The organism is Geobacillus sp. C56-T3, assembly GCF_000092445.1.
Lineage (GTDB): Bacteria > Bacillota > Bacilli > Bacillales > Anoxybacillaceae > Geobacillus > Geobacillus thermoleovorans.
Genome location: NC_014206.1, coordinates 1,021,035 through 1,076,355 on the forward strand (window position 1 = coordinate 1,021,035; position 55,321 = coordinate 1,076,355).

The following is a 55,321-nucleotide window of genomic DNA, read 5'->3' on the forward strand; positions in this document are numbered from 1 at the left end:
GCGTCAATACCGTCGAGCAAATGCTTTTGTCGTTTGCGACCAACTTGACGCAGTCGCTCGTCCATTATATTGCCGCCATTCCGGCGTTTTTGATTCATTTTTTAGTGTATTTGATCGCACTGTTTCTCATTTGCCTCGATTTGCCGCAGCTGAAGCAAGGCATGCGCCGCTATTTGTCCGAACGGACCGAACAGCGGCTTGGGATGGTCGTCGCCCAGCTGAGCAAAGCGGGGATCGGCTTTTTAAAAGCGCAGTTTTTGCTTAGTTTAATTACGTTTTTCCTCGCGCTGTCTGGCCTTTTCGTGTTGGGGGTCGACTATGCGGCGTTGATGGCGCTGGTCATCGTCGTCGTTGATATTTTGCCGATTTTAGGAACGGGTTCCGTGCTTGTTCCGTGGGGGCTCATCAGCATGGCGAACGGCAACAATACGCTTGGCATCGGGCTCATCGTGCTGTTTGTCGTCATCACCGTCGTGCGCCGGATCATCGAGCCGAAAGTGTTTTCCACCAATTTGGGCATTTCACCGCTCGCCGCGCTCGTCAGTGTCTATCTGGGGTTTCAGCTGCTTGGCTTTATCGGGTTGTTCGTCGGGCCGGTCGTTGTCATTTTGGTTGAGGCTCTTGCCAAAGCTGGAGTCATTAAATGGACGATCAAGCTTTGATTTTTTCGAATAAAGGTCTTTGCGGACGAAGGAGGAAAAACCGGCGAACCGCCGGTTTTTCTGTCTGGACATGGGGAAGAGAGTTTTGGCAAAGCGACGGCTAAAGAAAACCGCCCGCTGAAGGCGCGACGGTCACTGAGTGGATGTGGACGAATCATTGACGTCGGTGCGCGGCAAAATTAAAATTTCGACGCGCCGGTTTTTCATCCGCCCGGCAGCGGTGGCGTTGGAGGCGATCGGCTTGTATTCGCCATACCCTTTAGCGCTGAAATAGCGCGGGTCGAGTTGCTTGTTTTCAAGCAGCACTTTCATGAAATTGACGGCGCGCATGACGCTCAGCTCCCAGTTGGAAGCGAATTTCTCGTTATGGATCGGCACGTTGTCCGTATGGCCGCTGATCATGATGTTGCGCGGCGGGTTCATGACGAGCAAAGCGGAGATTTCCGCCGCAAGACGCCGGTCTTTCATGCGCACTTCGGCGCTGCCGGAGTCGAATAAAATATCATCCAAAATGGTAATCGCGAGCCCTTCGTCCGTCAATGATGTCTGCAATTTCCCTGTCAAGTGTTTTTGATGAATATAGCTGTCAATTTTCGCTTGGATTTGTTTCAGCTCTTCTTTTTCTCCTTCGTTTATAGACGAAGGAGGATTCTGAGACTGTTGCTGTTGATATTGCTGCCGTCCTTTTTCGTCTTCTGCAGGCGGCGTGATTGGTTCAATGGGGCTTTGAAAATCAAAAACACCCGTTCCGCCGGCAAAGGCGGTGCTGAAGGCGCGCGCAATTTCTTGAAACTTCTTTTGGTCGATTTGGCTGCTTGCAAACAAAACGATGAATAGTGCGAGCAGCAATGTCAACAAATCTGCGTACGGAATCAGCCATGATTCGCTCATATGCTCTTCGTGGCTGCTCTTTTTTTTCTTAGCCATTGGCCGTTTCACCTTGTGTCAGCGCCTGCTGCCGCTCGCTTTCCGGCAAGTATGAGGCGAGTTTTTGTTCGATCATGCGCGGGGCTTGTCCTTCCAAAATGGAGAGCACTCCTTCAACCATGATGTAGCGCACGCGCGCCTCTTCCTTCGATTTCCGCCGCAGTTTGTTGGCAAACGGATGCCAAAGCACATAGCCGGTGAAAATGCCGAGCATTGTGGCGACAAAAGCTGCACTAATGGCATGACCTAATTCACTGATGTTGTCCATGTTGCCGAGCGCCGCAATCAACCCAACGACCGCCCCAAGCACCCCGAGCGTCGGCGCGTACGTGCCAGCTTGAGTAAAAATGGCAGCGTTCGCTTCGTGGCGTTCTTCCATGGCCACAATTTCTTCGGTCATGACATCGCGGATAAACTCTTGCGTTTGTCCATCGATGGCCATGCTGAGCCCGTTGCGCAAAAACGGGTCGTCAATGTCGTTCAATTTCGCCTCAAGCGCCAGAAGCCCTTCGCGGCGGGCGATGTTGGCCCAGTCAACGAACAGTGGAATGAGCTCGTCGATCGACGGTGTGGGCGGTTCAGTAAAAATGATTTTGAACAATTTTGGCACTTTTTTTATTTCCTTCATTGGAAACGCGATAATGACCGCTGCCGCCGTGCCGACGAGAATGATGAGGATGGCGGCCGGATTGATCAATACAGCAGGCGAAACGCCCTTAAAGTACATGCCCAACCCGACGGCAATGACGCCAAGGATGATGCCGATGATCGATGTTTTGTCCAAATGAATCCCCCCGCTTTTTCCATACGAACGATCTACGCCATGAGGCGTTTTGATAAAGAAACCATATTTATCATATACTGAATAAAGGAGGTTGAAAAGGGAAAAAGGTGTGACATGAAAGGGAAAAAGCCGCCCGCTCCATTAGGCTGACGGAAAGGGCAGCTCCGGTGATCATCATATTTTTTTCAGTTTAAACGTGCCGACCATTAAAAACGATAAAATGAGCGCTAAAAACATAAACGATTGTGGCGGAAAGTACGGGATGGCTAAATAACCGAGCGTCATCAGCACCCCGGCGGCGGTGATCGGCAGCCCCGCGAAGTAGCCGTTGTTTTCTGTGATGTTGAAGCGTGCGAGGCGGAAGGCGCCGCAGGCGATATACAAGATGGTGAACACTGCCCCCGGCGCGCCGAATTCATAGAACAACCCCTGATACATCAGCAAGGCGGGAGCGACGCCGAAGGAGACGATGTCGCTCATCGAATCGAGCTGCTTGCCAAGTTCGGATTCAATGTTCATCTTGCGCGCCACAGCGCCGTCAAAGCGATCGACAAACGCTGCTAAAAAAACGAGCAGCACGCTCATATGAAGCTGCCCTTTCAGCGTAGCCAGGACGGAAAAGCCGCCAAGCGACAAGTTGGTCATCGTCAAAATGTTTGCTGCATTGGCTTTCAGCTTTTTTAAGGTATAGTCTAAATAATCCGATAAGAACAAGTTTCTCCACTCCTTTTCCAACAGAAAACGCCAAAAGAAAATTCTACTACCATTATACTCATTTTGGCGGTAATATGGAAGGTAGTAACGAATGGCGATGTTGCGCTACTGGAGGGAACGTGCTTGCGAAAATGGCTTTATCGTTTGTTCATCGAGCTGACCAATCACTCGCTTTCTTCAAAGCTGCTCGCTTCGTTTGCCAAATCGCGCCTCAGCGGTCTATTGATATCATCGTATGCAAAAATTTATCATATTAACCAAGACGAAATGGAAAAAAGCCTAAAAAATTATAAGACGTTGCAGCAACTGTTCATCCGCCGGCTGAAGGCCGGGGTGAGGCCGGTCGACGCTGATGAGCATACGGTCGTCAGCCCGGTGGACGCTGTCATTGAAGACATGGGCACGATTCGAGAAAACTGTGAAATGATCGTCAAGGGAAAGCCGTATTCCATTGCGGAAATGCTCGGCAGCGTTGAAGCGGCACAACCGTATGTGAACGGGTTCTTTTTTATTCTGTATTTAAGCCCGAGCCATTATCACCGCATCCATAGCCCAATATCTGGAGTGATCGAAAAACAGTGGGCGCTCGGCCGCAAGTCGTATCCGGTCAATCGTCTTGGCTTAAAATATGGGCGTCGGCCGCTCGAGAAAAATTACCGCCTCATCACCGAGGTCACAGCCGGCGGCAAGCGCTTGGCGATCGTGAAAATCGGCGCCATGTTCGTCAACAGCATTGAATTGACCCATGAGAGTGAGCAGCTTGTCAAAGGAGAGGAAATGGCGTATTTTTCGTTCGGTTCAACGGTCGTCTTGCTGTTTGAACGCGGAAGTTTCGCCCCTGACCCGCGCATTGCTGCGCCCATGCCGATCAAAGTCGGCGAGCGGCTCGGCTATTGGTGCGAGGCGCACGAGCACTAAGGCTGTCGGAAACAAAAAAAAGCCCGAAGGCCTTCTCTTATGAGGACAGCTTAATTTTGTGAGTCAATGAACGGCGCTGGATTTCTTTTTCAATCAACTCAATGAATTCCGGGCTGAGATTGAGCTCTTTCGCCTTGAAGTACGACTCGATCAACAACTCGTCGGACAAATGTTTCATCGGGGGTGTCCTCCTTTTTTGGATGGAATATGCCAAACATGTCATACATATAATGGTAGGTTACTTACAATGTACCATGACTTGGGAGAGAGAACAACCGTTCTGTTATCCACAGAAGGTGGTGGATAACATGTGGAAAACATGTTTATAAAACGCAGGAAGTGTGATGACTAGCTTGTGTATAATGTGGGCAACAGTTATCCACAAGATGGACAGTCGCGAAATTTGTCGAAAGTTTTTTCTATTTATCATCGGTAAACTTTGTTTTGAAACAAACGTTAAAATTCGCTATGATGGGAAAAGCAAATGGAAAGGCGGGTGTCCGGCATGCTTCACTACTTTTTGCCAAGCCAGTTTGCCAAGCGTGTGATCGACATTACTCCGGATGAGCTGAAACAAAAAGGGGTCAAAGGGATCATCACTGATTTGGACAATACGCTTGTTGAATGGGATCGGCCGAGCGCCACCCCGGAGCTGGCCGCATGGTTTGATGCGATGAAGCAGGCGGGCATTAAGGTCGTCATCGTATCGAATAATAATCAACAACGCGTGCAGTCGTTTGCGGAGCCGCTTGGCATCCCGTTCATCTTTGAAGCGCGCAAACCGCTGACACGCGCGTTTTTGCAGGCATTAAAGATGATGGAGCTTAAGAAAGAGGAAGTCGTCGTCATCGGCGATCAGTTGCTGACGGATGTGCTTGGGGGCAACCGGCTCGGACTGAACACGATTTTAGTCGTCCCGGTCGCCCAGACGGACGGATTATGGACGCGTTTCAATCGAAAAATGGAGCGGAGAATTTTAAAGGTGATGCGCAAAAAAGGGATGATTTACTGGGAGGAATGATCGTGGAGCCACAACTGCGTTGCATCGGCTGCGGAGCGGCCATTCAGTTTGACGATCCGAAAAAGGCGGGCTATGCGCCGAAAAGCGTGCTCGAAAAAGACGAGGAAGAAATCATTTGCCAGCGCTGCTTCCGCTTGAAACATTACAACGAAGTGCAAGACGTGCCGCTTGATGACAGCGATTTTTTAAACATGCTGCACCGCATCGGGGAATCGAAGGCGCTTGTCGTCAACATCGTCGACATTTTCGATTTCAACGGCAGCTGGATTCCTGGCTTGCCGCGGTTTGCGGCCGAGAATCCGATTTTGCTTGTCGGCAACAAGGCGGATTTATTGCCGCGGTCGGTCAAATACCCGAAGCTGCTGCGCTGGATGCGCCGCATGGCGGAAGAGCTCGGGCTCTGTCCGGTTGACGTCTGCCTTGTCAGCGCAGCGAAAGGAATTGGCATGGCGAAGGTGATGGAAGCGATCAACCGCTACCGTGAGGGCGGCGATGTCTACGTCGTCGGCTGCACGAATGTCGGCAAGTCGACGTTCATCAATCGGATCATTGAAGAGGCGACCGGCAAAGGGAATGTGATTACCACGTCATATTTCCCGGGGACGACACTCGATATGATCGAAATTCCGCTTGAGGGTGGAGCGACGCTGTATGATACGCCGGGGATCATCAACCATCACCAAATGGCGCACTTTGTTGATGCGCGCGATTTGAAGATCATTACGCCGAAGCGGGAAATCCATCCGCGCGTTTATCAGCTCAACGAAGGGCAGACGCTCTTTTTCGGAGGCTTGGCCCGCCTCGATTACATCAAAGGCGGGCGCCGCTCGTTCGTCTGCTACATGGCCAATGAGTTGACGGTTCATCGGACAAAGTTGGAAAAAGCCGACTCCCTTTATGCCAATCAGCTTGGCGATTTGCTGTCGCCGCCAAACAAACGCTATGCCGCTGAATTTCCGCCGCTTGTGCCGCGCTCGCTGTCTGTCAAAGAGCGGAAGACAGACATCGTCTTTTCCGGACTCGGCTGGGTGACGTGCAACGACCTGGGTGCTCAGCTTGTCGTCCATGCTCCAAAAGGGGTCGACGTATTTATCCGTCAATCGTTGATTTAATGGAAAGCGGGAGGAGGAGAAACGTGGAAAAGGTATACGGGTTGATTGGGTTTCCCGTCGAGCACTCGCTGTCGCCGCTCATGCATAATGATGCATTCGCCCGTTTGGGCATTCCGGCGCGCTATCATTTGTTTTCCGTCGAACCGGGGCAAGTCGGTGCGGCGATCGCTGGCGTGCGGGCGCTCGGCATCGCCGGGGTGAACGTGACGATTCCGCACAAACTGGCGGTCATTCCGTTTTTGGACGAAGTGGACGAGCAGGCGCGCCGCATCGGGGCGGTCAATACGATCGTCAACGACAACGGCCGGCTCGTCGGCTATAATACGGACGGACCTGGCTACGTCAAGGCGCTCGAGGAGGAAATGGACGTCAGTCTCGACGGCAAGCGGATTTTGGTGATCGGCGCTGGCGGCGGGGCGCGCGGCATTTACTTTTCGTTGCTGTCGACGGCAGCCGAGCGCATCGATATGGCCAACCGGACGGTGGAAAAAGCGGAGCGGCTCGTCCGCGAAGGGGGGGATGGCCGCTCGGCGTATTTTTCGCTCGCCGAGGCGGAAACGCGGCTTGACGAATACGATATTATTATCAATACCACTTCTGTCGGCATGCATCCGCGTGTCGAGGTGCAGCCGCTTTCTCTTGAACGGCTGCGGCCAGGGGTGATCGTTTCCGATATTATTTACAATCCACTGGAAACAAAATGGCTGAAAGAAGCGAAAGCCCGCGGCGCCCGTGTGCAAAACGGCGTCGGCATGCTCGTGTACCAGGGAGCGCTAGCGTTTGAAAAATGGACCGGCCAATGGCCGGATGTCAACCGGATGAAACAGCTTGTCATCGAAGCGTTAAGGAGGTAACATATGCTAACGGGAAAACAAAAACGGTTTTTGCGCGCTCAAGCCCATCATTTGAAACCGATTTTTCAAGTCGGCAAAGGCGGCGTGACGGAAGCGATGACCGAACAAATTGCGGCGGCGCTCGAAGCGCGCGAGCTGTTGAAAGTGAGCGTTTTGCAAAACTGCGAAGAAGACCGCTACACCGTCGCTGAGCAGCTGGCAGCCGGGACGGGGGCCGAACTTGTGCAAGTGATCGGCAATACGATCGTCTTATACAAAGAGTCGAAAGAACACAAACAAATCGTTTTGCCTGACTGACAAGCGGCGCGGCCAAGATGAAACGGCGGGGGGGAAGGAAGATGGGAAAAATCGGGATTCTCGGCGGAACGTTCGATCCGCCCCATTACGGCCATTTGATTATGGCGAATGAAGTGCTTGACGCCCTTCAGTTGTCAGAAATTTGGTTTCTGCCCAACCGCATTCCTCCCCATAAGCAGCACGAACAAGTGACGAAAAGCGAGGATCGGCTGCGCATGCTCGAGTTGGCGGTGGCCGGTCATCCATGCTTTCATGTTGAGACGATCGAGCTTGAACGGGAGGGGCCTTCCTATACGTACGATACGGTCCGGCAGCTTGTCGCGATGCATCCTGATGACGAATTTTATTTCATCATCGGCGCCGATATGGTCGAATATTTGCCGAATTGGCACCGCATCGATGAGCTCATCGAGTTGGTGACGTTTGTTGGCGTCAAGCGGCCGGGGTTTTCCATGGAAACGCCGTATCCGGTCATCGAAGTTGAGGCGCCGCAGTTTGCTGTTTCTTCCTCGCTCATCCGCGAGCGGGTGCGGAACGGACAGACGATTCGCTATCTTGTACCGGAAGGCGTCAGACTTTATATTGAGGAGAAGGGGCTATATGGAGCGAGAACAGGCGTTACTGATCGTGAAACAACAGCTGACCGAGCAGCGCTACGAGCATACGCTTGGCGTTGTCGAGACCGCCGTTAAGCTCGCCAAGCAATACGGCGCCGACGCGAAAAAGGCGGAACTGGCAGCGATTTTCCACGACTATGCCAAATTCCGTCCGGTCGAGGAAATGAAACAAATCATTTTGGCGCAAAATATGCCCAACGATTTGCTTGCTTACAACAGTGAGCTATGGCATGCGCCCGTTGGCGCCTATTTGGTGCAGACAGAAGTCGGCATCAACGATCCAGAGGTGCTGGATGCCATTCGCTACCATACGTCGGGAAGGGCGGGAATGACGGTGCTTGAAAAAATTATTTATTTGGCCGACTATATGGAACCAGGGCGCCGCTTCCCGGGCGTTGACGACGTACGGCGCTTGGCGGAAGAAGACCTCAACCGGGCGCTGTTGCAGGCGGTGAAAAATACGATCGCGTTTTTGCTTGAGAAGCGCCAGCTCATTTATCCAGATACGATTCATGCGTACAATTCACTCATGCGTGAAGTGAAGGGGGAAGCAAAACGGTGACGGAACAAGAGGCGTTGCAGCTTGTCGTCCGCGCGGCGGATGATAAAAAGGCGGAAAACATTGTCGTCTTGAACATGAAAGGCATTTCGCTTGTCGCCGATTATTTTGTCATTTGCCATGGCAATTCGGACAAACAAGTGCAGGCCATCGCCCGCGAAATTCAAGACCAAGCGGAAGAACACGGCTTAGCGGTGAAGAGGGTTGAAGGATTCCAGGAGGCGAAATGGGTGCTTGTCGATTTGGGCGACATCGTTGTGCATGTTTTTGCCAAAGAGGAGCGCGAGTATTACAACCTCGAACGGCTCTGGGGGGACGCCCCGACGGAAGACGTCGCGGCTGTGTTGCAGCCATGACCTATGCTCGTTTCGCGGATTGGTACGATGCGCTCATGGCCGAGGCGCCGTATGATGCATGGCAATCGTTTGTGGAACGGGCATTCGCCCAATACACCAAACGTCCAGGAAGACGGGTCATTGACATCGGCTGCGGGACGGGAGAGCTTGCCATCCGCCTTGCCAAGGCCGGATGGCAAGTATCCGGCGTTGATCTCTCTGAACATATGCTCGCCGTCGCCCAGGCGAAAGCCGAAGCGGCGGGAGTGGAGGTGCCGTTTTTCGAACAAAACATGGCGGAGCTCGACGGGTTTTCTGATCTCGATGGCGCCTTCCTGTTTTGCGATGCTCTCAACTATTTAACGGATGAAGAGGATGTGAAGCGGACGTTCGCCGCCGTCTCCCGCGCCCTTGGCGGCGGCGGGCTGCTTTTGTTTGATGTCCATTCGGTCTACAAAATGGATGTCCTGTTCCGCGACGCCGTGTTTGCGGACCAGGATGACGACCTCAGCTACATATGGACGTGCCATCCGCTTGACTGGCCGCACAGCGTCGGGCATGAATTAACCTTTTTCGTCCGCCGCGGCGATCTTTATGAGCGCTATGACGAATGGCATGAACAGCGCACGTTCGAGCGCGCTGTCTATGAGCGATGGCTCGATTCCGCTGGCTTTGAGGTGCTCGAAGTGACCGCCGATTTCACCAATGCGCCCCCGACCGAGACGGCGGAACGGTTGTTTTTCATCGCGCGAAAGCGGTGAGGGGCGAGATCGACAAAAACGAAGGCGCTGTTGCCAGAGTGATGTATGGGAGACATGCTTGAACACTGCTCGAAATAGGGTGAAAAGAAGGAAAGAGCCGGATGGCTCTTTTTTTATGCGCATGATAGCCAGCGCTGTGATCGACGCGATTCGACGGCTGTGCAATTGAAAAAGATGTGTGAGTTAGAAGGATTATGCACCCGGCTATTAAGCCGGGTGGGGATGGAAATTTTGTCGGGTCAAGCAGGAATTTGCTCCTTGCTGTCGAATTCATGTTCACGAAAACTGCTGCTTCACCTTCTCCACATCTTCTTTAAACTTCTCATGTGTTTTCGCCAGCACTTCTTCAAAGACGCCGTTCATTCGTTGTTCCAACACAGCGATTCCTTCCCCGGTAATGCCGCCTTTGACGCAAACTTTTTCCTGCAGCGTCGGGAGTGTGTACAAGTTTCGCTTCAACAATTCCCCTAAGCCGATGATCATATCGGTCGCCAGCATCGTCGCCTGTTCCTTCGTGATGGCGGTTTTGGCCGCTGCGGCGTCGATGAAGCGCTGAAGCAAATAGCTGAAAAACGCCGGACCGCAGCTTGAGATGTCGGAGGCGACGCGGGTGATGGCCTCGTCGATGTACACCGGCGAGGCGATGCGCCGGAGAAGATCATCGATCGTTTGCCGGCAGGCGGTCGAACAGCGTGATCCGAAGGTGACAAGGATGCTGCCGGAGAGCGCCCGGTTTGCAATGCTCGGAATGGCGCGCACGACTTGGCAAGGGACGGCTGCTTCAAGCTGTTTTACGATGATCGGGCTTGTGATCGACACAAGGCAATGCTCCCTTGTCCAGTGCGGGGCCAGTTGCTGCAATAATGGGTGGATGTCGAGCGGTTTGACGCATAAAAAGACGAGGCTGGATTGTTTGATGACTTCAGCCGCATCGGCAACCACTGCAATGCCGGGATGCGCGCGTTGTATCGCGAACGCTTTCGCAAGCGTACGGTTCGTGATGACGAGCTGATCCGCTTTCACGGCGCCGGAGTCGAGGAACGCTTCGATTAAGATGGTGCCCATATTCCCCGTGCCGATGACGCCGATGTTCATGTGTTGTCCCCCCTCCCGGTTTTGGTTTACCGGACTCTCTTTTTCGATATGTATGAGAAAAAGGCTCGGTTTATGACTTGAGATGGAAAGGATGGGATCGTATGTGGGAGCATGTGCAGGAGCTTGGCAAACGTTATGGGAAAGTAGGGATGTTCTTGTTGTTTGCTGCGGCGGCGGGGTTATGGGTGTTTCGTCATCCGACGGATGAAAAGGGGCAAGTCGTCTTGCCGGCGGCGGCTGAAACGGATGCCGCCCGGACGGAAGAAAAAAAGGACGAGGCGTCAAAAACCGCTGTGGTGGATGTGAAAGGGGCGGTCGCGAAACCAGGAGTGTACGAGGTGGCGGCGGACGCCCGCGTTCGCGATGTCATCGCCCTAGCCGGTGGATTGACGGACGAGGCGGATGAAACGAAAGTCAATCTGGCGGCAAAAGTGCGCGATGAAATGATGATTTACGTCCCGGCAAAAGGCGAGGCCGCAGCGACGTCAAATGCCACCTTCACGTCTCCGAGCGATGGGGCTCGGGACGGGCCGCAAGTGGCGGTCAATACAGCGACGGAAGAGGAGTTGATGCAGCTTCCCGGGATCGGACCGGCGAAGGCAAAAGCGATCATCGCCTATCGCGAAGAACACGGGCCGTTTCGGCGGGTGGAGGATTTGTTGAATGTAACCGGAATTGGTGAAAAAACGCTGGAGAAATTGAAACCGTATTTGCTTGTGCCGTAAGCGAGGCGGGGGAGCGCAATGATTCTCGTTTATGGGCGGATCAAGGCTGCTGCGGACGTTTTTCGGCGTTGACGGGGGCAGGCGGCGGCGGGTAGACTAAAAGTATGGAAACGAGCGGAGGGACGTAAAATGGAACGCATCACATGGGATCAATACTTTATGGCGCAAAGCCATCTGTTGGCGCTGCGCAGCACGTGCACAAGGCTGGCGGTCGGAGCGACGATTGTGCGCGATAAGCGCATCATCGCCGGCGGGTACAACGGCTCGATCGCCGGCGGCGCCCATTGCACCGATGAAGGGTGCTACGTTATTGACGGCCATTGTGTACGGACGATCCATGCGGAAATGAATGCCATTTTGCAATGCGCCAAGTTCGGCGTCCCGACCGAGGGGGCGGAGATGTATGTCACCCATTTTCCGTGCTTGCATTGTTGCAAGGCGATCATTCAAAGCGGCATTCGCGCTGTCTATTACGCCCAAGACTACAAAAACCACCCGTACGCCTTGGAGCTGTTTGCCCAAGCTGGCGTCCGGCTCGTGCAAGTGCCGCTGAAAACGGATGTGTTCGCCTTGCTTTCCGGCGGCGGAGGTGAAGCATGAAAGGACAAGCCGTCTATCCCGCCGCGGCGGCGCTTTTGGCCGTGGCGGCGGCCTCTCCGTCCAAAACCACATGTCTTCTCCTTATCGTTTATCTCCTTCTTCTTTTCATCCGCCGGCCGCACTGTTTCCTTCCTGCTCTCGTTGCAGCTCTCTTCTTTTTTGCCTATTTTCTCATCGTTGATCATCATAACAAAACTTCCCTTTCCGGCGGCCGTCATTCGCTTTCCGTTCGTTTTTCCGCCGCGCCGGCGATCGACGGCGATCGATTGCAGGCGGCGGTGCAAGCTGGCAAGGAGCGGGTGCAGCTCCGTTACATCATTCGGACAGCTGCGGAAAAAGAAGCGCTGCGTGCGCGTCTTATGCCCGGGGTCGTGTGCCGGCTGAGCGGAATGCTCGAGCGCCCCATGCCAGCTGGCAATCCGTATGCGTTTGATTACCGCCTTTATTTGCGCCGCCACCGCATTCATTGGCTCTTTCTCCCTGAGGCGATCGATCTTTCTGCTTGCGTGCGCGTCCGTCCCACCATCATCGAACGGCTTGAAGCCATTCGCGAGGCTGGCGTCCGCCGCATTGAAGCCCGGTTTCCGCCGGAAGCGGCCGGCATCGCCGCTGCGCTCATTTATGGCGAACGCCGCTCGTTGGACGAGGAAGTGATTAGCGGTTACCAGCAGCTCGGGATCATCCATTTGTTGGCCATTTCCGGCGGCCATGTCACCCTGCTTGTCAGTGCTGCGTTGGCCGCTGCCATTCGGTTTGTGACGCGCGAAGCGGCCGTGCTTGCTTTGCTCGTTTTCTTGCCTATGTATGCGGTGCTCGCCGGCGCTTCGCCGTCGGTGCTGCGCGCTTGTGCGACCGGGATGATTGTGTTGGCCGTCCAGTGGAAAAAAGCAATGATCCATCCGCTGGATGCGTTGAGTTGGACAGCGCTTGCCCTGCTCGTCTTTGACCCCTATATGGTTTGGGATGTCGGTTTTCAACTATCGTTTCTTGTCACGTTTGCCCTTCTCGCCCATGTATCGGTGCTCGCCTCTGCTCGTTCGATGCTCCAAAACTTGTTTCAGACCGCGCTCGCCGCTCAGCTTGCCGCGCTGCCGGTTTTGCTTTACCATTTTTATGAAGTTTCTGTTTGGAGCGTAGGACTCAATGTCTTCTTTGTCCCTTGGTATTCATTTGTCATCTTGCCACTCGCTTTCCTATCCGCAGTTTTTCCCTTTTCTCCGCTCATTTGGCTGTTTAGCCGTCTCATTGAGCTGACGGACGCGGTTGTCCATTTTTTCTCGGTCGATTACTCGTTTATGCTTGTGCTCGGCCGTCCGGGGCCGTGGTGCTTAGCTGGTTATCTGACAGCCATCGCGGCGGCGTTTTTGGATTGGGAACGCGGCCGCCTGATCCGCGGATTGACAGCGGTGGCGGCGGCGACGGCGCTGCATATGGCTTCTCTGTATATGAATCCAAAGGGAGAAGTAACGATATTGGATGTTGGACAAGGGGACTGCGTTTATATCGAGCTTCCGCATCGCAAAGCGGTCTATCTCATTGACACGGGCGGGACGCCGGAATGGGCGCGCGAACCGTGGCGCAAGCGGTCGCGTCCGTTTTCTGTCGGCCGCGACGTTGTCGTGCCGTTTTTAAAAGCCCAAGGGGTGAGGACGCTTGATCAACTGATTTTGACGCACGATGACGCCGACCATATCGGGTCTGCTCCCGAGGTGATGGCAGCCGTGCGCGTCAAGAAGATTGTCACAAGCCCAGGAGCGCTGCCGGCCGTCAAGGCGATGGCGCGCCCGTTTTCCGTGCCGGTGGCCGCCGGCGTGCGGGGGGATCGGTGGAAGGTGGGGGATGCCGCGTTTTCCGTATTGCACCCGGAGGCGGGAAACAATGAGGATAATAACGGCTCGCTTGTATTGCTCGCCCGCCTCGGCCGCTTGACATGGCTGTTTGCTGCGGATATCGAGGAAGAGGCGGAACAGGCGCTTATCCGCGCTTATCCGACGCTGCGTGTCGATGTATTGAAAGTCGCCCACCACGGCAGCAAAACGTCGACAACAGAGCCGTTTTTGCGGACGGTCAAGCCGCGAGCGGCCATCATTTCCGTCGGCCGCTACAATCGCTACGGGCATCCGTCCCCCGAGGTGCTTATGCGGCTTGGGCAACAACGGGCGATCATTTGGCGGACGGATGAAAACGGGGCCATTCGCTATGTGTATGACGAAAACGGTGGAACCTTTCAGGTGATGAAACCATAAGATGTAGTGCACAAAAAAACGGAACGTTTCAGCAGAAACAAAAAATAAGGATTGCTTATGTAAGCAATCCTTATCGACCGAAAAATTCGATCAACGTTGCGATGATGAACATGGTAGCGAAAAAGCCGAACGACACGATGAATCCGACGGCGGAATCGACGGCGTCATTTCGTTGGCTTTGCACTTCCTTTTCAAATACGTTCATCGTTTTCCCCCTCCTCGTTCAATCATTTTTAGTATAGACGAAAACGCGTGAAAAATCTACCGCCGCTTGCTTCTTTTCCTTCCTTGACAACAGTTGACACAAATACTTTCAAACAGCCGGGAAAACATAAAAATAACCCGCTGGCCAATAAGGTCCTAGGACTTATAGGCTGGCGTTTATATAAAGGGGAACCGGTTTTTTCGGCAGCCGGTTCCCTTGTAAAATGACGAAAAACGGTGTATCTTTTCTAGCAGAGACGTTTGCTAGGGAATGGAGACGGGAACATGCTGGAACGCGTATGGGGAAACATTGAAAAACGGCGTTTTTCTCCCCTTTATTTATTATACGGCAATGAGCCGTTTTTATTAACGGAAACGTATGAGCGATTGGTGAACGCAGCGCTTGGCCCCGAGGAGCGGGAGTGGAACTTGGCTGTGTACGACTGCGAGGAAACGCCGATCGAGGCGGCGCTTGAGGAGGCCGAGACGGTGCCGTTTTTCGGCGAGCGGCGTGTCATTCTCATCAAGCATCCATATTTTTTTACGTCTGAAAAAGAGAAGGAGATCGAACATGATTTGGCGAAGCTGGAGGCGTACTTGAAGGCGCCGTCGCCGTTTTCGATCGTCGTCTTTTTCGCGCCGTACGAGAAGCTTGATGAGCGAAAAAAAATTACGAAGCTCGCCAAAGAGCAAAGCGAAGTCGTCATCGCCGCCCCGCTCGCCGAAGCGGAGCTGCGTGCCTGGGTGCGGCGCCGCATCGAGAGCCAAGGGGCGCAAGCAAGCGACGAGGCGATTGATGTCTTGTTGCGGCGGGCCGGGACGCAGCTTTCCGCCTTGGCGAATGAAATCGATAAATTGGCCCTGTTTGCCGGATCGGGCGGAACCATCGAGGCGGCGGCGGTTGAGCGGCTTGTCGCCCGCACGCCGGAAGAAAACGTATTTGTGCTTGTCGAGCAAGTGGCGAAGCGCGACATTCCAGCAGCGTTGCAGACGTTTTATGATCTGCTTGAAAACAATGAAGAGCCGATCAAAATTTTGGCGCTGCTCGCCGCCCATTTCCGCTTGCTTTCGCAAGTGAAATGGCTTGCCTCCTTAGGCTACGGACAGGCGCAAATTGCTGCGGCGCTCAAGGTGCACCCGTTCCGCGTCAAGCTCGCTCTTGCTCAAGCGGCCCGCTTCGCTGACGGAGAGCTTGCTGAGGCGATCAACGAGCTCGCTGACGCCGATTACGAAGTGAAAAGCGGGGCGGTCGATCGCCGGTTGGCCGTTGAGCTGCTTCTGATGCGCTGGAGCGCCCGCCCGGCGCAAGCGGGGCGCCACGGCCGGCGGTGAAGCGATCGCCCGGCCGTTTGCCGTGAACAAAAGAAAAACAAAAAAACGACCTGGCGCCAGGTCGTTTTTGATTAGGAAGCTTGGATGCTGTTCAATTTTTTCGCTAAGCGCGATTTTTGCCGGCTGGCGGCGTTTTTATGGATAAGGCCTTTGCTTGCAGCTTTGTCTAATTTTTTCGACGCGATAATGAACGCCTCGCGCGCTTTTTCTACGTCTTTCAATTCAACAAGCGCTTCAAATTTTTTGATCGCCGTACGCATGGCCGATTTCATCGAGGCGTTGTGAGCCCGGCGCTTTTCGCTCGTTTTCGCGCGTTTGATCGCTGATTTGATGTTAGCCACGTTCGTTCACCTCCGTTACCGTTCCTATTTCTGTTGTGAACAACAGGAAGAACAAGTGTTATTCTATCAAACGTGTTTTGAATATGCAAGAGTGTTCAAGCGAAAATCCTTTACGAAACATGAATGACCGGGCCTGATTGCGGCGACAATAAAAGAAAACGGCAGAAATGGGGAGGAACGACATGGAACAGCCGCTCGATTTACGCCAGTACTCGGTGCGCACGGATTTAGCGATCGAAGCGCATGAGATCGCACTCGAGGAGCGCTTGCAGCAAAAACAAGAAAGCGCCGCGCCGATTGAGGGGGTCATCATTCATGACGAGGAGATCAACGGCGTCAAGCTGTCGCATGTGCATGTCACGGAACAAGGAGCGGCCTCGATCGGCAAAAAGCCGGGCCACTACGTGACGATTGAAGCGCAAGGCATCCGCGAACAAAACACCGAGCTGCAGCAAAACGTGCAGCGCATTTTTTCCGAGCAGCTCAGCGCCTTTTTCAAGCGGCTCCGCATCCCTGATCAAGCGAGCTGCTTGATCGTTGGGCTCGGCAACCAAAACGTCACCCCGGACGCGCTCGGGCCGCTCACGGTGGAAAACGTGCTTGTCACCCGTCATTTGTTCCAGCTGCAGCCGGAAAGCGTCGAGGAAGGCTTCCGGCCGGTGAGCGCCCTTGCTCCGGGGGTGATGGGGACGACCGGGATTGAAACGAGCGACATTATCGACGGCGTCGTCCGGAAAACAAAGCCGGATTTTGTCATTGTGATTGACGCCTTGGCTGCCCGCTCGATCGAACGGGTCAACGCGACGATTCAAATTTCTGACACCGGCATCCATCCTGGCTCCGGGGTCGGCAACAAGCGGAAAGAGTTAAGCTATGAAACGCTTGGCATTCCGGTCATTTCGATCGGCGTTCCGACGGTTGTCGATGCGGTCTCCATCACGAGCGACACGATCGATTTCATTTTGAAGCACTTTGGCCGCGAAATGCGCGAAGGGAAACGGCCGTCAAGCGCGCTCGCTCCGGCGGGCTGGACGTTTGGGCGCAAACGAAAATTGACGGAACAAGACATGCCGTCGCCGCAAGAACGGTCGACGTTTCTTGGCATGGTCGGCACGCTTGGCGATGAAGAAAAGCGGCGTCTCATCTATGAAGTGCTCGCCCCGCTCGGGCATAATTTGATGGTGACTCCAAAAGAGATCGATTCGTTTATCGGCGATATGGCCAACTTATTAGCCGGCGGCTTGAATGCGGCGCTGCATCGGCAAGTCGACCAAGGCAATGTCGGCTCCTACACCCATTAGACAAAAAACAGTTCTATCTTTTCCCGCTTGGCCATACGTTAAACTGAGGAGACAAGCCGGGAAAGGGTGGGAATATGAAACGATGGCGCTCCCCAAACGTCATGATCGCGATTCCAGGAGCCAGCATAAAGAAACTGTTGATGCTCATCATCCTTGGCTGCATGATGATGTTTATGCTTGTCGGAGCGCTCACATCGCTACGGCCGGAATACCGTCCGTCGTCATCATCGCTGAACGATATGGCGGCCCATTTTCCGGAAGAGACGTTCATTCGTCTGTTCGCCTTGGAAAATCGATATTTTGCGCAGCTGCTGCCGAAAGATCGGCGGCAGACGAATTACTCATCGCTATTGTTCCGCCTGGCGACGAGCATCAATCCCGATGACCCGCGCAGCCTGCTTGGCAGCGAGCTGCCGGGCTTTGCCCTTTATGACAGCAAAATTCTCATCGCTGGTGAAGGAACGGATTATACGAACATGCCATACGAATCAGCGCCGCCGCTGGAGGCGATGCTTGCGGAACGGCAAGCCTCGGTCGATGAACTCGAACAAGCAAACAAGAACGAAGATGAAAAACCGGTTCCCCCGCCATCACAGACGACCGGAGGGAAAAAAGTAGTCTACATTTACAATACCCATACGCATGAGTCGTTTTTGCCGGCGCTCAAAGGGGTCACTGACCCGGATTTGGCGTTTCACCCGACGGTCAACATCACAAAAGTGGGGGAAAAGTTAGCGGAAGAACTGGAAAAGCGCGGCATCGGGGCTGAAGTGAGCAAAATCGACATTGTCAGCGAATTGTTAAAGAAAGGAATGAAATACTCCCAATCGTATGATATGTCTCGCCAAATAGTGGTCGCAGCGATGAAGCAAAGTCGTGACTTGCACTACTTCATCGATATCCATCGCGATTCGCGGCGGCGGAAATATACGACGGCTACGATCCACGGCGTTGATTATGCGCGTGTCGCATTCATTATTGGCGGAGAAAACGCGACATACGAGAAAAACTTGCAGCTGGCTACCGCGTTGCATCAGTTGCTGCAAAAGAAATATCCAGGGTTGAGCCGCGGGGTGATCGAGAAAAAAGGAGCCGGGACGAACGGCAAGTTTAATCAAGATTTATCGGAAAACGCGATTTTAATTGAAGTCGGCGGTGTTGACAATACGTTTACTGAGTTGTTTCGTTCCGTGTCGGCGCTCGCTGACGTATTCAGCGACTATTATTGGCAGGCGGAAAAAGTCGAAGCGCCGGCTCCGGCGGAGAAAAAGTAAAGGAGCGTCACTATGGCACGATGGTTCATCCGCTTTACTCTAGCGATCTTTCTTCTTTTTTTCGGCGTGTTGTTTGGCATGCAAGAGGCGCATCGCGGCATTGAACGGATGCGCGGTTATGCCGATCCGTCGTTTCCATCCGTCATCGATATGAAAAAAAGGGAAAATGGTGAGGTGGAAGCGGCGGTGTTTGGCCGGCCGGTCGTTGCTGGAGATTTAGGAGAAAAGCAAGAAACGATTCGCGAGCTGAAAACGTTCAACTTGTTCTCTAGGCTCGGCCAACTTTTTGCCGATGCCGTCACCGCGCTCATGGAAATGCTGTTTTCGCTCGTCGGCCGGGTGTTGGACTAGCCCGTTCATGTGCGGACGAAACAGGAACGTGCCGTCACAATGGCGGCTTTTTCTTTTGGACGCCGTCCGCCGGCTGGAGCACAAAGTGCTGCGCTTTCCATATTGTCGATTGTTTTCTTGGCGCGGATCTGGCCGTTTCGCGTCTTTCCGGAAAGCTCGAACGGCGGCTTGGCTTTTCGGTGTGAGTAAAATATTTGTGGGTGACATTCCGAAATGATCCCCGACGAGGGTTGCGAACTTTTGTTCGCGACGCTCGTCGGGGCCACCAAGCGAAGCGCGGTAGAAAAAAGCAAATGTCATGCAAAAAGGACTCTCTCCCTGCTATGATGGTGATTGTCAACATCAACCGAAAACAGGAGGGAGAGAGTCCATGAAACATCTTACCACAGAATGGCCTTTATTAAAAGAGCTGGAGGAACAATTAGTCAGAACTCTTCAAAAGGTGTTCGCTGTCTTGTTGGCGGCCCTTTTGGAGGAGATTGATCAACAACTGGCGGAAGCGCGGGACAAGCGCCGGTATCAGCTGAAAGACAAACGGCCGACTACGATCCAAACGCTGTTTGGAGAAGTGACGTTTCGACGGAACTACTACTATGACCGGCAAACGGGGAACTATACCTTCTTGCTGGATGCCGAATTAGGCTTTGATGGGGCCCGATCGATCAGTCCTTGCCTCGAGGAAACGGCGGTCGAGTTGGCCGTAGAGTGCTCTTCCTACCGCAAAGCGGCTCGCACACTCGAGTCGATCGTAGGGTATGCGGTCATGAGCCACGAGGCGATTCGCCAACTGGTGCTGGAGGCCCCTGTCTCGCTGCACCACCCTGTTTCCAAACGGCACGGCCGAGTGCTGTTTGTGGAGGCGGATGGGCTGTTCATTTCCCGCCAGGGGAAAGGGAAACGGGCGAAAGAAGAGAAAATCCTGGCGATTCACGAGGGATGGAAACGAAACGGTTCGCAGCTTGAGCTGGTAAACCGGCGCCACTACCTCCATGAAGGGGCGGGAGACGTGTGGGAACGGTTTGAAGAGTGGCTGATGAACGAATATGCCTATGATCCGTGCCGGGACCTTTTGATCATCAACGGCGACGCGGCGTCGTGGATCACGGCCTGCCGGGAGTATTTTGGGAAGCGGGCGTGCTTTCAGCTGGATCGATTTCATGTGGCGCGGGAGCTGCGTCAGTGTCTGTCCGGCCATCCGCGTTGGCGGGAGGTGCGGAAGAAGCTGGCGAAACAAGACGAAGAGGGGCTTCTGGTGGAGCTGAACAGCGCGGTCGGCACGTTGGAGGACGAAGCGAAAGAGAAGCAGATGGCTGCCATGATCCGCCGGATCGAGTCGATGCCGGGATGCATCCGGGACTATCGGGAGTGGCTGTCGGAGCAAGGGGTGGAGACGACCGGCATGCGTCCGATGGGCCACGCCGAGAGCGTGATGAGCCGGTTTGCGCATCGGGTGAAATCCCGCCGCAGCTGGAAAGACCAAGGGCTTCGGGCGTTTCTGAGGGCGATGGCGGCCCGAATCGACGGGATCGGGTGGAGAAAGGGACGGTGGGAGGAGCAAGAGCCCCAGTCGGCCGTCTCGGCCTCAACAAAGTCCAAGCGGATCGAACAGGCCAAACGGAAGGCCGGACGGTTATGGGCAGATGTGGTGCGTCAGAATCTACCGTGTCTGCAGCGGTCATCCGGGACGCCGATCCATCAAGCGTTGTCGGCGCTCCGGGATGGTGGTTGGGTGTAAAAAAATGGAATATCGTATCATCGCCTCAAGATGAGGGATGAGAGTCCGAAAGCGCTTACGATATTAATTCCTGAAAATGGTTCGCTAACTAGTGATTGACAACGCCCGTAGTGAACCGAAAAAATGTTCTCCACAAAGTCTTGACTGACTCGGCTTTTCGTTCATCATTGAATCTTCTTCGCGCTGTTGCTATAATCAAAGCTAGTGTAGTTTTGCGAAGAAGCAGGAGTGAGAGACGATGAACCGGGAAGAACGGTTGAAACGACAGGAACGGATCCGCAATTTTTCGATTATTGCCCACATTGACCACGGAAAATCGACGCTGGCGGACCGCATTTTGGAAAAAACGGGGGCGCTGTCGGAGCGCGAATTGCGCGAGCAGACGCTCGATACGATGGAGCTTGAGCGCGAGCGCGGCATCACGATTAAATTGAATGCGGTCCAGTTGACATATAAAGCGAAAAATGGCGAAGAGTACATTTTCCATTTGATCGACACGCCGGGTCATGTCGACTTTACGTACGAAGTGTCGCGCAGTTTGGCTGCCTGCGAAGGGGCGATTTTGGTCGTCGATGCGGCGCAAGGCATTGAAGCGCAGACGCTCGCCAACGTGTATTTGGCGATCGACAATAATTTGGAAATTTTGTCGGTCATTAACAAAATCGATTTGCCAAGCGCCGAACCGGAGCGTGTGCGTCAAGAAATTGAGGATGTCATCGGCTTGGACGCCTCTGACGCGGTGCTTGCTTCGGCCAAAGTCGGCATCGGCATCGAAGAAATTTTGGAAAAAATCGTCGAAAAAATTCCGGCTCCCTCGGGTGATCCGGATGCGCCGCTGAAAGCGCTCATTTTTGATTCCCTTTATGACCCGTACCGCGGCGTTGTCGCCTATGTCCGCGTCGTCGACGGAACGGTGAAGCCAGGGCAGCGCATTAAAATGATGTCGACCGGCAAAGAGTTTGAAGTGACGGAAGTCGGCGTGTTCACGCCGAAGCAAAAAGTCGTCGACGAATTGACGGTCGGTGATGTCGGCTATTTGACCGCCTCGATTAAAAACGTGAAAGATACGCGCGTCGGCGATACGATCACCGATGCCGAACGGCCGGCAGCTGAACCGCTCCCGGGCTATCGGAAGCTCAATCCGATGGTGTTTTGCGGGATGTATCCGATCGATACGGCGCGCTACAACGATTTGCGCGAGGCGCTCGAGAAGCTGCAATTGAACGATGCGGCGCTCCACTTTGAGCCGGAAACGTCGCAGGCGCTTGGGTTCGGCTTCCGCTGTGGATTTCTCGGCTTGCTTCATATGGAAATCATCCAAGAGCGGCTCGAGCGCGAATTTCATATCGATTTGATCACGACCGCGCCGAGCGTCGTTTACAAGGTGCATTTGACCGACGGAACGGAAGTTGACGTCGACAACCCGACGAACATGCCCGACCCGCAAAAAATCGACCGCATTGAAGAGCCGTATGTGAAAGCGACAATCATGGTGCCAAACGACTATGTCGGGCCGGTGATGGAGCTGTGTCAAGGAAAGCGCGGCACGTTTGTCGATATGCAATATTTGGATGAAAAGCGCGTCATGCTCATTTACGATATTCCGCTCTCCGAGATCGTCTACGACTTTTTCGACGCTTTAAAGTCGAACACAAAAGGGTACGCGTCATTCGACTACGAATTGATCGGCTACCGGCCGTCCAATCTCGTCAAGATGGATATTTTGCTAAACGGCGAAAAAATCGATGCCTTATCGTTTATCGTTCATCGCGACTCTGCGTACGAGCGCGGCAAAGCGATCGTTGAAAAGCTGAAAGATTTGATTCCACGCCAGCAATTTGAAGTGCCGGTGCAGGCGGCGATCGGCAACAAGGTCATCGCCCGTTCGACAATCAAAGCGTTGCGCAAAAACGTGCTCGCAAAATGTTACGGCGGCGACGTGTCGCGGAAGCGGAAGCTGCTTGAGAAGCAAAAAGAAGGAAAGAAGCGGATGAAACAAATCGGGTCGGTCGAAGTGCCGCAAGAAGCGTTTATGGCCGTCTTGAAAATCGACGACCAGAAAAAATAACGAGCAAGGCTGTCTCCGTTGGGGATAGCCTTGTTTGTTTCCTGCGGCGCCGCCGGCTGAAAGGAGGAGGACCGATGGCCGTTTCAGCGTATTTTCATATTCCCTTTTGCGCCCATATTTGCCATTATTGCGATTTTAACAAAGTATTCGCCGCCGGCCAGCCGATTGACGACTATTTGCGGGCGATGGACAAAGAAATGGCGTGGACGGCGGCGGAATTTGGCAGCCAACTCAAGACGCTGTTTATCGGCGGCGGCACGCCGACGGTGCTTGAGCCGGCGCAGCTCGGCTGTTTGCTTGCGAGCATCCACCGCCATTTTCAGTTTGACCCACAAACGGCCGAATTTACCGTCGAAGCCAACCCGGACGGCTTGACGAAAGAAAAGCTCGCTATTTTGCGCGATGCCGGAGTGAATCGGCTGAGCCTGGGGGTGCAGACATTTGACGATCAGCTTCTGCAAACGATCGGCCGCACGCACCGGCGAGGCGACGTCATACGGGCTGTAGCGTTGGCCAGAGAAGTCGGGTTTCAGAACATCAGCATTGATGTCATGTACGGTTTGCCGGGGCAGACGCTTGAGCAGTTTACGGCCGATTTAGAAGCGGCGTTTTCGCTTCATGTGCCGCATCTTTCTGCTTATTCCCTCATTTTGGAGCCAAGGACGATTTTTTATAACGAATGGCGGAAAGGGCGGCTCCGTCTACCGGGCGAAGAGATGGAAGCCGAGATGTACGAAGCGGCGATGGAGCAGATGGCTGCCGCTGGCTATCGGCAATACGAAATCAGCAACTATGCTTTGCCGGGATTTGAAAGCCGGCACAACTTGACGTACTGGAACAATGAGGAGTACTACGGCATCGGCGCTGGGGCGCACAGCTATATCGACGGGGTGCGGCGGGCGAATATCGGTCCCATCCGGCATTACATCAGCGCGATCGAACGCGGCCAATGGCCGCACCGCGACGTGCGCCGCTTGACCACTCGCGAGCAGATGGAAGAGGAAATGTTTTTAGGGCTGCGCAAAACGGAAGGGGTGTCCAAAGCCTGCTTTCGGCAAAAGTTCGGCCGCGACCTCCACGACATATTTGGCGCGGCGATCCGCCGGGAAATCGAAAACGGACGCCTCGAGGAAACGGAGACTCACATCCGCTTGACAAAACGGGGCAAGCTGCTCGGCAATGAAGTGTTTGCCGCGTTCCTCGGCGAAATGTAAACATTGACATTTGCCGGGCGATTTGCTACCCTAGTAGTAGATTTAGCACTCGAATTGTTCGAGTGCTAACAGAGGTGAGACACGTGCTAACGGACCGCCAACTGCTGATTTTGCAGGTGATTATCGACGATTTCATTCGTTCTGGGCAGCCGGTCGGTTCGCGGACGTTATCGAAAAAGCATCAAATCGCGTTTAGCTCGGCGACGATCCGCAATGAGATGGCGGATTTGGAGGAGCTCGGCTATATTGAAAAAACGCACATTTCTTCCGGCCGTGTGCCGTCGGAAAAAGGGTACCGCTACTACGTCGACCATTTGCTGCCGCCGCAGCGGCTGACAAGGGCGGACATTCAAAAAATCCGCTCCGTGTTTGCTGAGCGCATCTATGAGCTGGAAAAACTGATGCAAAAGTCGGCGCAAATTTTATCCGAGCTGACGAACTATACATCCATCGCGCTCGGGCCGACGTTTAAAGAAAGCAAACTGAAGCGGATGCAAATCGTTCCGCTCAACGAACAGACAGCCGTCGCCATCGTCGTGACGGACACCGGCCATGTTGAAAACCGGGTCGTGACGATTCCGTCATCGATGGACGCAGGCGACCTCGAAAAAATGGTCAACATTTTCAACGAGCGGCTCGCCGGCGTTCCGCTCATTGATTTGAAAGAAAAAATGGAGACGGAAGTGGCCGACGTATTGCGCCGGCACATCCGCAACTACGACAGCGTGCTCAATACGCTCATTGAGACGCTCGATGCCCCTGAAGAAGAAAAAGTGTTTTTCGCCGGCAAGGCGAATATGCTCAACCAGCCGGAGTTCAGCGACATCCAAAAAGTGCGCCCGCTTCTGGACATCATTGAGCAGGAAAAAGACATTTATCGCCTGCTCCGCAAGCAAACCCAAAAAGGAGTGCGGGTTTCGATCGGGCATGAAAACGAACTGCGCGGCATGGAAAACTGCAGCTTGATTACAGCGACGTATTCGGTCGGCGATGAGCCGCTCGGGGCGATCGCGATTCTTGGTCCAACGCGCATGGAATACTCGCGCGTCATCACTGTCTTAAACCGTGTCGCTTCCGATTTGTCGGCCGCGCTCGCGAAATGGTATCAAAGTCAATAAGAATGGCCATATTGGATAACGGATGGATCGCGCATCCATCCTTTCCTTGTGGCCATTGATACATAAAAGGGAAGAGCCCCGGCAGGGAGGTGAAAGCGATGGAGCAAGGAGAAAAACAAGTGATAGAACAAGCTACATACGATGAGCCGGAGCGGGAGCAACCGATCGAGGAAGAAGCCGCCCCGCAGCCCGAGGGGGAATCAGGCGGCGTTCCGCTTGAAGAGGCCGGTGGGGAGGAAGCGGCGGAGCCGGCGGAAAAAGCGCCAACGGCCGAGGAGTTGGCGGCGGCCAAGGCGCAGATCGCCGAATTGGAAGCGAAGCTTTCAGAGATGGAACACCGGTATCTCCGCCTGTACGCCGATTTTGAAAACTTCCGCCGCCGGACGCGCCAGGAGATGGAAGCGGCTGAAAAATACCGCGCCCAAAGCTTGGCGAGCGATTTGCTTCCGGTGCTTGACAACTTTGAACGCGCGTTGAAAATAGAGACGGACAACGAACAGGCGAAATCGATTTTGCAAGGGATGGAAATGGTGTACCGGTCGCTTGTTGACGCCTTGAAGAAAGAAGGCGTCGAGGCGATCGAGGCGGTCGGAAAGCCGTTTGACCCTTATTTGCACCAAGCCGTCATGCAGGCGGAAGCGGAAGGCTATGAGCCGAACACGGTTGTTGAGGAGCTGCAAAAAGGTTATAAGCTGAAAGACCGCGTGCTGCGGCCCGCCATGGTCAAAGTAAGCCAATAAACGGAAACGGAGGGTGATCAGTGATGAGCAAAATTATCGGCATCGACTTAGGAACGACGAACTCTTGCGTCGCCGTGTTAGAAGGCGGCGAAGTGAAAGTCATTCCGAATCCGGAAGGAAACCGCACGACCCCGTCGGTCGTCGCGTTTAAAAACGGCGAACGCCTAGTCGGCGAAGTCGCCAAACGGCAAGCGATCACGAACCCGAACACGATCATCTCGATCAAGCGCCATATGGGAACGGATTACAAAGTCGAAATCGAAGGGAAGCAATATACGCCGCAAGAAATTTCGGCGATCATTTTGCAATACTTGAAGTCGTACGCCGAAGACTATTTGGGCGAGCCGGTGACGCGTGCGGTCATCACGGTGCCGGCGTATTTCAACGACGCCCAGCGCCAAGCGACGAAAGACGCCGGCCGCATCGCCGGCCTCGAAGTCGAGCGCATCATCAACGAGCCGACGGCCGCGGCGCTTGCTTACGGCCTTGATAAAGAAGAAGACCAAACGATTCTCGTCTATGACTTAGGCGGCGGGACGTTTGACGTCTCGATTTTGGAGCTTGGCGACGGCGTGTTTGAAGTGAAGGCGACGGCCGGCGACAACCATTTGGGCGGCGACGACTTCGACCAAGTGATCATCGATTATTTGGTCAATCAGTTCAAGCAAGAGCACGGCATCGATTTGTCGAAAGACAAAATGGCGCTCCAACGCTTGAAAGATGCGGCGGAAAAAGCGAAAAAAGAGCTGTCCGGCGTCACGCAGACACAAATTTCGCTTCCGTTTATCAGCGCCAATGAAAACGGTCCGCTCCATTTGGAAATGACGTTGACAAGAGCGAAATTTGAAGAGTTGTCCGCCCACCTCGTCGAGCGGACGATGGGTCCGGTCCGCCAGGCGCTTCAAGACGCCGGCTTGACGCCAGCCGATATTGATAAAGTCATTTTGGTCGGCGGTTCGACGCGCATTCCAGCTGTCCAAGAAGCGATCAAGCGCGAGCTTGGCAAAGAGCCGCACAAAGGCGTCAACCCGGACGAAGTCGTTGCCATCGGTGCGGCGATCCAGGGCGGGGTGATCGCCGGCGAAGTGAAAGATGTCGTCCTGCTTGACGTGACCCCGCTTTCGCTTGGCATTGAAACGATGGGCGGCGTATTTACGAAACTGATCGAACGGAACACGACGATCCCGACAAGCAAATCGCAAGTGTTCACAACGGCGGCTGACAATCAAACGACGGTCGACATTCACGTTTTGCAAGGAGAGCGCCCGATGGCGGCGGACAACAAATCGCTCGGCCGCTTTCAGCTGACCGGCATTCCGCCGGCGCCGCGCGGCGTGCCGCAAATTGAAGTGACGTTTGATATTGACGCCAACGGCATCGTTCACGTGCGCGCCAAAGATTTAGGAACGAACAAAGAGCAGTCGATTACGATCAAATCGTCGTCCGGCCTGTCGGAAGAAGAAATTCAGCGCATGATTAAAGAAGCGGAAGAAAACGCCGAAGCCGACCGGAAGCGGAAAGAAGCCGCCGAGTTGCGCAACGAAGCCGACCAGCTCATTTTCATGACCGACAAAACGATCAAAGAAGTCGAAGGAAAAGTGAGCGCCGATGAGATCAAGAAGGCGCAGGATGCGAAAGAGGCGTTGAAAGCGGCGCTCGAGAAAAACGACATCGACGACATCCGCAAGAAAAAAGACGCGCTGCAAGAAGCGGTGCAGCAGCTGTCGATCAAGCTGTATGAACAAGCGGCGAAACAGGCGCAAAGTGCAGGATCGCAAGGCGGCGCTGCCAATCATAAAGACAACGTGGTGGACGCCGAGTTTGAAGAAGTGAACGACGATAAATAATGCAACCGAAAGTCAAAGTCAGGCCTGCCTTGGCTTTGACTTTTTTTCTAGCATTGACATATTGCCTTGCCGCAGAGGGAAATGATAAAATTAAATTTATGTGAGTGAATCGGGAGTGGATGATCAACGATGGCGAAGCGCGATTATTACGAGATTCTCGGCGTCAGCAAAAACGCGACGAAAGACGAGATCAAAAAAGCGTATCGAAAGCTTTCGAAGCAGTATCATCCAGATGTGAACAAAGCCCCGGACGCCGCGGAGAAGTTTAAGGAAATTAAAGAGGCGTACGAAGTGTTAAGCGATGATGAAAAGCGGGCCCGCTACGACCGCTTCGGCCATGCCGACCCGAACGAAACGTTTGGCGGCGGCGGATTCCAAGGCGGAGGGTTTGATTTCGGCGGCTTTAGCGGCTTTGGCGGTTTTGAAGATATTTTTGAAACGTTTTTCGGCGCCGGTCCGCGCAGGCGGGCGAGCGGTCCGCGCAAAGGCGCGGATGTCGAGTATATGATGACGCTTACGTTTGAAGAAGCGGCGTTCGGAAAAGAAACGGAAATTGAAATTCCGCGGGAAGAGACGTGCGACACGTGCCAGGGCAGCGGAGCGAAACCGGGCACAAGCCCGACGTCTTGTCCGCATTGCCACGGCAGCGGGCAAGTGACAAGCGAACAAGCGACGCCATTTGGCCGCATCGTCAACCGCCGGACATGTCCCGTCTGCGGCGGCACGGGCCGGTACATTCCGGAGAAATGCCCAACGTGCGGCGGCACGGGACGCGTCAAACGGCGGAAAAAAATTCACGTCAAAATTCCAGCCGGCGTCGACGACGGCCAGCAGCTGCGCGTCGCCGGCCAAGGGGAGCCAGGGGTCAATGGCGGGCCGCCGGGCGATTTGTACATCATCTTCCGAGTCGAACCACATGAGTTTTTCAAACGCGACGGCGACGATATTTATTGCGAAGTGCCGTTGTCGTTCGCCCAGGCGGCGCTCGGCGATGAGATCGAAGTGCCGACGCTCCATGGCTATGTGAAGCTGAAAATCCCGGCCGGCACGCAAACGGGCACGCGCTTCCGCTTGAAGGGAAAAGGGGTGCCGAACGTGCGCGGCTACGGCCAAGGCGATCAGCACGTCATTGTCCGCGTTGTGACGCCGACGAAGCTGACCGAAAAGCAAAAGCAGCTGTTGCGCGAGTTTGATCGGCTCGGCGGAGACACGATGCACGACGGGCCGCACGGCCGTTTTTTTGAGAAAGTCAAAAAGGCGTTTAAAGGAGAAGCGTAAGCGCGATGAAATGGTCAGAAATCAGCATTCATACGACGCATGAGGCGGTCGAGGCGATTTCGAACATTTTGCATGAAGCGGGCGCCGGCGGCGTCGTCATCGAAGACCCATACGATTTGGTCAAAGAACGGGACGACTGGTACGGCGAGATCGTCGAGCTCAACCCGGACGACTATCCGGAAGAAGGGGTGATCATTAAGGCATATTTGCCGGTCAACAGTTTTCTTGGCGAAACGGTCGAACAAATTAAGCAGGCGATTAACAATTTATGGCTGTATGATATCGACCTTGGCAAAAATAAAATTACATTGAGCGAAGTAAACGAAGAGGAATGGGCAACGGCGTGGAAAAAGCATTATCACCCGGTGAAAGTGTCCGAAAAGTTTACGATCGTGCCGACGTGGGAAACGTACGAGCCGGCGTCTAGTGATGAGCTGATCATTGAAATGGATCCGGGCATGGCGTTTGGGACCGGCACGCACCCGACAACGGTCATGTGTCTGCAGGCGCTCGAAAAGTACGTGCGCCCCGGCGATCATGTCATTGACGTCGGCACCGGCTCCGGCATTTTAAGCATCGCTGCGGCGATGCTTGGCGCTCGGTCGGTGCGGGCGCTCGATTTGGACCCGGTGGCGGTCGACAGCGCGCGGCTGAACGTGAAGCTCAATAAGGTGCAGCATATCGTAACGGTCTCACAAAACAATTTGCTCGACCATATCGAGGAACCGGCTGATGTGATCGTCGCCAATATTTTAGCGGAAATCATTTTGCGCTTTACTGGTGACGCCTACCGGTTGTTAAAGCCAGGCGGCCGCTTCATCACGTCTGGCATCATTCAGGCGAAAAAGCAGGACGTCAAAGACGGGTTGCTTGCCGCCGGCTTTGCCATTGAGGAAATCAACGTGATGGAAGACTGGGTGGCGGTTGTCGCCATGAAACCGTAAGCAAAGAAGGGATGGCTGTGCAGCGCTATTTCGTTTCCGGCCAGGCGCAACAAGGCGGGATCGTCGCGATCAGCGGCGATGATGCCCATCATATCGCCCGCGTCATGCGCATGAAGCCGGGGGACGGGATCATTTGCGTCTTTCCAGACGGGCGCACGGCGGTGTGTGAAATTGAACAAATTGCCAATGAGCATGTGCAAGTCCGTATTGTACAATGGAAAGAGGAGCGAAGCGAGCTGCCGGTGCGCATCTACATCGCCCAAGGGCTGCCGAAAGGCGAAAAGTGGGAGCTCGTCATCCAAAAAGGAACAGAGCTCGGCGCCGCCGGCTTTCTTCCGTTCGAAGCCGCCCGGTCGGTCGTGAAATGGGACGCGAAAAAGGCGGAGAAAAAAGTCGAGCGATGGAAAAAAATCGCGAAAGAAGCGGCTGAGCAGGCTGAACGAACGGTGGTGCCGGACGTGCGGGCGCCGCTTTCGTTTGTCGAGCTCCTCGCCTTTGGCCAAACGGTCGATGTTCGGCTGTTTGCCTACGAAAAAGAGGCGCGAAACGCCCGGCATGCCGCGCTTCCGGCGCTTCTTTCCCGCCTCCGTCCGGGCGGCGCGTTGCTGGCTGTCTTCGGGCCGGAAGGCGGGTTCAGCCCGGAAGAAGCAGAACAGCTTCGGCAGCACGGCTTTTCGCCGTGCAGCCTTGGGCCGCGCATTTTGCGGACCGAAACAGCTCCGCTCTATTTGCTTTCCGCCGCCTCTTATGAATGGGAGCTGCGCGCGCCGAACGGGGAAGCGGAGCGCGCTTAGTGAGCAACATTGGCTGTTTCTTATAAAAGTTCGGTCCCGCTGATCCCTAAGCGGGGGGCAGAGTGAGGTGAACAAGATGCCAACAGTGGCTTTTCATACACTAGGCTGCAAAGTCAATCATTACGAAACCGAAGCGATTTGGCAGCTGTTTAAAAAAGCCGGCTACGAGCGAAAAGAGTTTGAAAGCCGTGCGGATGTGTATGTGATCAACACGTGCACGGTGACGAACACCGGCGATAAAAAGAGCCGTCAAGTCATCCGTCGTGCGGTGCGCCGCAATCCGGACGCCGTCGTCTGCGTGACCGGCTGCTATGCGCAAACATCGCCGGCTGAGGTCATGGCCATTCCGGGCGTTGATATTGTCATCGGCACGCAAGACCGGCATAAAATTTTGGATTACATCGAGCAGTTCCAGCGCGAGCGCCAGCCGATCAACGCTGTTCACAACATTATGAAAACGCGCGTTTTTGAGGAGATGGATGTGCCGGAATTCACGGATCGGACGCGGGCGTCGCTTAAGATCCAAGAAGGGTGCAACAACTTCTGCACGTTTTGCATCATCCCGTGGGCGCGCGGCTTAATGCGCTCGCGCGATCCGCAGGAAATCATCCGCCAGGCGCGCCAGCTCGTCGCCGCCGGCTATAAAGAAATCGTTCTGACCGGCATTCATACAGGCGGCTATGGCACCGATCTGAAAGACTATAACTTTGCGTCCTTGTTGCGCGATTTAGACGAGCAAGTGCCGGGGCTCCGGCGGCTCCGCATTTCGTCGATTGAGGCGAGCCAAATCACCGATGAAGTGATTGATGTGCTGAAGCGGTCGGAGAAAATCGTCCGCCATTTGCACATTCCGCTCCAGTCTGGGTCGAATACGGTGCTCAAGCGGATGCGCCGCAAATATACGGTGGAATTTTACGCGGAGCGGCTCGCCCGGCTGCGCGAAGTGTTTCCAGAGCTGGCGGTGACTTCTGACGTCATCGTCGGCTTCCCAGGCGAGACGGAAGACGAATTTATGGAGACGTACAACTTTATTCGTGAACAACGGTTTTCCGAGCTGCATGTCTTTCCTTATTCAAAGCGGACCGGCACGCCGGCGGCGCGCATGCCGAACCAAATCGATGAAGAAACGAAGCATGACCGCGTCCGCCGCTTGATCGCTCTGTCCGATCAATTGGCGAAAGAGTACGCCTCCCGTTTTGAAGGGCAAGTGCTCGAGGTCATCCCGGAAGAGCGCGACAAAGAGCGGCCGGATTTGTACGTCGGCTATACAGACAACTATTTGAAAGTCCGCTTCCCGGCAACCGAGGAAATGGTCGGTGAACTTGTCAAAGTGAAGATTACGAAAGCCGGCTATCCGTACAATGAAGGAGAGTTCGTCCGCGTTGTGCCGGATGAAATGGCCCGTTCGGTCAAATGGAGCTCATAACCCAGCCTAGTTGCTGGGTTTTTTCTGTCTTTTTTCCGGAGACAATACGGATGGCTAGTTTTTGTCGAGGGAGCATGGTATGATGGTAGACGTCAGACCTTCCATCTTGACGGAAATGGCAGAAAGGGGTTTCTCCGAATGACGATGAATATGGCGAAAATGATCGATCATACGCTGCTCAAACCGGAAGCGACAGAACAACAAATCGTGCAACTGTGCACGGAAGCAAAGCAATACGGCTTTGCTGCCGTGTGTGTCAACCCAACATGGGTGAAAACGGCGGCGCGCGAGCTTTCCGGCACGGATGTCCGCGTCTGCACGGTCATCGGCTTTCCACTTGGGGCGACGACGCCGGAAACAAAGGCATTTGAAACAATGAACGCCATCGAAAACGGCGCCCGCGAAGTCGATATGGTGATCAACATCGGCGCGTTAAAAAGCGGGCAAGACGAGCTTGTCGAGCGCGACATTCGCGCGGTCGTCGAGGCGGCGGCTGGCAGGGCGCTTGTCAAAGTGATCATTGAAACGGCGCTTTTGACCGATGAGGAAAAAGTGCGCGCCTGCCAGCTTGCGGTGAAAGCCGGCGCTGATTATGTGAAAACGTCGACCGGGTTTTCCAGCGGAGGTGCGACGGTGGAGGATGTGGCGCTGATGCGGAAAACGGTCGGCGACAGAGCAGGTGTCAAAGCATCAGGCGGCGTTCGCGACCGGAAAACGGCAGAAGCGATGATCAACGCCGGCGCGACGCGCATCGGCACAAGCTCTGGAGTGGAGATCGTCACCGGCGGGACGGGCCGCGCTGACTACTAAGCCCGGTTTCGGTCATGCAAAAACAGAATGACCTTTTCGATGGCGCCGACAAATGGAAGAGCAGCCACTGAGCAAATGACGTTGAACAAGACGCTCACATGAGCGAGCTGCACATCAGGCGCTGGGTTGAGCCTGGCGGCAAAACTGGCGAGCGGCTCGGTCCAAAAGGCGAACAAAGCGGCGCCGACGACGTTCAGCCATAGATGGGTGTAGGCGGTCAGCTGGGCCTCTTTGCTGGAGCCGATCGAAGCCAAAAGCCCGGTGATGCACGTACCGATGTTGGCGCCAAGCAACAGAGCAATCGCCGCGGACAGCGTCAACAGCTGTTCGTTTAAAAATCCCATGGCGATGCCGATCGTTGCCGCGCTCGAATGAACGAGAGCGGTGAGGACGATGCCGACAAGAAGGCCGACAGCGACGGATCGGTTCGTTTCTTTAAGCCATGCATCAACGAACGGATAGGCGGCAAGCGGTTTAGCGAGGCTGCCAAAGCCGTCCATGGCAAACAGCACAGCGGCGAGGCCGACAGCGGTCATGCCGATGCCGAGAACAAGGCGATGGCGGCCGAAAAAAACAAGCAGCGCGCCGCTTATAAGAAGTGGGATGGCGCCATCGCCGATATCAAGTGTCATCAGCTCGGTCGTGACCGTCGAGCCGATGTTGCTGCCTAAAATGATGCCGATCGATTGGCGGAACGACAAGTAGCCGGCGGCGACAAGGCCGACCGTCATCACCATCACCGCTGAGCTGCTTTGCAGGAGAGCGGTCGTCGCCAAACCGGCGGCAAATCCTTGCAGCGGCGTGGCGGTAAAGCGCATGAGCCACCGTTTTAACCGATGGCCGGACAACGTGTAAAGCCCAGCTTTCATCATAAACATGCCAAGAAGAAACAAAGCGGTGTAAATGGCAAACAGCATCCAAAACGATCCCATGGGCGATCTCCCCTTTCACCCTATATGTATGGGCCTTGTCCGCGGGTGATGACCGTTTTTTCAGCGCGGGGAAGAGGCGGCCAGCAGGCCGCCGCTGCTTTTTTTATTGACCTTTTCTGTCAGCATGTATTATAATTGACAAGTACAATATGCAATGGTTGTTGTTCGGAGGGAGGGAAGCAGGATGTCCAAAACGATCGTTCGCAAAAATGAGTCGATCGACGACGCTCTTCGTCGCTTTAAGCGTGCCGTTTCGAAAACGGGCACTTTGCAAGAAGTGAGAAAGCGCGAATTTTATGAAAAGCCAAGCGTCAGACGGAAGAAAAAATCTGAGGCGGCTAGAAAGCGCAAGCACTAAGAGCATGCATTAAAGAGGGTGTATAATCGGTGAGTCTTCTCGATCGTTTGAATGACGATATGAAGCAGGCGATGAAAAACAAGGAGAAAGAAAAACTGTCTGTTCTCCGGATGCTGAAAGCGGCGCTGCAAAACGAAGCGATCAAGCTCGGCAAAAGCCCGCTCTCGGAAGACGAAGAGCTGACGGTTCTTTCTCGCGAACTGAAACAGCGTAAAGACTCCCTCCAAGAATTTGAAAACGCTGGCCGTTCAGATCTTGTCGAAAAAGTGAAAACCGAAATTGAAATTGTTCAATCGTATATGCCAACGCCGCTGACAGAGGACGAGCTGCGCGATTTGATCGAGCAGACGATCAAGGAAGTCGGCGCCTCTTCGAAAGCGGATATGGGAAAAGTGATGGGCGCGATCATGCCGAAAGTGAAAGGAAGAGCGGATGGTTCGCTCGTCAACAAACTTGTCCAACAACAGCTGTCATAAATGCAATGGGCCTTGCCGGCAGGCGGGCCCGTTGTTTTTGAAAAGCGGTGCTAGAACCCCCTTTTGTCTCATACATATGAGATGAAAGGGGGTTCTTTTTGATGGTGAAAAAATGGCGCCAGCAGATGAAGCGGTGGATGGCGGAAAAGCTTGAACTTCCCGCCGACATTATGATGGATCTGCCCCGCATTACGATGGTTGGGCACATACATATTTACATTGAAAACCACCGCGGGCTGCTCGCGTTCAGCGATAAAGAGCTCCGCCTTTTGCTGCGGAACGGACAGCTCGTTGTCCGCGGCGAACAGTTTGTGATTAAAACGATTTTGCCGGAAGAAATTTTGTTGGAAGGAAAAATCAGCCAAGTCGTTTATATAGATGAATAGCGAGGAGGAACGGAGATGAAAAACGAATGGGTCGACACGCTCGCCGGCAGCGTGCGGGTCAAAGCGAGAGGGAAAGGGATCGAACGGTTGATCAACGCCTGCGTCCGCCAAGGGATTGCCGTCTGGAACGTGAAAAAGCATAGCGCGGATACCGCGACGTTTTTCATTAAGCTCAGCGACGTGAAACGGCTGCGCCATGTCGCCCGGCAAAGCGAATGCAAACTTTCGTTTGTCGGGAGAACCGGGCTGCCGTTTTTTTGGCGGCGGGCCTGGCGGAACAGCGGGTTTTGGCTCGGCTTGCTCCTTTTTATCGCGATTGTGTTTTTGCTTTCGAACATCGTTTGGAAGATCGAAATCAAAGGGGCGGCTCCAGAGACGGAGCATCAAATCGCCCGCGAGTTGAAGCGAATGGGAGTCGAGCGCGGCGCATTTCAGTTTCTGCTTGATGACCCGGAGACGCTGCAAAAAAAGCTGACGGAACGCGTTCCGGACATCACGTGGGTCGGCGTTGAGTGGAAAGGGATGTCGCTTCACTTCCGCGTCGTTGAAAAAGAGATTCCGGAGCCGAAAAAACCGATTCCGCCGCGTCATCTCGTGGCAAAAAAAGAGGCGGTCATCGCTGATTTGTTCGTTGAAGAGGGACAACCGCTCGTTTCCGTCAACGACTATGTGCAAAAAGGCCAGCTGCTTGTTTCTGGCATTATCGGCGCTGAAGGGAGGACGAAGTTTGTGCCGGCGTCAGGGAAAGTGTTTGGCGAAACATGGTACAAGTCTACGGTCGTCCTGCCGCTTGAGACGACGTTTCATGTGTTGACCGGCAAGTTCACCGAACGGCATTATGTCGGAATCGGGCGCCTTTTGATTCCCGTTTGGGGATGGAAGAAGCCGGTGTTTGCCCATACCATCGTTGAGACAGAAAAACGGCCGTTTCGTTTTTGGAAATGGGACTTGCCGCTCTATTACGAGCGCATCACGATCCGCGAGGCGGAAGAAGTGAAGCGGCGCTACACGTGGGAAGAAGCGTTCGCGGAAGCGAAAGAGATCGCCCGCCGCGAGCTGCGGGCGAAATTGCCGGAGGAGGCGGCCATTCGCAGCGAAAAAGTTTTGCATCAGGCGAAAGAGAATGGTAAAGTAAGGGTAGAATTGCATTACGAAGTCATTGAAAATATTGCTGTACCACAACCCATCGTCCAAGGAGATTGAGAATGTCAGAGCAGTTCGTTACGATCAGCCAACATGTGCGAAACCCGCAGGAAGCGGCGGCGCTCTTTGGCGTCCATGACATCCATTTAAAGCGGATCGAGGAAGAGCTCGGCGTGTCGATTGTGACGCGCGGGGAAACGGTCAACGTCTCCGGCACGCCGCAGCAAGTTCAGCTCGTTGATGAATTGCTTCGCCATTTATTGATCGTCATTCGCAAAGGGGCGGCGGTCAGCGAGCGCGACGTTCTTTACGCCATTCAGCTTGCAAAAAAAGGAGCGCTTGACGGCCTTGTTCAGCTGTATGACGAGGAGATTACAAAAAACGCCAAAGGGAAGCCGATCCGCGTCAAAACGTTGGGCCAGCGCTATTATGTTGCAGCAATTGAACAGTATGACTTGACGTTCGGCATCGGCCCAGCCGGCACCGGAAAAACGTATTTGGCGGTCGTCATGGCGGTCAAGGCGTTAAAAAACGGCAGCGTCAAGCGCATCATTTTGACTCGTCCGGCCGTTGAGGCCGGAGAAAGCCTCGGCTTTTTGCCAGGCGACTTAAAAGAGAAGGTTGACCCGTATTTGCGCCCGCTGTATGATGCCTTAAACGATGTGTTGGGAGCGGAGTATACGCAGCGGTTGATTGAGCGCGGCACGATTGAAATCGCCCCACTCGCCTACATGCGCGGCCGGACGCTGGAGGATGCGTTCGTCATCCTTGACGAGGCGCAAAATACGACGCCAGCGCAAATGAAAATGTTTTTGACCCGGCTCGGCTTCGGCTCGAAGATGGTCATTACCGGCGATATTTCCCAAGTCGACTTGCCGAAGGGCGTCGAATCGGGGCTTTCGGTCGCCAAGCGCATTTTGGCCTCCATTGGCGGCATCGCCTTTGTGTTTTTGGAACAGTCGGATGTCGTTCGCCATCCGCTCGTCGCGAAAATTATTGACGCCTATGATGAGGCGGGCTTATAGAACGAGAGCGACGGGATCGGTCTTTTCTTGCAAAGCGAGGGGAAAACCGGTGGGAAGGTTTCGTTTTTTTCTTGAGCGGACAAAAACAGTCCGCTTTGTCCGCTTTTGGCTGTTTTTGCTTTTGGCTGTTCTGTTGTTTGCCGTTTTGTATTGGCAAGTGAAGCCGCGCCAGTATGAGCTGCGCCTGTTTGACGTCGCTAAGGAAACGATCCGTTCGCCGGTGACGGTCGAGGACAAAGAGGCGACCGCCAAGCTGAAAGAAGAGGCGGCGGCGAAAGTAGCGGATGTCTATACGTTAAAAAAAGAATATGCCGAAAACCGGGTCGACCTTCTTTCCTCGCTGTTTGCTGCAATTGAGAGCGTGCAGCACGAGGCGGAGCCGGACCGCTCGCTCGGCGATATGATCGCCAAACTTGAGGAACGGCTGCCGCCGGAATGGCTTGCCTATCTGTCTGCCGCTGAATGGCAACGGTTGCTTGCCGCCTCGCCGGAGGAGCTCAAGACGGCGAAGGAAGCCGCCTTGACCGCGGTGCATGCCGTCATGAGCGAGCGCATTTCCCAAGCGGAACTTGACACGGCGCGGGCGGAAGCGGCCAAAGAGCTTGAATACGCTGCGCTGTCGCCGCCGCTTCGCGAGGCGGTCGCGAAGCTTTGCCGACAGGCGGTCATTCCGAACGTCGTCTACGATCGGGCGGCGACGGAAGAAAAACGGCGGCAGGCGATGGATGAAGTGAAGCCGGTGAAAATTTTGCAAGGGCAAGTGATCGTCGAGGAAGGACAGTTTATCACGAATGATGTTTACCGCCGGCTCGAGCTGGTCGGCTTGCTTGAGAGCGGGCGTCCGTCTTGGACCGCCGCTGGGCTTTTGGTGTTCGTTTTGTTGCTGCTTGCTCCGCTCATTTACTATTTTCGGACGGAAACGACGAATGAAAAGCTGTCGCTTTATACAGCCATTTTTGCGTTGATGATGACGACAATGGCGCTCATTCGCCTTCTGCCATCTAGCGGCGCTGTTTCCATCGGTTGCCTTGTGCCGGCGGCGTTCGGGCCGATGCTCGTCCGCATTTTGCTCGGAGAGCGGCTCGCGATGATGACGACCATCATCGGAGCAGTGTGCGGCAGTTTGCTGTTCAATGAGGAAATTGGAACGGCCGGCGCGGTGTCGGTGTCGTTGATTGTTTACTTTCTTGCCGGCGGCTTGGCCGGGACGTTTTGTCTGCCAAAGGAGCTGGCGAAAGCGAACATTTGGCGGGCCGGCGTGTTTGTCGCCGCGGTCAATATCGTTTCGCTTTTTTCGCTGTTGCTGTTAAAAAACGGCCGCTATTCGCCGACGGAAATCGGTTTGTTGGTGCTGATGGCGGCGGCCTCAGGGGTTTTTTCTGCCATTTTGACGATCGGTCTCTTGCCGGTGTTGGAGGCGGCGTTTGGCATTTTGTCGCCGCTTCGGCTCATTGAACTGTCCAATCCGAACCATCCGCTCTTGCGCAAGTTGCTCACTGAAGCGCCGGGGACGTACCATCATAGCATTATGGTCGCCAATTTGGCCGAAGCGGCGTGCGAGGCGATCGGCGCCGACGGCTTGCTGGCGCGCGTCGCCTGCTACTACCATGACATCGGCAAGACGAAGCGGCCGCGCTATTTCATCGAAAATCAAATAGGCGGCAATCCGCATGACCATTTGTCGCCGCAGTTGAGCAAAAATATTATTATCGCCCATGTCGCCGACGGCGTCGCTTTGCTGCGCAAGCACCGGCTGCCGAAGGAGATCATCGACATCGCCGAACAGCACCACGGCACGACGCTGCTGAAGTATTTTTATCATAAGGCGCGCGAGCAAACCGAGTTTGTCTCGGAAGCGGAGTTTCGTTATCCCGGGCCGAAGCCGCAGACGAAAGAAGCGGCGGTCATCAACATCGCCGACAGCGTCGAAGCGGCTGTTCGCTCGCTATCCAACCCGTCGCAGGAAAAAATCGAGAAGATCGTCCGGTCGATCATCGCTGATCGCTTGCAGGACAACCAGCTGAACGAGTGCGACATTACGCTGAAGGAGTTGGAACTCGTCGCCCGTTCGCTTTGCGAGACGTTAAACGGCGTCTTCCATTCGCGCATCGAATACCCAGAAGTACGAAAGGAAAAGGTGAAGCATGCATGACCATTCACATTGATTTTCTAGATGAAACGAACGAGGTGACCGCTGAGCAAATCGAGACGATCGAGCGGCTGCTCGCTGAGGCGGCGGCCCTTGAAAACGTGCCGGACGGGGCGGAGGTGAGCGTCACATTTGTGGACAACGAACGCATCCGCGCGATGAATCGCGACTATCGCGGCAAAGATGCGCCGACCGATGTGCTTTCGTTTGCTCTTGAGGAGGAAGGGGAAGAAGAGGTTCACATCGTCGGCGCTGATATGCCGCCGGTGCTCGGCGATATCGTCATTTCGATTCCGAAGGCGAAAGAGCAGGCGGCGGCCTATGGGCATTCGTTCATGCGCGAGCTCGGGTTTTTGGCTGTGCACGGTTTCTTGCACCTGCTTGGTTACGATCATGGGACAGAAGAGGAAGAGCGCGTCATGTTCGCCAAGCAGGAAGACATCTTGGCGAGGTTCGGGTTGACAAGATAATGCGCGGCAAACGAGAGCGAGACCGGTTTGCTTGGGCGTGGGCGGGAATGAAGGCGGCGGTGAAAGAGGAAGCTCATTTGCGCTTCCACTTGGCGGCCGCTGTTGTCGCCTTTGCCGCCGGGTGGGTCGTTGGGCTGTCGCGCTGGGAGTGGATCGTGCTGCTCATGACAGTCGGCCCGGTCATTGCGCTTGAGCTCGTCAACACGGCTATTGAGCGCGCCGTCGATTTGGCGACGGGTGAGTTTCATCCGTTGGCGAAAGCGGCGAAAGACATCGCTGCCGCGGCGGTGCTCGCGGCGGCCGGATTTGCGGTTGTGATCGGCATTTTGCTGTTTTGGCCGCATCTTCGCTAAACGAATGAGAGAGAAAATTCTAATTTTTCTGTTACATTTTGATTTCAAATGATGAAATGGATGGCGTTTTTTTGTAAAATAAAAGAAAGCAGCGTTTGCTTGCAGGAAAGGAAGAGTCACTCGTGGAGATTGAGCAGCTCATTGCCGAAGCGAAAAAAGCGCGCGAACTCGCCTACGTGCCGTACTCGAAGTTTCCAGTCGGCGCCGCGCTGTTGACGAAAGGCGGCAGTGTGTACCGCGGCTGCAACATTGAAAACGCCGCCTACAGCGTGTGCAATTGTGCGGAGCGGACCGCGTTGTTTAAGGCATATTCGGAAGGGGAGAAGGAGTTTACGGCTCTTGCGGTCATCGCCGACACTCCCCGCCCGGTGCCGCCGTGCGGCGCATGCCGCCAAGTGATCGCCGAACTTTGCCACGGCGATATGAAAGTCATTTTAGCCAACCTCAAAGGCGATGTGAAAGTCATGACAGTCAGCGAATTGCTGCCAGAAGCTTTTTCAGCGGAGGATTTGCATGCGTAAAGAAGGATACAAATCAGGATTTGTTGCCATTATCGGAAGACCAAACGTAGGAAAGTCGACGTTTTTAAACCGCGTCATCGGGCAAAAAATCGCGATTATGAGCGATAAACCGCAAACGACGCGCAATAAGATTCAAGGCGTGTACACGGACGATGACGCGCAAATCATCTTTATCGACACGCCTGGGGTGCACAAACCGAAGCATAAGCTCGGCGACTTTATGATGAAAGTGGCGCTCAATGCGCTTCGCGAAGTCGATTTGATTTTGTTTATGGTCAATGCCGAGGAAGGATTTGGGCGCGGTGAGGCGTTCATCATCGAACGGCTGAAAGAAGTGGACACCCCGGTGTTTTTAGTCATCAATAAGATCGACCGCGTCCATCCGGATGAATTGCTGCCGCTCATTGACCGATACAAAGATTTGTACCCGTTTGCTGAAATCGTGCCGATTTCGGCTCTTGAAGGGAACAATGTCGACCGCCTGCTTGAGCAAATTAAAGAGCGGCTGCCGGAAGGGCCGCAATATTATCCGCCGGACCAGATTACTGACCATCCGGAGCAGTTTATCATCGCCGAGCTCATTCGCGAGAAAGCGCTTCACTTAACGCGCGAGGAAGTTCCGCACTCGATTGCTGTCGTCGTCGAACGCATCGAGCGGCGAGAAGGATCAGGAACGGTGTACATTAGCGCGGTGATCGTGGTGGAGCGCGATTCGCAAAAAGGAATCATCATCGGCAAGCAAGGCCGGATGCTGAAGGAAATCGGACAGCGGGCGCGCGCTGACATCGAAGCGCTGCTTGGGTCAAGAGTGTTTTTGGAACTGTGGGTCAAAGTGCAAAAAGACTGGCGCAACCGCCTTTCGCAGCTGCGCGATTTCGGGTTCCGTGAAGACGAGTATTGACGGTTAGAAAATTTTACGCGACATAAACCGTTTTTGCCTGAGCCAAGCTATAGGTAGACCACCAATACGCAATGCCTGCAGGCGGAAAGAGGTGTCATTCCATGCTTGAGTTCACGTGGAAGTTGTTTAGCCAAACAGGCAATATCGACACGTACCTCCTATTTAAAGAGTTGGAACGAGAGCAACAGTTTGGCGGTGAAGAGCAAAACGCTGAACAGAAAGAAATCGACCAGCCGATCTCGTAGCATCGTTGTTGGTAGAAGCGGTGGTGATGGGATGTTCGAAACGTGTGAAGCGATCGTCATGCGGACGGTCGATTATGGCGAGACGAATAAAATTGTCACATTGTTTACCCGAGAATGGGGAAAGGTGGCTGCGATGGCAAGGGGAGCGAAAAAGCCAAGCAGCCGCCTTTCTGCTGTTACGCAGCCGCTCTCATACGGCCATTATGTCATCCGCCGCAGCCGCGGCGTCGGCGTTCTTCACCAGGGAGAGCTCATCGACTCGATGCGGGCGCTGCGCGAAGATTTGTTTGCCGCCGCCTATGCGGTGTATATTGTAGAGCTCACCGACAAAAGCACGGAAGAGCAAAAGCGCAATCCGTACTTGTTTGAGCTTCTTTTGCAGACACTACAATATATGAGCGAAGGCCGCGATTTAGAGATTTTGACGTTCATTTACGAAACGAAAATGCTTGCAGTGCTTGGCATTCCGCCGGTGCTGGACCGTTGCGCCCGCTGCGGGGCGACGGAGGGGCGCTTCTCGTTTTCCGTCAAGGAGGCGGGCTTCCTTTGCCATCGCTGCGAGGCGTCCGATCCCCATCGGTTCCCGCTCTCTTCGGCTTCCGTCCGGCTGTTGCGCCTCTTTTTTCATATCGATCTTGCTCGGCTTGGGTCCATATCGGTGAAAGAAAGCACAAAGATGGAGCTGGGCGCCGTATTGTCCGCCTATTATGATGAATATGCCGGCCTGTCGCTGAAGACGAAGCGTTTTTTGCAGCAAATCGGTGAACTGAAAGACAAGCTCAGCCCCGACGGAGGGCAAGGAGCATCATTTTCATTGTGAATGGGGCGTGTAGTATAATATAAATGAGAGTGATAGCGTGTGGGACCTTTTTTGGCAAGGTGGTGAACGACGATCGAACTAAATAAACGCCAAGAGCAGATTTTGCAAATTGTGAAAGACTACGGGCCGATCACCGGAGAAAGCATCGCTGAGAAACTGAACTTGACGAGGGCGACGCTGCGGCCGGATTTGGCCATCTTGACGATGGCTGGCTACTTGGAAGCGCGGCCGCGCGTCGGCTATTTCTATACGGGAAAAACCGGCAAGCAGCTGTTCGCCGATAAAATGAAAAAGATGAAAGTCGAGGATTACCAATCGATTCCGGTTGTCGTCAATGAGAATGTGAGCGTCTATGATGCGATCGTCACAATGTTTCTAGAGGACGTCGGCACGCTGTTTGTCGTCGATGACGAGTCGTTGCTTGCGGGCGTTTTGTCGCGCAAAGATTTGTTGCGCGCAAGCCTTGGCAAGCAGGAACTGACGGCGATCCCGGTCAATATTATTATGACGCGGATGCCGAACATCGCCGTTTGCTACAAGGACGACCCGCTCATTGACGTGGCTGAACAGCTGATTGAAAAACAGATCGATGCCATGCCGGTCGTGCGCAAAACGGAGAAAGGATATGAAGTGATCGGCCGTATTACGAAAACGAATATAACGAAAGCATTCGTGTCGCTAGCCAAAGAGGACTAATCCAAACAAAGGAGGAGAAGAATGAACCAGCGCCTTGTTTACGTCGTATCCGATTCCGGCGGAGAAACGGCCGAGCTTGTCGTCAAAGCGGCGGCCAGCCAGTTTCACGCCTCGCCGATTCAAGTGAAACGCGTCCCGTATGTGGAAGATAAAACGACATTGGCTGAAGTCGTCGCTTTAGCGAAAATGAACCGCGCCATTATCGCGTTTACGCTCGTCGTTCCGGAGATGCGGGAATTCTTGCTCGCCGAAGCGGCGCGCGAAGGGGTCGTCGCATACGATATCATCGGTCCGCTCATTGAAAAGATGAGCCATTTGTTCCAGCTGACGCCAAGATATGAGCCGGGTCAAGTGCGCGTACTTGACGAAGATTACTTCAAAAAGATTGAAGCGATCGAATTTGCCGTCAAATACGATGACGGGCGCGACCCGCGCGGCATTTTGCGCGCCGATATCGTGCTCATCGGCGTATCGCGCACATCGAAAACACCGCTGTCGCAATATTTGGCGCATAAGCGGCTGAAAGTGGCGAATGTGCCGATCGTTCCAGAGGTCGAGCCGCCGGAGCAGCTGTTTCGAGTCGGTCCGGGGAAATGCTTCGGTTTGAAAATCAGTCCGGATAAACTGCTTTCGATCCGCCGCGAGCGGCTGAAATCGCTCGGCCTGAACGATCAGGCGATTTACGCCAATATGGATCGAATCAAAGAGGAGCTCGCTTATTTTGATGAAGTCGTGAAAAAAATCGGCTGCGACGTCATCGATGTGACGAACAAGGCGGTCGAAGAGACGGCGAGCATCATTATGAAAAAGTTGAAGCGCTAGCTTCGCCTCATCCGCACGATTTCTTGATTGGAGTCGTGCGTTTTCTTATGGCATATTGCCGCCACTTATATTATAATAAAAAATTGCGAGAAAAATGACCTATATAGGTTTAGAGCGGCCATGAGACGAGTAAACTATTTATAGCCGCTTGTCAAGAAGAACGAAAAAAAGATTTTCGACAAAGTTGTCAATCATTCGGCAAAAAAGCAGGATTTTTTTGCGATGGTGTAGAATAATAGGGGGTGTAAAGCAACCCTTGCTTTGAGAGCGCGGTCATCTGCTGCATAAGATCGTCAAGAAAAAAGTGAAATTTTCTTTTTCTTGCTGAAATATAATATACCGAAGCGCATCTTCGAGATGCACCGCTCTGATGAATCTTTGTCCAGACGGCGGGCTGAGGGGCGGGAAGCGGATGATCAAGCCAGCCGACTTTACGGGCAAGGGGGCGAAACGAACGTTTTGAAAAAATTTGTCGAAATGGAAAGGAAAATCGGCTTGCTGCCGAGAATAAATACGATACGGGGTTGTTCGTATGGGACATCGCATTCCCGAGGAAACGATTGAAGCCATCCGCCGCGGCGTTGACATCGTTGACGTCATTGGCGAATACGTCCAGTTGAAAAAGCAAGGCCGCAACTATTTTGGCTTATGCCCGTTTCACGGAGAAAAGACGCCATCGTTTTCCGTTTCCCCAGAAAAGCAAATTTTCCACTGCTTCGGCTGCGGGGCAGGGGGGAATGCCTTTACGTTTTTAATGGATATCGAAGGCATTCCGTTTGTGGAAGCGGCGAAACGTCTTGCGGCCAAAGCAGGGATCGACTTGTCCGCCTATGAGCTGGACAGCCGCGGGAGTGATGGCAGCCGAGCCGACGAGGCGAAGGCGATGGTCGAAGCACACACGTTGTTGAAACGATTTTACCATCATTTGCTTGTCCATACAAAAGAAGGACAAGCCGCGCTCGATTATTTGCAGGTGCGCGGGTGGACAAAAGAAACGATCGACCGATTTGAAATCGGCTATGCGCCGGATGTTCCTGATGCCGCCGTCAAACTGCTGGAGAGCCGTTCGTTTCCGTTGGTGTTGATGGAAAAGGCGGGCTTGTTGGTGAAAAAAGAAGACGGGCGATACGTCGACCGCTTCCGGAATCGGATTATGTTTCCGATCCATGATCATCGCGGCGAGACGGTTGGTTTTTCCGGCCGTCTGCTCGGCGACGGGCAACCAAAGTACATGAACAGCCCAGAAACGCCGATTTTCCGCAAAGGCACGCTTTTGTATTTTTTTCACGAGGCGCGCGTGTCAATCCGCAAGCGTCAAGAGGCGCTGCTCGTTGAAGGGTTTGCCGATGTCATCTCTGCCGTGCAGGCCGGCGTTGACTATGTGGTGGCAACGATGGGAACGTCGTTGACCGAGGAGCAGGCACGCATTTTGCGCCGCCATGCTGAAACGGTCACGATTTGCTATGACGGCGACAGCGCCGGAACGGAAGCCGCCTGGCGCGCCGCCGAACAATTGAGCGCGTTCGGGTGCCGCGTGAAGGTAGCGTTGCTCCCGGACGGGCTGGATCCAGATGAATATATACGCACTTGCGGCGCCGACCGTTTTGCCGAAGAGATCGCCGCCGCCCGGCCGCTCATGGCGTTTAAAATGGATCGTTTGCGGCGGGGAAAAAATTTGCAGGAAGAAGGCGACCGGCTCCGTTATATCGAGGAAGCGCTCCGAGAAATCAGCAAGCTGTCGAGCCCGGTGGAAAAAGATTATTATATGCGCCAGCTTGCGGATGAGTTTTCGTTGTCGCTCTCCGCGCTTTACGAACAGTTGTCCCGCTCCAAGCCGGAACAGCCAAAGCCGCAGGTGAACGACGGCGGAAAACCGGCCCAGCCGGCATTGACGAAAAAATTGCTTCCGGCCTTTCAAAATGCCGAGCGGTTGCTGCTTGCCCATATGATGCGGAGCCGCGATGTGGCGTTCATCGTTCAGGAGAAGGTCGGCGGCCGATTTAATATCGAAGAGCATCGGGCGTTGGCTGCTTACATTTACGCCTTTTACGAAGAGGGGCATGAAGCCGACCCCAGCGCGCTCATGTCTCGGCTTCCCGGCGAGTTGCGGACGCTGGCGAGCGAGCTGTCGCTTTTGTTGGTCGCAGACGACGTTTCCGAGCGGGAGCTTGCCGATTGCATCCGGCATGTGTTGAATCACCCGAAATGGTTAATGCTAAAGGAAAAAGAGCAAGAAAAGACGGAAGCGGAGCGAAGAAAAGACTTTTTGACGGCCGCCCGCATCGCGAAAGAGATGATTGAGATGAAAAAAATGTTATCTTCTTCATAACATGGTGGTATGAGTTTTTAAAGGAGGTAATGAAATGGCTGAAAAACCAGCCCAATCAAAGCAGGCTGAAGCTGCCGGCGAATCGCTTGAACAAGTGAAAGAGCAACTCGCTGAGCTCGGCAAAAAGCGGGGGATCCTCACCTACGAGGAAATCGCTGAGCGGTTGTCTGGCTTTGATTTGGACTCCGACCAGATGGATGAGTATTATGAATACCTCGCTGAGCAGGGCATTGAAGTGATCAGCGAATCCGACCTTGAGGCCGATCCGGACATCGACGACTTGGCCAAAGAGGAAGAATTCGACTTAAATGACTTGTCCGTTCCTCCCGGCGTCAAAATCAATGACCCGGTGCGCATGTACTTGAAGGAGATCGGCCGCGTGCCGCTGTTGTCGGCGGAAGAAGAAATCGAGCTGGCGAAACGGATCGAGCAAGGCGATGAAGAAGCGAAACGCCGGCTGACGGAAGCGAACCTCCGCCTCGTCGTCAGCATCGCCAAACGGTATGTCGGCCGCGGCATGCTCTTTCTTGATTTGATTCAAGAAGGGAACATGGGGCTGATCAAGGCGGTCGAAAAGTTTGACTATCGGAAAGGCTACAAGTTCAGCACGTACGCGACGTGGTGGATCCGCCAAGCCATCACAAGGGCGATCGCCGATCAGGCGCGGACGATCCGCATCCCGGTTCATATGGTCGAAACGATCAATAAACTGATCCGCGTCCAACGGCAATTGCTTCAAGACCTCGGGCGCGAACCAACGCCGGAAGAAATCGCCGAGGAAATGGATTTGACACCGGAAAAAGTGCGGGAAATTTTGAAAATCGCCCAAGAACCGGTGTCGCTCGAGACGCCGATCGGCGAGGAAGATGACTCGCATCTTGGCGATTTCATCGAAGACCAAGACGCGACATCGCCATCCGAGCACGCTGCTTACGAGCTGTTGAAAGAGCAGCTCGAAGATGTGCTTGATACGCTGACGGATCGCGAGGAAAATGTGCTGCGTCTCCGCTTCGGGCTTGACGACGGACGGACGCGGACGCTCGAAGAAGTCGGCAAAGTGTTCGGCGTGACGCGCGAACGCATCCGTCAAATTGAAGCCAAAGCGTTGCGCAAGCTGCGCCATCCAAGCCGCAGCAAACGGCTGAAAGACTTTTTAGAGTGACCGTTTTGTTCGATAGTTTACTTCTTCGGAAGTAAACTATTTTTTCTTTCTTTATGGGAAAGGTGGTCTATCTATGAATCGGCAACGACGGGAAACGATCATCCAAGAAATCGAATATTGGAAACGTTCGCGCCTTCTGCCGGAACATTATTGCGACTATTTGCTCGCGTTGTACACGGAAGGAGACGCCCGTTCGCACGGACGACGGTGGCGCAGCTCGCTCGCCGCTGGTCTCTGTTTATTGCTTCCAGCCGCTGCTCTTGTCATTTATTTTACTGAATTGTCATTCGTTTTGCAAACGCTCCTTTTCGCCCTATTTTTGGCTGCCTGCTTGTTCTTTTGTTGGCGGTGGCGGAACAAGCGAGAGCTCCTTCACTTTCCGCTCATCGGAAGCGCCTGGATTTTGCTTGTGGCATCCATTCTTGAGGTTGATCGGTATTTTCCCAGGCAAACGGGTGCGCTAGTAGCTGTCGTGCTCGGAAACTGTGTTCTCTGGTTTGTTGTCGGCCGCCTGCTTCACCTTCGCTACTTTTCGCTCGCCGCTGTCAGCGGGGCGTTGCTTGTAACCGCCGCCATCTGGTGGCGCTGAGGCGTGTTGTTGCCATTTCGGCAACTTAGGGCTTTTCCTTGTCCATTATTTACAGTAAAATAAAATTGTTTGCAGCGTTCTTCATTATACATAAAGGAGGTAAAAGAGATGAACCGCAATCCGCTCATCCCGTTTTTCATCATCATGGCATTCGGGATTGTGCTGACGTTCGTCTTGTCGTTTAAAGGGCTAGGCGATGCGAAGGAAATGGCCAAAGAGAAAAAAGGCGGCGAAAAAACGGAACAAACGGCCGAATTCAACCCAGAACAGTTTTACCAACAAACGTGTTCTGGCTGTCACGGCCAAAACTATGAAGGCGGCGTCGGTCCATCGTTGAAAGGGGTCGGGCAACGGATGTCGATGGACCAAATTAAAGACGTCATCCAACACGGGCGCGGCAACATGCCACCAGGGCTTGTGCCGGCGGATAAAGCCGATGCCATGGCGAAATGGCTCGCCGGTTTAAAATAATGGATGGTGAACATCCCTTTGCTTTTTGGCAAGGGGATGTTTTGTTTAGTACAATAGAGGCGCGCGGTGTTGGAGAGGAAAGGAGGGGAAGGCGAACCGCCTTCGCGCTGCAGGTGGCGGAAGGTTGGTAGCCATTGCGGTGCTATGAACGAATTTCGCCTGTCGAAACGGCTGGAAACGGTCGCCTCATTCATTCCAAAAGGGGCGGTGCTTGCTGACATCGGATCGGATCATGCGTATTTGCCTTGCTATGCCTGCTTGCACGGCTACGCATCAAAAGCCATTGCCGGCGAGGTGGCGGACGGACCGTTCCGCCTAGCGCAGCAGCAAGTCGAGAAGTCCGGGCTTTCTCATCTCATTTCCGTGCGCAAAGGGGATGGGCTTTCGATCCTTGCCCCGGGGGAGGTGAACTGCATCACGATCGCCGGCATGGGTGGGGCGCTTATCGCCCGCATTTTGGGCGACGGAAAGGAAAAGCTTGCCGGTGTCAAACGGCTCATTTTGCAACCGAACATCGGTGCGGAACTTGTTCGCCGTTGGCTTCTTGATCATGGGTGGGAGCTCGTGGCTGAGCGCATTTTGAAAGAAGATGGGCAAATTTATGAAGTACTCGTCGCCGAGCCTGGCGCCCCCCGACGGCCGTATCGCCATCTCGAGGCGGAGCTGCTCCTTGGACCGTTTTTGCGCCGGGAAAACAGCGAGGTGTTCCGCGAAAAGTGGAAGCGCGAGATTGAAAATTGGAAACGGATCATCGCTGATTTGACGGCCAAAGGGCAAAGTGAAGCGGCTGAGCGGAAAAAGCGTGAACTGGAGAGAAAAGTTCAATTGGTGGAGGAGGCGTTGTTATGAGCCGCGTTCCGTACGGTTATGAAATCATTCAGCTTCTTGAGCAGCTTGCTCCGAAACAGTTGGCGATGGAAGGGGATCGGATCGGTCTGCAAATCGGGACGCTAAACAAGCCGGTCAAAAAAGTGATGATCGCTCTTGATGTGCTCGAAGATGTCGTTGTCGAAGCGATCGATCAGCAAGTGGATTTAATCATCGCCCACCACCCGCCGCTGTACCGCCCGCTGAAGCAATTGCTGACTGATGATGGGCACGGGCGGATGATCGCCGCGTGCATCAAGCATGACATTGCGGTGTACGCCGCCCATACGAATTTGGATGTGGCCGATGGCGGTCTGAACGATTGGCTTGCCGAGGCGCTCGGCTTAAACGATACGGCTGTGCTTGTGCCGACGTATACCGAACCGTTGAAAAAGCTCGTTGTTTATGTGCCGGTGACGCATGCTGAGGTGGTGCGGAAGGCCTTAGGCGATGCCGGCGCCGGGCATATCGGCCGCTACAGCCATTGCACGTTCAACAGCCGCGGCGTCGGCACGTTTTTGCCGCACGAAGGAGCGCGGCCGTTCATCGGCGAGCAAGGGCGGCTCGAGGAAGTTGAGGAAGTGCGCATCGAAACGATCGTGCCGGCCTCTCTTGAACGGGAAGCGATTCAGGCGATGCTGGCTGTTCATCCGTATGAGGAAGTGGCCTATGATATCTATCCGCTTGACAATGAAGGCCGCCGCTTCGGGCTCGGGCGCATTGGCCGGCTGCCGCAGCCGGTGACGCTTGGCGCTTTTGCCGAGCAGGTGAAAACGGCGTTTTCCGTTCCGGCGGTGCGCGTCGTTGGCCGGCTGGATGATCTCGTGCAAACGGTCGCGGTGCTTGGCGGGGATGGGAATAAGTTTGTCGCTGCCGCCGCATCGGCCGGGGCGGACGTATACGTGACAGGGGATGTGTATTACCACACCGCCCATGACGCCCAAGCGCTCGGCCTTCACATCATTGATCCGGGACATAATGTAGAAAAAATCATGAAAGAAGGCGTAGCCCGATACTTAATCACTGAGCTCTCGAAACGTCAATGGGAGGCGGAAGTGGTTGCTTCCAGCGTCCATACTGATCCGTTTCAGTTCGTATGAACGGCCAACGAAAAAGGCTGTCCTGGATGAGCGGTTCAACCGTTTGTCCAAGACAGCCTCTCTTTATGGATGAAACAACCGTCACTCTTCTTTCTTTGTTTTCACTTTCGGCAAGATTTTTTGCAGCGGCACTTTCCGTTCCCTCTTCCATGTCGATGGGTCGTTCGGGTCAAACTGCTCCAAAAAGTCGATCACTTCTTTCGTAATCGGCGTCGGGGTGGAAGCGCCGGCGGTGACAGCGACTTTTTTCGCATCTTTAATCCAGTTGATGTCGATTTCCGTCACATCAGCGACGCGATACGCCTTCGTGCCGGCGATCTCTTCCGATACTTGGGCGAGGCGGTTCGAGTTGTTGCTGCGCGGGTCGCCGACGACGATCGTCACATCGGCTTCCTTCGCCTGCTCAGCGACCGCTTCTTGTCGGAGCTGGGTGGCCAGGCAAATTTCTTTATGCATTTCCACGTGCGGGTATTTTTCTTTCACTTTCGCCATGATATCGGCGACGTCCCATTGGCTCATCGTCGTTTGGTTCGTCACCATGATGCGCTCATTGTGAATGGACAGCCGTTCGACATCATCGATGGTTTCCACAAGATGGATTCTTTCCGGATTGATGCCGACCGCTCCTTCCGGTTCCGGATGTCCTTTTTTGCCAATATAGATGATATCGTAGCCATCGGCGAGCTTTTGTTCGATGAGCCGATGCGTTTTTGTCACATCGGGGCATGTCGCATCAATCGTGACAAGTCCCTTTTCGAGCGCTCGTTTTTTCACTTCCGGTGAGACGCCGTGGGCGGTGAAAATGACGGTGCCATGGTCGATTTTTTCCAAAATTTCCAAACGATTTTCTCCATCGAGCGTGATGATGCCTTCTTCGGCAAACGCGTCCGTGACGTGCTTATTATGGACGATCATGCCGAGAATGTAAATAGGACGCGGCAAAGATGGGTCCAACGCCGCGTTGCGGGCGATGACCATTGCATCGACCACCCCGTAGCAATACCCGCGCGGGGTAATTTTAATCACTTCCATCATATTCCCTCCCTGCCGCCGGTTGTGCGGCGGTTGTTCACCTTCCATTATATCGGAGCACCGGGGAGAAGACAAAGAATAACCGCCCTAAACAGCGGGTGCGCTAGGGCGGGGAAAGAAACTAGATATACAGTTTCGGCTTGGACGGCTTCGGGGCGGCCGGTGCTTCTTTTTCTTGCGGCTCTTCGCGCTTTGCCTGCGGAACGGAGCGTTTTTTTGGCGCCTTGGCGGCCGGCTTTTGTTTCGTTTCGTTGGCCGGTGCGCTTTCCGACGTTGTTTCGCCTTCCCCTTCATCGGCCGGTTTCAACTCGCGGAAAATGCGGATCATCGCCGGAAGATTGCGGATGAGCGGTCCATACTGTTGCACCATCGGCATGACGTTTTGTGCGATGCCAAGCATTTTTTGCACGTTGTTTAACATGCCAACCAAGCCGCCGCCCGTGTTGGATGCGGCGGTGTTAGCGGCGTTGGACAGCAACGGCAGCCCCCAAGGAGACGATGCAGCAGCCGGCGGCTGCCCGCGCGAAAACAAGCGGGCCAAGAAGCCGCCGGGGCCGCTGGGGCCAAAAGGCGGCGCCGGCATACGGGCGAACGGGGATGGCGGCCTTCCGGCAAACGGAGAAGGCATCATCGGGGGCCGACTGTATCTCATAGCAGCTTCCTCCTTTCGGTCGTGCGGATGAACGAATGTCCTCCTTTCTACAATATGCGGGCAAGGCGGGAAAGGTTTGTTGCAGGATCGTCTTTAGTTGCGGCAGGGGGCAGCGATTCGCTATAATGGTGAAGCGGACGAAGCGGTGCCCATATGCCATTTGAAACGTTAACGTTTACGCTCTTTTATGGAGCCAGCCGGTATTTGATCGACTGTCGGGTGACCGAACCATACCGCTTCCAGACCGATGCATGGATTTGTGAAACGGTTGGTTGTTCCGTCTTCCGTCGCGTCAAAGCTTGCCGCCGACAGTCGGAAAAATAGACGGCACGCTTTTGGGCCAACGAGATGGGAAACCTTCCAGTTGCGTTTATTTAAATAGAAGGGAGTGGTGCTTTATGGCAGAAACGCAGTTTACTCGTTTTCCGTTTCAACCGTTTATCATCGAAGCGATCAAGACGCTTCGTTTTTATAAACCGACGGAAATTCAAGAGCGCATCATTCCGGGGGCGCTGCGCGGCGAAAGCATGGTCGGCCAATCGCAAACCGGAACGGGAAAAACACATGCGTACTTATTGCCGATCATTGAAAAAATCAAGCCGGAACGCGCCGAAGTGCAAGCCGTCATCACGGCGCCGACGCGCGAATTAGCGACGCAAATTTACCACGAAACGCTGAAAATCACGAAGTTTTGCCCGAAAGATCGGATGATCGTCGCCCGTTGCTTGATCGGCGGGACGGATAAGCAAAAAGCGCTCGAAAAGCTCAACGTGCAGCCGCATATTGTCATCGGCACGCCGGGGCGCATCAACGATTTTATCCGCGAACAGGCGCTTGATGTGCATACGGCCCACATCCTTGTCGTCGATGAAGCCGACTTGATGCTCGATATGGGCTTTATCACGGATGTCGACCAAATCGCCGCCCGGATGCCGAAAGACTTGCAAATGCTCGTCTTTTCAGCGACGATTCCGGAAAAGCTGAAGCCGTTTTTGAAAAAATATATGGAAAACCCGACCTTTGTCCACGTCAACCCGAAACAGACGGCGAACGAAAACATCGAACATGTGCTCATCCCGCTGCGCGGACGCGAGAAAACAAAACTTCTCCGTGATGTGCTCCTCAGCTACAACCCGTATTTGGCCATCGTATTTGTCAACACAAGGAAAATGGCTGACGAGGTCGCCGACCGTCTCGCTGAGCAAGGATTGAAAGTCGGCGTGCTGCACGGCGATTTGACGCCGCGCGAGCGGAGAAAGATGATGAATCTCATCCGCGATTTGGAGTTTCAATATGTCGTCGCGACCGATTTGGCGGCGCGCGGCATCGATATTGAAGGCGTCAGTCATGTCATCAACTACGAGTTGCCTGATGATCTGCAGTTTTATATTCACCGCGCCGGACGGACGGCGCGCGCTGGCTATAGCGGCATTGCGGCGACGATTTACGAGCCGTCTGACCAAGATGCGATTGCCCGATTGGAAAAAATGGGAATTTCGTTTGTCCACCGTGATCTCGTGCGCGGCGAATGGAAGGAGCTGCCGCCGTGGAACCGGCGGAGCAAGCGGGCGGGCGAAAAGGATGACGAACTGGCGCTGCTTTTCGCCAAACTGAAAAAAACGAAGCAGGTGAAGCCGGGCTACAAAAAAAAGCTGCGCGCGGAGCTGGAGAAGAAGAAAAAGCGGCTTGGCCGCTTCAAAAAATCATAATCGCCGTCCGCCTTTAACGCAAAGAAAAGGGAGAGAAGAACATGTTAAAAATCGGTTCACATGTTTCCATGAGCGGAAAGAAAATGCTGCTGGCCGCCAGCGAAGAAGCGGTCTCCTACGGAGCGAACACGTTTATGATTTACACTGGGGCGCCGCAAAACACAAAGCGCAAGTCGATTGAAGAGCTCAACATCGAAGCCGGGCGCCAGCATATGCAAGCGCACGGCATCGAAGAGATTGTCGTCCACGCCCCGTATATCATCAATATCGGCAATACGACCAATCTCGATACGTTTTCGCTGGGCGTCGACTTTTTGCGTGCGGAAATCGAGCGGACGGAAGCCATTGGAGCCAAACAGCTCGTGCTCCATCCAGGCGCTCACGTCGGCGCAGGGGTGGAAGCCGGACTTCGCCAAATTATTCGCGGCCTGAATGAAGTGTTGACGCGCGAACAGAACGTGCAAATCGCCCTAGAAACGATGGCCGGCAAAGGGTCGGAATGCGGGCGGACGTTTGAGGAGCTGGCGTACATTATCGACGGCGTCGTCTATAATGATAAGCTGTCCGTTTGCTTTGATACATGCCATACGCATGACGCCGGCTATGACATTGTTAACGATTTTGACGGCGTTCTTGAGGAGTTTGACCGGATCATTGGTCTTGAACGGTTGAAAGTGTTGCACATCAACGACAGCAAAAACCCGCGCGGCAGCCGGAAAGACCGCCATGAAAACATCGGTTTCGGCCATATCGGGTTTGCTGCGCTCAACTATATCGTCCATCACCCGCAGCTTGAGGATATTCCGAAAATTTTAGAAACCCCATACGTGGGCGAAGACAAACACAACAAAAAGCCGCCGTACAAGCACGAAATCGCCATGCTGCGGGCGCAGTCGTTCGATGACCAGTTGCTTGAAAAAATCAACGCTGGGGCGGAATGAGAAAAGGGCTATGCGCCCTTTTATTTTTTTTGCACGAATTTCAAAAACAGTTCGTTCGCCTTTCGAGCGATGTCCGGTGACGTGATTTTCGCTAACTCTCGCACCCATTTTTTCCGTTCCTCAGGGTCAAAGACGTTAATGTCGTTCGTTCGGGCGAGATGAAGAATT

Annotated in this window: 62 protein-coding genes (2 of these 62 only partly in view); 51 read left to right on the top strand and 11 right to left on the bottom strand. The window is 54.1% G+C overall.

The features are described from left to right. Window positions 1-662 carry the 3' portion of a sporulation integral membrane protein YtvI gene (gene ytvI, locus GC56T3_RS05165; RefSeq protein ID WP_013144677.1) on the top strand. Its footprint begins 364 nt before the window's first position, so 662 of the gene's 1,026 nt are visible here — the last part of the coding sequence; its start codon lies off the left edge, out of view; it ends in the stop codon at window positions 660-662. A gap of 132 nt (window positions 663-794) precedes the next feature. On the opposite strand, the gene motB is transcribed toward ytvI, so the two are convergent. The 3 genes from motB to pssA form a co-directional block, all read right to left on the bottom strand. Next, window positions 795-1,589: a flagellar motor protein MotB gene (gene motB, locus GC56T3_RS05170; RefSeq protein ID WP_020755663.1), complete on the bottom strand. Its 795-nt coding sequence runs from the start codon at window positions 1,587-1,589 to the stop codon at window positions 795-797. Beyond that, entirely contained in the window at window positions 1,582-2,373 is a 792-nt protein-coding gene (gene motA / locus GC56T3_RS05175; RefSeq protein WP_013144679.1) for a flagellar motor stator protein MotA, read from the bottom strand. Before motA ends, motB begins: the two co-directional genes overlap by 8 nt. 174 nt (window positions 2,374-2,547) lie before the next feature. Next, a complete protein-coding gene (gene pssA / locus GC56T3_RS05180) occupies window positions 2,548-3,087 on the bottom strand; it encodes a CDP-diacylglycerol--serine O-phosphatidyltransferase (protein WP_013144680.1) in 540 nt (179 codons plus the stop codon). 123 nt (window positions 3,088-3,210) lie between these two features. Here pssA and GC56T3_RS05185 point away from each other — a divergent pair, with 123 nt between their 5' ends. Continuing rightward, on the top strand, window positions 3,211-4,005 hold the full coding sequence (locus tag GC56T3_RS05185; RefSeq protein WP_013144681.1) for a phosphatidylserine decarboxylase: 795 nt from the start codon (window positions 3,211-3,213) through the stop codon (window positions 4,003-4,005). A 37-nt stretch (window positions 4,006-4,042) separates the two neighbouring features. Here GC56T3_RS05185 and GC56T3_RS05190 read toward each other — a convergent pair whose 3' ends face one another. After that, window positions 4,043-4,183, bottom strand: a complete 141-nt coding sequence (locus tag GC56T3_RS05190) for a sporulation histidine kinase inhibitor Sda (protein WP_008879941.1) — start codon at window positions 4,181-4,183, stop codon at window positions 4,043-4,045. 327 nt (window positions 4,184-4,510) lie between these two features. Here GC56T3_RS05190 and GC56T3_RS05195 point away from each other — a divergent pair, with 327 nt between their 5' ends. Genes GC56T3_RS05195 through GC56T3_RS05230 form a run of 8 tightly spaced genes read left to right on the top strand, consistent with a single transcriptional unit; the run spans window position 4,511 to window position 9,561 of the window. Beyond that, window positions 4,511-5,026, top strand: coding sequence for a YqeG family HAD IIIA-type phosphatase (locus GC56T3_RS05195; RefSeq protein ID WP_013144682.1), 516 nt, complete (start codon window positions 4,511-4,513; stop codon window positions 5,024-5,026). A gap of 2 nt (window positions 5,027-5,028) precedes the next feature. Continuing rightward, window positions 5,029-6,138 (top strand): ribosome biogenesis GTPase YqeH, encoded by a 1,110-nt coding sequence (yqeH, locus tag GC56T3_RS05200; protein WP_013144683.1) that lies wholly within the window; start codon window positions 5,029-5,031, stop codon window positions 6,136-6,138. A 23-nt stretch (window positions 6,139-6,161) separates the two neighbouring features. Further along, complete coding sequence (gene aroE / locus GC56T3_RS05205; protein WP_013144684.1) at window positions 6,162-6,992, top strand: shikimate dehydrogenase; 831 nt, start codon at window positions 6,162-6,164, stop codon at window positions 6,990-6,992. A gap of 3 nt (window positions 6,993-6,995) precedes the next feature. Beyond that, window positions 6,996-7,289 (top strand): ribosome assembly RNA-binding protein YhbY, encoded by a 294-nt coding sequence (gene yhbY, locus GC56T3_RS05210; protein WP_013144685.1) that lies wholly within the window; start codon window positions 6,996-6,998, stop codon window positions 7,287-7,289. A gap of 41 nt (window positions 7,290-7,330) precedes the next feature. Further along, window positions 7,331-7,981, top strand: coding sequence for a nicotinate-nucleotide adenylyltransferase (locus GC56T3_RS05215; protein ID WP_041468267.1), 651 nt, complete (start codon window positions 7,331-7,333; stop codon window positions 7,979-7,981). Continuing rightward, window positions 7,890-8,468 (top strand): bis(5'-nucleosyl)-tetraphosphatase (symmetrical) YqeK, encoded by a 579-nt coding sequence (gene yqeK, locus GC56T3_RS05220; protein WP_013144687.1) that lies wholly within the window; start codon window positions 7,890-7,892, stop codon window positions 8,466-8,468. The genes GC56T3_RS05215 and yqeK overlap by 92 nt, the downstream gene beginning before the upstream one ends. After that, the gene (rsfS, locus tag GC56T3_RS05225) at window positions 8,465-8,821 is read left to right on the top strand and encodes a ribosome silencing factor (RefSeq protein ID WP_013144688.1); all 357 of its coding nucleotides are present in this window, start codon (window positions 8,465-8,467) and stop codon (window positions 8,819-8,821) included. Before yqeK ends, rsfS begins: the two co-directional genes overlap by 4 nt. Further along, on the top strand, window positions 8,818-9,561 hold the full coding sequence (locus GC56T3_RS05230) for a class I SAM-dependent methyltransferase (protein WP_013144689.1): 744 nt from the start codon (window positions 8,818-8,820) through the stop codon (window positions 9,559-9,561). Before rsfS ends, GC56T3_RS05230 begins: the two co-directional genes overlap by 4 nt. Window positions 9,562-9,837: 276 nt before the next feature. On the opposite strand, the gene comER is transcribed toward GC56T3_RS05230, so the two are convergent. After that, window positions 9,838-10,656, bottom strand: coding sequence for a late competence protein ComER (gene comER / locus GC56T3_RS05235; RefSeq protein ID WP_013144690.1), 819 nt, complete (start codon window positions 10,654-10,656; stop codon window positions 9,838-9,840). Window positions 10,657-10,757: 101 nt separating this feature from the next. Between comER and GC56T3_RS05240 the strand changes: the two genes are divergently transcribed. The 3 genes from GC56T3_RS05240 to GC56T3_RS05250 all read left to right on the top strand — a co-directional run bounded on the left by GC56T3_RS05240 (window position 10,758) and on the right by GC56T3_RS05250 (window position 14,227). Then, the gene (locus GC56T3_RS05240; RefSeq protein WP_013144691.1) at window positions 10,758-11,381 is read left to right on the top strand and encodes a helix-hairpin-helix domain-containing protein; all 624 of its coding nucleotides are present in this window, start codon (window positions 10,758-10,760) and stop codon (window positions 11,379-11,381) included. Window positions 11,382-11,510: 129 nt separating this feature from the next. Beyond that, entirely contained in the window at window positions 11,511-11,981 is a 471-nt protein-coding gene (locus tag GC56T3_RS05245) for a ComE operon protein 2 (protein ID WP_013144692.1), read from the top strand. Further along, window positions 11,978-14,227: a DNA internalization-related competence protein ComEC/Rec2 gene (locus tag GC56T3_RS05250; RefSeq protein ID WP_013144693.1), complete on the top strand. Its 2,250-nt coding sequence runs from the start codon at window positions 11,978-11,980 to the stop codon at window positions 14,225-14,227. Before GC56T3_RS05245 ends, GC56T3_RS05250 begins: the two co-directional genes overlap by 4 nt. Window positions 14,228-14,297: 70 nt before the next feature. On the opposite strand, the gene GC56T3_RS18395 is transcribed toward GC56T3_RS05250, so the two are convergent. Then, a complete protein-coding gene (locus tag GC56T3_RS18395; RefSeq protein WP_011231993.1) occupies window positions 14,298-14,432 on the bottom strand; it encodes a YqzM family protein in 135 nt (44 codons plus the stop codon). A gap of 284 nt (window positions 14,433-14,716) precedes the next feature. Here GC56T3_RS18395 and holA point away from each other — a divergent pair, with 284 nt between their 5' ends. Further along, entirely contained in the window at window positions 14,717-15,763 is a 1,047-nt protein-coding gene (gene holA, locus GC56T3_RS05260) for a DNA polymerase III subunit delta (protein WP_013144694.1), read from the top strand. A 71-nt stretch (window positions 15,764-15,834) separates the two neighbouring features. Here holA and rpsT read toward each other — a convergent pair whose 3' ends face one another. Beyond that, window positions 15,835-16,104, bottom strand: a complete 270-nt coding sequence (gene rpsT, locus GC56T3_RS05265) for a 30S ribosomal protein S20 (RefSeq protein ID WP_011231991.1) — start codon at window positions 16,102-16,104, stop codon at window positions 15,835-15,837. A 182-nt stretch (window positions 16,105-16,286) separates the two neighbouring features. Here rpsT and gpr point away from each other — a divergent pair, with 182 nt between their 5' ends. The 14 genes from gpr (at window position 16,287) to deoC (ending at window position 33,004) form a co-directional block, all read left to right on the top strand. Beyond that, the gene (gpr, locus tag GC56T3_RS05270) at window positions 16,287-17,405 is read left to right on the top strand and encodes a GPR endopeptidase (protein WP_011231990.1); all 1,119 of its coding nucleotides are present in this window, start codon (window positions 16,287-16,289) and stop codon (window positions 17,403-17,405) included. A 74-nt stretch (window positions 17,406-17,479) separates the two neighbouring features. Then, on the top strand, window positions 17,480-18,679 hold the full coding sequence (gene spoIIP, locus GC56T3_RS05275; RefSeq protein ID WP_013144695.1) for a stage II sporulation protein P: 1,200 nt from the start codon (window positions 17,480-17,482) through the stop codon (window positions 18,677-18,679). Window positions 18,680-18,691: 12 nt separating this feature from the next. Beyond that, window positions 18,692-19,030 carry a YqxA family protein gene (locus tag GC56T3_RS05280; protein ID WP_013144696.1) on the top strand — a complete coding sequence of 113 codons (339 nt, stop codon included), beginning with the start codon at window positions 18,692-18,694 and terminating at the stop codon, window positions 19,028-19,030. A 370-nt stretch (window positions 19,031-19,400) separates the two neighbouring features. Further along, a complete protein-coding gene (locus GC56T3_RS05290) occupies window positions 19,401-20,765 on the top strand; it encodes an ISLre2 family transposase (RefSeq protein ID WP_013145704.1) in 1,365 nt (454 codons plus the stop codon). Between the two features lie 238 nt (window positions 20,766-21,003). Further along, window positions 21,004-22,833, top strand: coding sequence for a translation elongation factor 4 (gene lepA / locus GC56T3_RS05295; RefSeq protein WP_013144697.1), 1,830 nt, complete (start codon window positions 21,004-21,006; stop codon window positions 22,831-22,833). A gap of 74 nt (window positions 22,834-22,907) precedes the next feature. Further along, entirely contained in the window at window positions 22,908-24,047 is a 1,140-nt protein-coding gene (gene hemW / locus GC56T3_RS05300) for a radical SAM family heme chaperone HemW (protein ID WP_013144698.1), read from the top strand. A gap of 83 nt (window positions 24,048-24,130) precedes the next feature. Then, window positions 24,131-25,165 carry a heat-inducible transcriptional repressor HrcA gene (gene hrcA, locus GC56T3_RS05305; RefSeq protein WP_013144699.1) on the top strand — a complete coding sequence of 345 codons (1,035 nt, stop codon included), beginning with the start codon at window positions 24,131-24,133 and terminating at the stop codon, window positions 25,163-25,165. Between the two features lie 98 nt (window positions 25,166-25,263). Next, complete coding sequence (gene grpE, locus GC56T3_RS05310) at window positions 25,264-25,905, top strand: nucleotide exchange factor GrpE (RefSeq protein ID WP_013144700.1); 642 nt, start codon at window positions 25,264-25,266, stop codon at window positions 25,903-25,905. A gap of 23 nt (window positions 25,906-25,928) precedes the next feature. Further along, the gene (gene dnaK / locus GC56T3_RS05315) at window positions 25,929-27,752 is read left to right on the top strand and encodes a molecular chaperone DnaK (protein ID WP_013144701.1); all 1,824 of its coding nucleotides are present in this window, start codon (window positions 25,929-25,931) and stop codon (window positions 27,750-27,752) included. Window positions 27,753-27,881: 129 nt separating this feature from the next. Beyond that, complete coding sequence (dnaJ, locus tag GC56T3_RS05320; RefSeq protein WP_013144702.1) at window positions 27,882-29,030, top strand: molecular chaperone DnaJ; 1,149 nt, start codon at window positions 27,882-27,884, stop codon at window positions 29,028-29,030. Window positions 29,031-29,035: 5 nt separating this feature from the next. Further along, the gene (gene prmA, locus GC56T3_RS05325) at window positions 29,036-29,974 is read left to right on the top strand and encodes a 50S ribosomal protein L11 methyltransferase (RefSeq protein WP_013144703.1); all 939 of its coding nucleotides are present in this window, start codon (window positions 29,036-29,038) and stop codon (window positions 29,972-29,974) included. Between the two features lie 17 nt (window positions 29,975-29,991). Then, a complete protein-coding gene (locus tag GC56T3_RS05330) occupies window positions 29,992-30,768 on the top strand; it encodes a 16S rRNA (uracil(1498)-N(3))-methyltransferase (protein ID WP_013144704.1) in 777 nt (258 codons plus the stop codon). 76 nt (window positions 30,769-30,844) lie between these two features. Beyond that, window positions 30,845-32,194 (top strand): tRNA (N(6)-L-threonylcarbamoyladenosine(37)-C(2))-methylthiotransferase MtaB, encoded by a 1,350-nt coding sequence (mtaB, locus tag GC56T3_RS05335; RefSeq protein WP_013144705.1) that lies wholly within the window; start codon window positions 30,845-30,847, stop codon window positions 32,192-32,194. Between the two features lie 138 nt (window positions 32,195-32,332). Further along, window positions 32,333-33,004, top strand: a complete 672-nt coding sequence (deoC, locus tag GC56T3_RS05340; RefSeq protein WP_013144706.1) for a deoxyribose-phosphate aldolase — start codon at window positions 32,333-32,335, stop codon at window positions 33,002-33,004. On the opposite strand, the gene GC56T3_RS05345 is transcribed toward deoC, so the two are convergent. Continuing rightward, on the bottom strand, window positions 33,001-33,936 hold the full coding sequence (locus GC56T3_RS05345; protein ID WP_013144707.1) for a Na/Pi symporter: 936 nt from the start codon (window positions 33,934-33,936) through the stop codon (window positions 33,001-33,003). The two genes, deoC and GC56T3_RS05345, sit on opposite strands and share 4 nt — an antisense overlap. A gap of 184 nt (window positions 33,937-34,120) precedes the next feature. Between GC56T3_RS05345 and rpsU the strand changes: the two genes are divergently transcribed. The 20 genes from rpsU (at window position 34,121) to GC56T3_RS05440 (ending at window position 50,819) form a co-directional block, all read left to right on the top strand. Then, entirely contained in the window at window positions 34,121-34,294 is a 174-nt protein-coding gene (gene rpsU / locus GC56T3_RS05350) for a 30S ribosomal protein S21 (protein ID WP_008879912.1), read from the top strand. A gap of 29 nt (window positions 34,295-34,323) precedes the next feature. Then, window positions 34,324-34,770, top strand: coding sequence for a GatB/YqeY domain-containing protein (locus GC56T3_RS05355; protein ID WP_013144708.1), 447 nt, complete (start codon window positions 34,324-34,326; stop codon window positions 34,768-34,770). 101 nt (window positions 34,771-34,871) lie between these two features. Continuing rightward, a complete protein-coding gene (yqfC, locus tag GC56T3_RS05360; protein WP_013144709.1) occupies window positions 34,872-35,156 on the top strand; it encodes a sporulation protein YqfC in 285 nt (94 codons plus the stop codon). 15 nt (window positions 35,157-35,171) lie between these two features. Continuing rightward, window positions 35,172-36,359: a sporulation protein YqfD gene (yqfD, locus tag GC56T3_RS05365; protein WP_013144710.1), complete on the top strand. Its 1,188-nt coding sequence runs from the start codon at window positions 35,172-35,174 to the stop codon at window positions 36,357-36,359. A 2-nt stretch (window positions 36,360-36,361) separates the two neighbouring features. Next, window positions 36,362-37,324: a PhoH family protein gene (locus GC56T3_RS05370; protein WP_011231973.1), complete on the top strand. Its 963-nt coding sequence runs from the start codon at window positions 36,362-36,364 to the stop codon at window positions 37,322-37,324. 49 nt (window positions 37,325-37,373) lie between these two features. Further along, the gene (locus tag GC56T3_RS05375; protein ID WP_013144711.1) at window positions 37,374-39,476 is read left to right on the top strand and encodes an HD family phosphohydrolase; all 2,103 of its coding nucleotides are present in this window, start codon (window positions 37,374-37,376) and stop codon (window positions 39,474-39,476) included. After that, window positions 39,473-39,943 carry an rRNA maturation RNase YbeY gene (gene ybeY, locus GC56T3_RS05380; protein ID WP_011231971.1) on the top strand — a complete coding sequence of 157 codons (471 nt, stop codon included), beginning with the start codon at window positions 39,473-39,475 and terminating at the stop codon, window positions 39,941-39,943. The genes GC56T3_RS05375 and ybeY overlap by 4 nt, the downstream gene beginning before the upstream one ends. Then, entirely contained in the window at window positions 39,943-40,296 is a 354-nt protein-coding gene (locus tag GC56T3_RS05385) for a diacylglycerol kinase family protein (protein ID WP_013144712.1), read from the top strand. Before ybeY ends, GC56T3_RS05385 begins: the two co-directional genes overlap by 1 nt. Window positions 40,297-40,418: 122 nt before the next feature. After that, a complete protein-coding gene (locus GC56T3_RS05390) occupies window positions 40,419-40,817 on the top strand; it encodes a cytidine deaminase (RefSeq protein WP_013144713.1) in 399 nt (132 codons plus the stop codon). Beyond that, complete coding sequence (era, locus tag GC56T3_RS05395; RefSeq protein WP_013144714.1) at window positions 40,810-41,718, top strand: GTPase Era; 909 nt, start codon at window positions 40,810-40,812, stop codon at window positions 41,716-41,718. Before GC56T3_RS05390 ends, era begins: the two co-directional genes overlap by 8 nt. A gap of 101 nt (window positions 41,719-41,819) precedes the next feature. After that, window positions 41,820-41,963 carry a YqzL family protein gene (locus GC56T3_RS18400; RefSeq protein WP_011231967.1) on the top strand — a complete coding sequence of 48 codons (144 nt, stop codon included), beginning with the start codon at window positions 41,820-41,822 and terminating at the stop codon, window positions 41,961-41,963. A gap of 31 nt (window positions 41,964-41,994) precedes the next feature. Next, window positions 41,995-42,783 (top strand): DNA repair protein RecO, encoded by a 789-nt coding sequence (gene recO, locus GC56T3_RS05400; protein ID WP_013144715.1) that lies wholly within the window; start codon window positions 41,995-41,997, stop codon window positions 42,781-42,783. Between the two features lie 72 nt (window positions 42,784-42,855). Further along, window positions 42,856-43,479, top strand: a complete 624-nt coding sequence (locus GC56T3_RS05405) for a helix-turn-helix transcriptional regulator (RefSeq protein ID WP_272945229.1) — start codon at window positions 42,856-42,858, stop codon at window positions 43,477-43,479. 21 nt (window positions 43,480-43,500) lie between these two features. Further along, window positions 43,501-44,301 carry a pyruvate, water dikinase regulatory protein gene (locus GC56T3_RS05410; protein ID WP_011231964.1) on the top strand — a complete coding sequence of 267 codons (801 nt, stop codon included), beginning with the start codon at window positions 43,501-43,503 and terminating at the stop codon, window positions 44,299-44,301. A gap of 532 nt (window positions 44,302-44,833) precedes the next feature. Beyond that, window positions 44,834-46,630, top strand: a complete 1,797-nt coding sequence (dnaG, locus tag GC56T3_RS05415; RefSeq protein WP_013144716.1) for a DNA primase — start codon at window positions 44,834-44,836, stop codon at window positions 46,628-46,630. A 34-nt stretch (window positions 46,631-46,664) separates the two neighbouring features. Then, window positions 46,665-47,792, top strand: coding sequence for an RNA polymerase sigma factor RpoD (rpoD, locus tag GC56T3_RS05420; RefSeq protein WP_011231962.1), 1,128 nt, complete (start codon window positions 46,665-46,667; stop codon window positions 47,790-47,792). Window positions 47,793-47,865: 73 nt separating this feature from the next. Then, window positions 47,866-48,381 carry a hypothetical protein gene (locus tag GC56T3_RS05425; RefSeq protein ID WP_013144717.1) on the top strand — a complete coding sequence of 172 codons (516 nt, stop codon included), beginning with the start codon at window positions 47,866-47,868 and terminating at the stop codon, window positions 48,379-48,381. A 108-nt stretch (window positions 48,382-48,489) separates the two neighbouring features. Further along, a complete protein-coding gene (gene cccA, locus GC56T3_RS05430) occupies window positions 48,490-48,852 on the top strand; it encodes a cytochrome c550 (protein ID WP_013144718.1) in 363 nt (120 codons plus the stop codon). A 144-nt stretch (window positions 48,853-48,996) separates the two neighbouring features. Then, window positions 48,997-49,701, top strand: a complete 705-nt coding sequence (locus GC56T3_RS05435; RefSeq protein ID WP_012820512.1) for a tRNA (adenine(22)-N(1))-methyltransferase TrmK — start codon at window positions 48,997-48,999, stop codon at window positions 49,699-49,701. Continuing rightward, window positions 49,698-50,819, top strand: coding sequence for a Nif3-like dinuclear metal center hexameric protein (locus tag GC56T3_RS05440; RefSeq protein ID WP_011231958.1), 1,122 nt, complete (start codon window positions 49,698-49,700; stop codon window positions 50,817-50,819). Before GC56T3_RS05435 ends, GC56T3_RS05440 begins: the two co-directional genes overlap by 4 nt. Before the next feature lie 81 nt (window positions 50,820-50,900). On the opposite strand, the gene GC56T3_RS05445 is transcribed toward GC56T3_RS05440, so the two are convergent. Then, on the bottom strand, window positions 50,901-51,851 hold the full coding sequence (locus GC56T3_RS05445; RefSeq protein WP_012820514.1) for a 4-hydroxy-3-methylbut-2-enyl diphosphate reductase: 951 nt from the start codon (window positions 51,849-51,851) through the stop codon (window positions 50,901-50,903). Between the two features lie 121 nt (window positions 51,852-51,972). Beyond that, window positions 51,973-52,503: a VrrA/YqfQ family protein gene (gene vrrA, locus GC56T3_RS05450; protein WP_011231956.1), complete on the bottom strand. Its 531-nt coding sequence runs from the start codon at window positions 52,501-52,503 to the stop codon at window positions 51,973-51,975. A 153-nt stretch (window positions 52,504-52,656) separates the two neighbouring features. On the opposite strand from vrrA, the gene GC56T3_RS19580 reads away from it, so the two are divergent. The 3 genes from GC56T3_RS19580 (at window position 52,657) to GC56T3_RS05460 (ending at window position 55,153) form a co-directional block, all read left to right on the top strand. Further along, window positions 52,657-52,827, top strand: coding sequence for a hypothetical protein (locus GC56T3_RS19580; protein WP_193568254.1), 171 nt, complete (start codon window positions 52,657-52,659; stop codon window positions 52,825-52,827). Window positions 52,828-52,901: 74 nt separating this feature from the next. Further along, complete coding sequence (locus tag GC56T3_RS05455; RefSeq protein ID WP_013144720.1) at window positions 52,902-54,212, top strand: DEAD/DEAH box helicase; 1,311 nt, start codon at window positions 52,902-52,904, stop codon at window positions 54,210-54,212. Window positions 54,213-54,253: 41 nt separating this feature from the next. After that, window positions 54,254-55,153 (top strand): deoxyribonuclease IV, encoded by a 900-nt coding sequence (locus GC56T3_RS05460; RefSeq protein WP_013144721.1) that lies wholly within the window; start codon window positions 54,254-54,256, stop codon window positions 55,151-55,153. 20 nt (window positions 55,154-55,173) lie between these two features. On the opposite strand, the gene GC56T3_RS05465 is transcribed toward GC56T3_RS05460, so the two are convergent. Next, window positions 55,174-55,321 carry the 3' portion of a DUF2624 domain-containing protein gene (locus tag GC56T3_RS05465; protein ID WP_012820518.1) on the bottom strand. 113 nt of this gene lie beyond the right edge of the window, so 148 of the gene's 261 nt are visible here — the last part of the coding sequence; its start codon lies beyond the right edge, outside the window; the stop codon is at window positions 55,174-55,176.

What these genes read in the sequence shown, in the direction of transcription:
- motB (WP_020755663.1), bottom strand. Translation starts at nt 1,589, where the DNA reads ATGGCTAAGAAAAAAAAGAGCAGCCACGAAGAGCATATGAGCGAATCA.
- GC56T3_RS05190 (WP_008879941.1), bottom strand. Translation starts at nt 4,183, where the DNA reads ATGAAACATTTGTCCGACGAGTTGTTGATCGAGTCGTACTTCAAGGCG.
- GC56T3_RS05195 (WP_013144682.1), top strand. Translation starts at nt 4,511, where the DNA reads ATGCTTCACTACTTTTTGCCAAGCCAGTTTGCCAAGCGTGTGATCGAC.
- yhbY (WP_013144685.1), top strand. Translation starts at nt 6,996, where the DNA reads ATGCTAACGGGAAAACAAAAACGGTTTTTGCGCGCTCAAGCCCATCAT.
- GC56T3_RS05215 (WP_041468267.1), top strand. Translation starts at nt 7,331, where the DNA reads ATGGGAAAAATCGGGATTCTCGGCGGAACGTTCGATCCGCCCCATTAC.
- yqeK (WP_013144687.1), top strand. Translation starts at nt 7,890, where the DNA reads ATGGAGCGAGAACAGGCGTTACTGATCGTGAAACAACAGCTGACCGAG.
- GC56T3_RS05230 (WP_013144689.1), top strand. Translation starts at nt 8,818, where the DNA reads ATGACCTATGCTCGTTTCGCGGATTGGTACGATGCGCTCATGGCCGAG.
- comER (WP_013144690.1), bottom strand. Translation starts at nt 10,656, where the DNA reads ATGAACATCGGCGTCATCGGCACGGGGAATATGGGCACCATCTTAATC.
- GC56T3_RS05240 (WP_013144691.1), top strand. Translation starts at nt 10,758, where the DNA reads ATGTGGGAGCATGTGCAGGAGCTTGGCAAACGTTATGGGAAAGTAGGG.
- GC56T3_RS05245 (WP_013144692.1), top strand. Translation starts at nt 11,511, where the DNA reads ATGGAACGCATCACATGGGATCAATACTTTATGGCGCAAAGCCATCTG.
- GC56T3_RS05250 (WP_013144693.1), top strand. Translation starts at nt 11,978, where the DNA reads ATGAAAGGACAAGCCGTCTATCCCGCCGCGGCGGCGCTTTTGGCCGTG.
- GC56T3_RS18395 (WP_011231993.1), bottom strand. Translation starts at nt 14,432, where the DNA reads ATGAACGTATTTGAAAAGGAAGTGCAAAGCCAACGAAATGACGCCGTC.
- holA (WP_013144694.1), top strand. Translation starts at nt 14,717, where the DNA reads ATGCTGGAACGCGTATGGGGAAACATTGAAAAACGGCGTTTTTCTCCC.
- gpr (WP_011231990.1), top strand. Translation starts at nt 16,287, where the DNA reads ATGGAACAGCCGCTCGATTTACGCCAGTACTCGGTGCGCACGGATTTA.
- spoIIP (WP_013144695.1), top strand. Translation starts at nt 17,480, where the DNA reads ATGAAACGATGGCGCTCCCCAAACGTCATGATCGCGATTCCAGGAGCC.
- GC56T3_RS05280 (WP_013144696.1), top strand. Translation starts at nt 18,692, where the DNA reads ATGGCACGATGGTTCATCCGCTTTACTCTAGCGATCTTTCTTCTTTTT.
- GC56T3_RS05290 (WP_013145704.1), top strand. Translation starts at nt 19,401, where the DNA reads ATGAAACATCTTACCACAGAATGGCCTTTATTAAAAGAGCTGGAGGAA.
- lepA (WP_013144697.1), top strand. Translation starts at nt 21,004, where the DNA reads ATGAACCGGGAAGAACGGTTGAAACGACAGGAACGGATCCGCAATTTT.
- hemW (WP_013144698.1), top strand. Translation starts at nt 22,908, where the DNA reads ATGGCCGTTTCAGCGTATTTTCATATTCCCTTTTGCGCCCATATTTGC.
- grpE (WP_013144700.1), top strand. Translation starts at nt 25,264, where the DNA reads ATGGAGCAAGGAGAAAAACAAGTGATAGAACAAGCTACATACGATGAG.
- dnaK (WP_013144701.1), top strand. Translation starts at nt 25,929, where the DNA reads ATGAGCAAAATTATCGGCATCGACTTAGGAACGACGAACTCTTGCGTC.
- dnaJ (WP_013144702.1), top strand. Translation starts at nt 27,882, where the DNA reads ATGGCGAAGCGCGATTATTACGAGATTCTCGGCGTCAGCAAAAACGCG.
- prmA (WP_013144703.1), top strand. Translation starts at nt 29,036, where the DNA reads ATGAAATGGTCAGAAATCAGCATTCATACGACGCATGAGGCGGTCGAG.
- mtaB (WP_013144705.1), top strand. Translation starts at nt 30,845, where the DNA reads ATGCCAACAGTGGCTTTTCATACACTAGGCTGCAAAGTCAATCATTAC.
- deoC (WP_013144706.1), top strand. Translation starts at nt 32,333, where the DNA reads ATGACGATGAATATGGCGAAAATGATCGATCATACGCTGCTCAAACCG.
- GC56T3_RS05345 (WP_013144707.1), bottom strand. Translation starts at nt 33,936, where the DNA reads ATGGGATCGTTTTGGATGCTGTTTGCCATTTACACCGCTTTGTTTCTT.
- rpsU (WP_008879912.1), top strand. Translation starts at nt 34,121, where the DNA reads ATGTCCAAAACGATCGTTCGCAAAAATGAGTCGATCGACGACGCTCTT.
- yqfC (WP_013144709.1), top strand. Translation starts at nt 34,872, where the DNA reads ATGGTGAAAAAATGGCGCCAGCAGATGAAGCGGTGGATGGCGGAAAAG.
- yqfD (WP_013144710.1), top strand. Translation starts at nt 35,172, where the DNA reads ATGAAAAACGAATGGGTCGACACGCTCGCCGGCAGCGTGCGGGTCAAA.
- GC56T3_RS05370 (WP_011231973.1), top strand. Translation starts at nt 36,362, where the DNA reads ATGTCAGAGCAGTTCGTTACGATCAGCCAACATGTGCGAAACCCGCAG.
- ybeY (WP_011231971.1), top strand. Translation starts at nt 39,473, where the DNA reads ATGACCATTCACATTGATTTTCTAGATGAAACGAACGAGGTGACCGCT.
- GC56T3_RS05385 (WP_013144712.1), top strand. Translation starts at nt 39,943, where the DNA reads ATGCGCGGCAAACGAGAGCGAGACCGGTTTGCTTGGGCGTGGGCGGGA.
- era (WP_013144714.1), top strand. Translation starts at nt 40,810, where the DNA reads ATGCGTAAAGAAGGATACAAATCAGGATTTGTTGCCATTATCGGAAGA.
- GC56T3_RS18400 (WP_011231967.1), top strand. Translation starts at nt 41,820, where the DNA reads ATGCTTGAGTTCACGTGGAAGTTGTTTAGCCAAACAGGCAATATCGAC.
- recO (WP_013144715.1), top strand. Translation starts at nt 41,995, where the DNA reads ATGTTCGAAACGTGTGAAGCGATCGTCATGCGGACGGTCGATTATGGC.
- GC56T3_RS05410 (WP_011231964.1), top strand. Translation starts at nt 43,501, where the DNA reads ATGAACCAGCGCCTTGTTTACGTCGTATCCGATTCCGGCGGAGAAACG.
- dnaG (WP_013144716.1), top strand. Translation starts at nt 44,834, where the DNA reads ATGGGACATCGCATTCCCGAGGAAACGATTGAAGCCATCCGCCGCGGC.
- rpoD (WP_011231962.1), top strand. Translation starts at nt 46,665, where the DNA reads ATGGCTGAAAAACCAGCCCAATCAAAGCAGGCTGAAGCTGCCGGCGAA.
- GC56T3_RS05425 (WP_013144717.1), top strand. Translation starts at nt 47,866, where the DNA reads ATGAATCGGCAACGACGGGAAACGATCATCCAAGAAATCGAATATTGG.
- cccA (WP_013144718.1), top strand. Translation starts at nt 48,490, where the DNA reads ATGAACCGCAATCCGCTCATCCCGTTTTTCATCATCATGGCATTCGGG.
- GC56T3_RS05435 (WP_012820512.1), top strand. Translation starts at nt 48,997, where the DNA reads ATGAACGAATTTCGCCTGTCGAAACGGCTGGAAACGGTCGCCTCATTC.
- GC56T3_RS05440 (WP_011231958.1), top strand. Translation starts at nt 49,698, where the DNA reads ATGAGCCGCGTTCCGTACGGTTATGAAATCATTCAGCTTCTTGAGCAG.
- GC56T3_RS05445 (WP_012820514.1), bottom strand. Translation starts at nt 51,851, where the DNA reads ATGGAAGTGATTAAAATTACCCCGCGCGGGTATTGCTACGGGGTGGTC.
- vrrA (WP_011231956.1), bottom strand. Translation starts at nt 52,503, where the DNA reads ATGAGATACAGTCGGCCCCCGATGATGCCTTCTCCGTTTGCCGGAAGG.
- GC56T3_RS19580 (WP_193568254.1), top strand. Translation starts at nt 52,657, where the DNA reads ATGCCATTTGAAACGTTAACGTTTACGCTCTTTTATGGAGCCAGCCGG.
- GC56T3_RS05455 (WP_013144720.1), top strand. Translation starts at nt 52,902, where the DNA reads ATGGCAGAAACGCAGTTTACTCGTTTTCCGTTTCAACCGTTTATCATC.
- GC56T3_RS05460 (WP_013144721.1), top strand. Translation starts at nt 54,254, where the DNA reads ATGTTAAAAATCGGTTCACATGTTTCCATGAGCGGAAAGAAAATGCTG.